This is a genomic window from Agarivorans sp. Z349TD_8 (assembly GCF_050870825.2).
Lineage (GTDB): Bacteria > Pseudomonadota > Gammaproteobacteria > Enterobacterales > Celerinatantimonadaceae > Agarivorans.
In genome coordinates, this window is the sequence record NZ_CP194037.2 from 3630549 (window position 1) to 3687935 (window position 57387).

The window sequence follows — 57387 nt, forward strand, 5'->3', positions numbered from 1 at the left end:
TAAATTTTCTAAACCTTCACGGGCATTGGTTGCGGTGGGTTTAAATCCGTTTTCGATCAAAGTAGCGACTTGTTGATTTAACTCGTCTAACCATGGAATAAGCTTTGGACTTACTTTACGCATCATGCTCTCTTTAAGCTTTGGTGGTCGATAACTTCACATTGCTGTCGTGACTTTTGTTACCGGTTTCGGGTAAGAAGAAGCTAGCAAGGAAGAAGGTAGATGAACAAAGCACTGCAAAGGATGCGGCAATGGCTATGTTACCGCTTGAGTCTGCAATCCAACCCGCAAGGTACATCAGCACGGTTTCCACCATATAAGAAATAGACCAGAACATACCAAACACCACCGTGATGCGCGCGGGAGTCATATTGGGTAATTCTTGAGGGAGGGTGATTAAAGCCGTCATCGGCGCAAACATAAAGAAACCGGCCATAAATGCGGCACCGTAAGCAACGCTCGCATTAGAAGTGGTCATCTTAGGCTGTATTCAAGTAATAAATCCAGCTTTTATCTTACTAAAAATAAGCCTCCTCATTATCCTGAATTCGCATTAATGCATTGTGTGAAACTCATCGCAAAAACATATAACTATTTGTTTATAAAGATTTTTAAGAGCCAACAAAAAGCCCCGCTAGAATGCGAGGCCTTTTTAGATGCACTAAATTGCAGTTATGGCTTTAATGCAAGTAACTCGCCTAAGCTAATATCCGCTTGATAATCCACGCCCGCCAAGCCAAAGCCGTTCAGCTGCATAAAGTCGTTGATATAACCTTGATAATCGCCCACTTCTTTAAAGTTTTCGGGGGTGATCTGAGCCATCAATGCCGCGACTTCTTGCTGAGTTTGTGGATCGAGTTCCCAATCATCGATTCGAATTAAACGCTGCGGATCCACAACAACCATATTCTCATCGTTATATAAACGTTGGCTAAACAATCGCTGCATCTGCTCTATGCAACCTTCGTGGGTTCCACGGGCCTTCATCACTTTAAATAGAGCCAGCATGTAAGGTGAAAAAGTCGGAATAAAAACACTGGCTTTGGTGACTAAGGCTTTGCACACCGAGACATATGCCGCTCCGCCCATAGTCGCTAACTGCTGGTGAAGTTGATCCGCGCTAGCTTGTAAATGAGCTTTGGCCCTGCCTAACGTTCCTTTATGGTAGATAGGATAAGTCGCCTTTGGCCCAATGTAAGAATAAGCCACGGTTTTACATCCATAGGCAAGTACCTTGGCATCTTCTAAAATATTAATCCAACTGATCCAATCTTCACCGCCCATCACCTTCTCTGTCGCATAGATCTCTTGTTCGGTGGCGGTCTCAACCGTCATTTGCTGCATGCTTTCAGTTTCAATATTAATAGTTGGCCCGGTCACGGCTTCGCCAGTGGTTTTAATTGCAGAGCGCCATAATTCTCCCGTTTCTGGGTTAGGCCGAACCCCGGTCGCTAAGCTGTAAACCACTAAATCGACCTTGCCACCAAAATTATGCTTAATATAGTCAATCACTTGCTCGCGCATTTGCGCTGAGAAAGCGTCGCCCACAAAATTTTTCGCAATGAGGCCCTTTGCTTCTGCTTGTTGGCGGAAATAGATATTGTTGTACCATCCAGCGGTTCCCACCCCCTTTTCACTTGGGCCTCGCTCAAAAGAAACACCAATGGTGTCGGCGTTTGCGCCACCAAAGGCCAACGCAATACGAGACGCTAAACCAAAACCAGATGAGGCGCCCAAAATAAGGACTTTCTTAGGGCCATTAAGCACTTTGCTGGTTGCTCGTACATAGTCAATTTGATTCTTGATCGACTGTTGGCAGCCGTAGGGATGTGCTGAACGGGCAACCACCCCTTTCACGATAGGTTTAATAATCATGGATACTCCGAAGGTTACGAATTCAATTTAGGTGGCATTACCGTTGCGACACCTGAGATCACTAGCTTGCCATGCTGATTAATACTGCGAGTGGCTAGTTTCACGATATTCTTTTTAAGATTAATCTCGATTACTTCTACTTCGGCGCGGATCGTATCCCCAATGTACACTGGTGCAGTAAAGCGTAATTCCTGACCAAGGTAAATGGTGCCAGGCCCAGGCAATTGCATGCCTAATACCGCAGAGGTTAATCCAGCAACCAAAATGCCATGCGCAACGCGGTCGCCAAATACACTCGACTTACCCGCAATAGCGCTCACATGAACCGGATTAATGTCGCCACTAATGCCACTAAATAGTTGAACATCAGACTCACTGATAGTTTTTTCAAAGCTTGCTTGTTGGCCAAGTTCAAGCTGATGAATGGTATAAGTCATCGCTAATTTTCTTCTATAAAAAACTTTGTTATTACATTGATGTATAACAAAATATTCTGCAGAAAAGACTCACCACAAGGCACCAAGTGGGCCCGGAAAAACTAAGCCACAATTTTCGCTTTACCGTACCGCATACAGGGTAGAGAACCTCAATCTTTAAATCCATTGCTTGCTCATAAAATATTCGCGCATCCATTAGCTTCAAGTTAACACTAATCTGCGGCTTAAAGTCCATCTGCGACAGAATGTCTTTTTCCAAATCAACTCCCGGCGCAATTTCAATCAATTCTAAACTTTCCGCCGCTAAGCGAAATACCGCTCGTTCGGTAATATATAACACCGGTTTATTATTTTTACGGGCGATATCCGACGCAAAGGTGATCTGTTGAACCTGCTTTATAAACTTCCTAATCGGTCCATCTTGGATAATCGTTAGCTTTCCGTAACCCGTTTCAATGCGTGATCTACCGGCGGTAAATGTCCCACAAACAACACTTGCTTGGCATTTTGGGTAATATTGATAAAGCCTCCGCAGCCCGCGATAAAACAAGCACTCACTCGCGCGAATATGTCGCTGCAAGCAATACAATTACTTGAGCTTAATGAAGCTTTTGCCGCTCAGGCAGTAGGGGTGATGCATGGTCTATGCGATGAACATCAGGTCAACATGGATTGGTTTGAAGATAAAACGAATGTGAATGGTGGCGCAATAGCCTTAGGTCACCCACTTGGCGCATCTGGAGGGTGAATTCTAAGCTCTCTTCTCTATGAAATGAAAAAACGGCTATTACACACCACTTGGGGAAATAATGGTTATGCTGGCTTCCTCGAAACCAGCTATCAAATCAGCCCCGCATTTCAACTACAAGCCCGCTAGGCTTTATTGATGGTGGACTAATAGGACGCGGCTTCGACACCTACTCTGGATTAATCAACAATAGCAACCGCAATGATGCCAGCCCTATTTATCGACAGTTTTTTGGTGGCCTCGGTCATGAAGATAACGACGGTCAAATCATCGCCAGCCGCCTAAATTGGCAAGTTTCCAAAGCGTGGCAGTTACAATTTGCTGCCGGGCATATGAATATAGATAACTACCTTGGGACATCGGAAAATTTAAGATCAAGCTTCTTAGATGCTAAAAGTCATTACCAATGGAGTAAATATACCGACTTAGGCTGCCAAATAAGTTGGGCAAATGAAGGTATTGATGATTTAGCGGCGATGTTTATCATTAATATTAAATATGATTAATATAACACCCCGATATTAAATAACACGGGTGCTAATACTGGCACCCACGCCATAAGGAAGAATAGAAAACCGAAATAAAAACACTCACCTAAAAAACTAAACGCCACCCCATTACATTTAAAGTAAAAACCAATGACTATCATTTAAAAACTTAGCTTTGGATTATTCACCAGCCTGTACTTTCAAGCATCATGATCTTTGATCGATAAGTGTCGGCTTCATACTCCAAAGTGGCCTCATCACTCCCACCTTAAGCTTTAGATAACCAAGGAGATTACCAGTATCATGGTAGAGCCGTACCCAAAGCTCCTGCTAGCAAATGATTCATTTTAAGAATTGTGGACATCTAACGATTCACGCTCACAGTCGCATTTAATTTTTAAGCGAGAATCGTTTACTAAAACATCTAAATTATATATAACACAATCAGCCGATTTATATCTCTTAGAGCAAACGATTGGCACGCAGTAAATAATACCATTATTTCAATGAACGAAAAGGAAGTACACATGAGTGATTTACGTTCACCAGCTTATTGGATCGGCCACTTTTTTACCATTGCAGCAACCATTATCGGCGTCTACTACGCTGCGATTGTTGGCTTTGACGTTGCTTTAAAGCTGGAGTTGGTGAAAGCGGATAGAGGTACCTATTATGTTGCCGAATCCATGTATCAAGAATTAAATTTTAATGTAGAAAATATGGATAAATACATTGAGCGCGTAAAAACCAAGGAGTATGTCTATAAAGAGCATATTGCTGGCATTAAACTCAATGATTATGTGTTTCAGGCAGCAAAATACTCTGATTCAACCTTTGAACTTGAACCCAAACTGCTATCTGAAATATCAATTTATTACTTTTCTATCGGTAATGCGATTAAGCAATATTACGATACTGGAATGCAATCGCCAAGCAAGGTGATGACCGTGGTGAAGCGTGAAACTGAGAAGCTAAAAAAACAAAAAACCTTAGAACGTTTAGCGAAATATAACAAAGCACTTGCCGATAGCGTTGAACAACGTGGGGTTAATCTTGCCCAACCTAATTTTAATTAATGCGTTAAAATGCGACATATTTCAAGCTAAAAGCGTTTAGCGTAACCAGAGGTATTCAGCTCAGTAAAGCTAGCGAATACCTCTCTGCTTTTTCTTCAAAAATATCACGATTCAACATCCCCAAAGCCCTTGTCGGTCTGCCTAAGGCAAATCAAACAATAGCGCTAGCACTCGCTGCTCCCCATTATTGATGAACTCTAGATGCTCCAAGTTTTCAACTTTTAGTCCATCCCCAGCCTGCAGCGATAATTGGTCCACCATTAAATGGCCTGTAATTTGATGGACATAAAGTCGCCGTCCGGCTTGAATGGAAAAGCTGAGCTTGTGTTGCGGCTCCAGGATCAACTGATGCAAACGCGCATCTTGCTTAATTTGCAAGCTGCCCTGCTCACCGGTCGGTGTTAACACGGTGGTTAAGCCGGGCTCTTGACCAAAATTTTTCTGTTGATAGCCCGGTTGCTTGCCAAAAATATCCGGCTCAATCCAAATTTGTAAGAAATGTAATGGTTCGGTGGCCGAGGCATTAAATTCACTATGGTAGATCCCCCGCCCCGCCGACATCAGTTGAAACTCTCCAGCTGGTAAATTCTGCATATTGCCTTCGCTATCTTTATGCTGAATACAACCCTCAAGCACATAGCTAATAATTTCCATATCACGATGCGGGTGGGTAGCAAACCCTGCGCCAGCTGAAACGACGTCATCATTGATCACTCTTAATGCAGAAAACCCCATCTGTTGCGGATCGTAATACTGACCAAATGAAAAGCTATGTTGACTATCTAACCAGCCAAAGTTAGCTCGGCCACGCTGATTTGCGGCTCTTTTTGTGAACATAAGATAGTCTCCTCTATTCCAGTCTGAAGGGTGATAATGACTTAATCTGCCAAAATCACATCAATATTTTTTAATCGCTAACTTAGCAAACAGGTCGCTACCGATTAACGACTTTAAGTGTAAGCGGGTTAAACTGATTTAAAAAACGGAACTTTTTGAGCTTTAAGTTCAAAAAATTTGAATATGGAGCCAATCATGAATGATGTCATTACTCTCGAAGCCTTAAAAGCACTGGATGCCATTGATAAACAGGGGAGCTTTGCTGCTGCAGCCGCATCTTTATACAAAGTGCCCTCAGCCTTAAGTTACACCATAAAGAAACTTGAACAAGACATCGGCGTTGCTCTGTTTGATCGAAGCAAGCAACGCGCCACGCTAACCCCGGCAGGGAAACTCGCCTTACAACACGGTCGAGAACTGTTACTCGCGAGTCAACGGATGCTGGATTCGATCCAACAACTAGATTCCGGCTGGGAAAGTGAGCTCCGCATTGCTCGCGATACCGTGATCCCAAGTGCCCCCCTGTTTCAGCTGTTACAAAAATTTAGTCAACTGGAGCAGCATGTCAATATCACTCTTGGCGTGGAAGCCCTCGGCGGCGGCTGGGACGCGCTGCACAGTCGCCGTGCCGACATTGTGATTGGTGCCAATGGAGAACTCCCCAAAGGCCTGTTTAATATGCATAAAATTGGCAGCTTAATGTTCGTGTTTTGCGTCGCGCCTGAACATCCGCTAGCGCTTGTAGAAACGCCGATCAGTGCCGAACAACTGGCGCAATACCCCGCAATTGTGGTGACAGATACCTCACAGCAATTACCGGTACGCGATAGCGGTTTGTTTATCAGTAAACAGGTCATACGGGTAAATACCATGCATGCTAAAATTGTTGCCCAGCAACAAGGTTTAGGGACTGGCTTTTTACCGAAACATCTAATTAAGTCTCACTTAGACGATGGATCGTTGATAGAAAAAAACTGTCACTTGCCTCGGCCCGCACAAGATATTTATATTGCCTGGCACAAACAGCAAACGGGTAAAGCCTTTGATTGGTTTGTTCAACAACTATGTAAGCTTGATTGGAAGATTGAATGCCCGCTTAAACCATAATGTTTAAACATATGGCAGGTTAGTTCAGCGCGTTGGGCCTGAGACAAGCCTTGCAGAAAAGGCCAGCCGAAGCTGGCCTACTGGCTTAACGAAGTACAATAAACAACGAACCGCCACGTCGATTCACTTGCAATAGCACCGCTTTTTTATTCAGCGACAAAGCTTTTTGCAAGCTGGCAATGTCTTTTACCGGCCGTTTGTTGGCGGCCACAACCACATCGTTCGGACGCAATCCACCATAGGCTGCAATCGATCCCGCAGCTACATTTGCCACCAATACGCCATTACCCTCTGGATCTTTCGCAAACTGCACGCCGTCGAGCAAATCATGCAACTTGCCTTCTGCGCTCACGGCTGACTGCGGTTTGGCAATGTTCACCTTAAGTTGTAGTTTCTCGCCATCGCGCAAAATAGTTAACTTGGTTTTATCACCAATGGCTTTCGAACCAATTTGACTGCGAAGTTGTCCGGTGGAACCAGTGGTTTTGCCATCAACGGCAATAATCACATCTCCCGCTTTAATCCCGGCCTTCTTCGCTGGAGAATCTTCTAATACACTGGTAACCAGCACTCCTTTTTGACCATTTTCTAGCTCAAAGGCCTTTCTTAAATCAGCATTAATATCTTGAATGCCAACACCAATTTGACCTCGCTTCACTTCACCATGGTCAATGATTTGCTCCATGCTCGCCTTGGCCATGTTAATCGGGATCGCAAAGCCAATCCCCACGTTACCGCCCGAAGGCGCAATAATTGCGGTATTAATGCCCACCAGCTCGCCGGCTAAGTTAACTAAGGCTCCCCCTGAGTTACCGGGGTTAATCGAAGCGTCGGTCTGAATAAAGTTTTCGTAACCTTCAATGCCCAAACCACTGCGACCCAAGGCGCTCACCACCCCAGTGGTCACCGTTTGTCCTAAACCAAAAGGATTCCCAATGGCCACCACAAAGTCACCCACTTCCAATTCACTGGAATCGGCTAATTTAACTTCGACCAAATCATCGGCTTTGATTTTTAAAATCGCAATATCTAACTCAGCATCCTGTCCCAGAACCTTCGCTTGAAAACTTCGACCATCGGCCAAAGAGACCTGTACTTCATCGGAGCCCTTAATCACATGGTAGTTGGTCATCACCAAGCCTTCATCGGCGTTAATAATCACCCCCGAGCCAGCACTTTGTTGGCGCTTTTGTGGTTGTTGCTGCGGTTGCTGTTGTTGCTCTGGAATATTAAAGAAATGCCTAAAAAACGGGTCGTTAAGTAGTGGGTTATTACGGTATTGCTGAGTTGAAAAAGTGGCGATATTAACCACTGCAGGATGAACTTTCTTAATCATCGGCGCCAATGAAGGGAATGGCTTACCTTCAGTGGTTACATTGGGAATTGCCGCGTAGGCTTGGGTGCCGCCTAGCGTGAACAACAATAAAACGAGTATAGAAATTTTACGATACATTTTTTCCTCCACACCTTTTACTTTGACTAACTTAAAATTAACGGTTGTGCCTTTTCAGGACGACATTGAAGTAATTCCACCCTTAGCTTTTATGCGCAATTAGGGGGTCTTACAAAACACCATTTTAATTCTGGCAACAATGACTTCCATTTCGGCATCATCCGCTAAAGACAAAGTGTGTTGGAAAAACCAAACAATTGTCAGCTTGATGATACTGCTGCTTTAACTTCCTTCGTTTACTCCTTCCTTATCGCCAATGAGCAGAACGCAACTACCCAAGGGATTCGCTGAACACGACTGCACAGCACTCATCGGCAAACAATGACTAACTCGATAATCAGATCCAAGATGAGACTAACCAGTCCCAGCTGATGAACCAAAGCATCGCCTTGGGCGATCTTAGATTATCGGTTCAGTCATCGCCAGCAAACTCATCGCATGCACGGCTTCGCTTGATCGTTTAAGTCTGAAACATCAATAATATTTGCAAACTTGAAGTCCATTTATCTCTCTCCAGTCGCCAAGCAATAAGCGCTAACCACCAAAGAAAAACCAACCCGAAGAACAAGCTACCCGATTTTTGAAGATGAGGTCAACAAATTATTTTTCAATAGCTTGTTGATTAAATACATTTAAAAAGTTTATTTAAATGCGCCTAAATTCCCCTAAAAAGCACCGCAGGAGAAGATTTTCGAGGCTCACAACGCGCCCATTCAACATCATTTATCCACTCAGAAGTACATTTTTAGCGACCCATTCGCAGCACAGAGAGCGCCTTAAATTGGGGAGAAAATGTGATCTACGCATAGTTTTCGTGCAAATTTATATCACTAAATTCAACAAAACTTAGCCTAACTTTAATTTTTTGTTTCACGCAAGCACTTAATGTTAAAGAAAAAGTTAAAGGCATCTCAGTTTCTCCCTGTAATAACCTGACCACTTGGCCAATTTATTGCTAACTCTACAGACTTGACCACACAGTCAGTTTTAATTTTGGTTCGTTATTTAAGTAAAGGAATACACAATGAAAAAACAAATAGCCTTGGCAAGCATTGCCTTGTCTGGATTATTCTCAGCGACTCAGGCCTCAGCAGAAATGCAATGGAGTACCTTTAGTTTGAGTTACCTGTATGGTACTGAATATGAGTTTACCCCCAACGGTAAAATGCAGGTGATGACGGTTGAGCATGCCAGTGGCCATAGTTGGGGAGATAATTTCTTCTTCATCGATAGAACCATGCCAAAGGACGGCGATGCCAGCTTTTACGGTGAGCTCTCCCCTCGCCTAAGTTTCAACAAACTCACCGACAGCACATTTTCGCTCGGACCAATTAAAGATGTACTCTTCGCCAGCACCTGGGAAATGGGCGACGGCTTTAATAACTATTTATATGGCGTGGGAGTGGATATCACCGTGCCTGGTTTCCAATACTTTAATGTAAATGTTTATCAGGTGAACAACGACATCAGCGCCAACGATGAACAGCTCACCATCACTTGGGGGGCACCATTTAGTATTGGTTCACAAGACTTCCTGATTGATGGTTTTATGGATTGGTCTTCGGCCAGCGAAACCAACAAGTCAGAAATGAACTTAACCCCCCAAATTAAATGGAATGCAGGCAAAAACTTAGGCTTCAGCTCACCACTCTATGTCGGTATCGAATATGCGTATTGGAACAATAAATACGGAACCGATGTTGACGAACGAGTGGCTTCCCTATTGGTGAAATGGCACTTCTAGTCGGCTGGAAAGAGGGTGAGTGTTTGCTCACCCTTACTACAACTAAATCCCTGCCTGGCAACGCTCACGCATATTTTAGTAAGATTTATAGGGTAAGAATTTTCCCGACAGGATCACTTTTACCCGATCCCCCTTCTCATCTAACTCCCTACTGATATCCATTGAAAAATCGATAGCACTCATGATGCCATCACCAAATTCTTCATGGATCAGCTCCTTAATGGTCGTTCCATAGACGTTCACCACTTCATACCAGCGGTAAATCAGTGGATCGCTGGGGATCGCCGTTGGCAACGAGCCTTTATAGGGGGCAATTTGCAACCAGGCCACCGCTTCGTCGGGCAAGTCACAGCGCTCACCGATAAGCTCGGCCTGACGTTTATTTAAGGTCATTTGCCCCAGACAGGCGGCGGAGGTCCACTCCTTAGACAAGCCAATGGCCTGTGCTAGCTCGGCCCACTTGAGTCCCTTGGCAACTTTCGCCGCCATAATAAGTTGGCTTACTTGTTCTCTATTGGTAATCATTGCAGCATCCTTTCTGATTAAGTGATAAGGGTCGATTTAAGGCGGACTCACGGGTGGACAAACCAGACGTTTTTGGATCCAGCCCCTTATTTGCGCCTGAACGAGACAAATCCCCCTTTAGCTGGTATTTGCTCCCGAACCAGCAACATGGGCTGCCGCCTTGCTGAAATCACAGCCAAACGCGCCGCAACAAGCATCCCGGCGAAACAAGCCGAGGGCTTTAACGGGTGTTTAGTTGCGTGAGTAAAAAAATCACCAGCATCGCCAACATTGCGGCGATCCCCTGCCATAGCGCTAGCGGATTACGCTCGGCCAGCGGCGCTCGGCTTTGGTTTAAAAACTGGCGGTTTGGCCGGCGTAGATCGGCCAGAAATTCGCTAATTTCTGAATAACGTTTATCTGGATTCAGCTGCAGGGCCTTGGCTAGAGCATCGTCGATCCATGCGGGGATCTCGCGGTCTTTGTCTAACACCGATTGATAATGCAAACGCTGCTGCGCGGCAGAGCTTTTCGCTCTCGCCACCTTGGTTGCGTAGGGGTAACGCCCCGACAACATATGGTAGGCAATCACCGCCAGAGAAAACTGCTCGGAACGGATACTTCCCAGCTCACCTAAAAAATACTCCGGCGCAGCGTATAATGCGGTCCCAAGCAAACAGGAGGATTCCCCCTCACTGCTCGTTTCGGCTAAACCCGCCGCCCACACCGAGCCAAAATCAATGATCTTTAAGGTGCCGGTGGCATCAATCATGATGTTGTCGGGCTTTAGATCCTGATGCAACATATCCATACGATGAAAGGCGCGTAAACCCCTGGCAATTTGCTCCACCATGCCCCTTACCGTGCCGAGCTCGGCCTTGGGATGATCGGTGATCCATTGCGCTAAGCTTTGTCCTTCGATGTATTCAAATACACTATAAAAATATTGGCGCGGACGCGTTTGCGACGCCGCCTTCACAACATAGGCACTGTTGATCCGGCGAGCGATCCATTCTTCGCTCACAAAACGCTCCAAATAAGCGGGGTCGGCACGCATCTCAATCGACGGCGTTTTTAAAATAACTTGGCTGAGCGTTTGCTCATCTATGGCCAAATACACATGGCTGCGGGGACTCGCGTGCAATTGACGAACAATTCGATACCCGTCAAATGAGCAACCAGCACTTAAGTCGGGTGGAAAAGGGCGTGAACCCAGGGTTTCCAGTAAGGGATGCGCCAAGGGCTTTGGCAGCTGTTCAACCCGAACAATTTGCAGGCTCAGGTTGTCATCACTCCCCGCTTGATAGGCCTGCTCGACAATCTGTTTTGCGGCGGCCTGTAAGTCGGTTGCATGCTGGCTAAGCGCCTGTTCAAGCACCGCGGCGGTAATAAATTCATAGACGCCATCGGTGGCCAGAATAAACACGTCAGCGGCCTGTACCCGCAGCGACTGGTAGTCGAACGGGCAGTGAGCCTCAATGCCCAGGGCACGACTTAAATGACTCTGCTGCTCAGAAACCCATAAGCGATGGTCGTGGGTGAGCTGTTCCAAGCCATGCTGATTCAAACGATATACCCGGGTATCCCCCACATGAAACACATGGGCAACATCACCTTTCACAACCAAGGCACTGCAAGTGCATACGTAGCCCTTGTCTTTGTCGTAACGGTAAGGGCTGTGTTGCGTTTGACTAAACAACCAGGCGTTGCTGGCAGCGAGTACCCGCTCGACCGAATGTTGAACCGACCAGAGTTCTGAGGTGCAATAATAGTCATCTAAAAAACTATTCACCGTGGTCTCGCTGGCAATATGACTAAGCTGGCTGGAGCTGATCCCATCGGCCATCACCACCGCCACGCCTTTGGAGGCAAGCAACGAGTCGCGAGGGATCAGGCTGCCATGGCAGTCCTGATTCAGGGGCTTGCGCCCCTTATCAGAATAGCTGCCAATGCTCACTTGCAATAGGCTGGTCATCGTGACGTCAACCTTGCTTAAGCATTCACTGAAGCGCTGGCTTTTTCCGCGGTGACACGAGGTGCCTTCGCCAGCTGACGTTTAGGTGCGGTTCTCACGTGAGTGGTATACAGAGTTAAACCGGTAAAGGCTAAGCCGCCAACCAGATTACCCAGTGCGGTTGGAATTTCATTCCAAAGGAAGTAGTCCATAATCGAGAAGTCTCCCCCCATAATTAAACCGAAGGGGAATAAAAACATGTTCACCACCGAGTGCTCAAAGCCCATATAGAAGAATAAGAAGATAGGCATCCACATCGCTATCACCTTCCCGCTCACCGAGGTAGAGATCATCGCGCCAACAACCCCCATTGAGACCATCCAGTTACATAGCATGCCGCGTACAAAAATAGTAAACCAGCCCGCAACCCCATGCTCTGCATACCCCAGAGTACGTGCTTCACCAATGCTGGCCGCCTTTGCCCCCACCGCGCCAGCTTCAACGTTAAAGCCGTAAGTAAAAATAAAGGCCATCATCACCGCCACGCTTAACGCGCCGCCAAAATTACCCAAAAACACTAAACCCCAGTTGCGGAGTAAACCCTGCACATCAACCCCGGGGCGTTTGTCGAGCAAGGCCAGCGGTACCAGTACAAATACCCCGGTGAGCAAATCAAAACCCATGAGGTAGAGCATACAAAAACCCACGGGGAACAAAATGGCCCCCAGTAAGAAGTGTCCGGTATTCACCGCGATGGTAATCGCAAAAATAGCAGCCAGCGCTAAAATAGCCCCCGCCATAAATGCACGAATCACAGTATCGCGAGTGGACATAAATACTTTAGATTCACCCGCGTCGACCATTTTGCTAACAAATTCTGCTGGAATTAAATAAGACATAACTTTCCCTTTATGACTAATTGAATAAAATTTCTGATGGCTCATAAGACCAACGACCCACCTTTACAAAGCAGTATCAAGGATCACTGCAACTGGTTGATGCGATCTTTGCTTGCGCAACATAGTCTCTATAGCAATTGCTGAGCCAAGCAGAACCAACCTCCAGCAAATTGATAACAAATCAGTAACAGTAAGCTATCGAGCAACGTTTAAGTCTAGGAATCACCAGCAACAGCCAAGATAAAACGCACCAATATATAGCCTAAGTCATTCAATTTAATGAAAAATACTACTTTATAGGTAGTTTTCAGTGCGGCGTGTACCTCTCTCACCAACAGGCTCGTTCAAGGCAGAACTGCGGTTTAAAGACCTCTTAGTATTGCGGAAGTGTTACGGCTGTCCTCAGCAACATCCATCTGCAGGGATGCGCAAGGAACACCGACTTTGAAGATAGCTTCGAGACGAAATAAAAGCAGTTTCATCACTATCAGGTATCTGCTTGGTCAGGAAAGCAAATACCTGAGAGCTAAACAGCAGTTAAGTTTTGGGGAGGTGGGCTTTGATAATTTGATAAAGCTCGGGACGATACTCTGCGATCTCATCCGGACTTAAGCCTTCCAAGGAATGCGGATACTTCAACCACTGGCTGGTTTCATGTAAGAAGTAATCGGGCACCCGCTCGGTTTTATTGCGTTCCGGTTTAAAATAAGGCACGGCCACACGAATATCGCTGGGCGTGTTCAGCCGCGCCAAACGCGTTAACTCGCTGATAATTGCATCGATAGAACGTCCGGTATCAAACACATCATCAACAATCAATAAGCGGTCATGCTGCTGCACATGTTTCACCAGATAGTTTAGGCCAAACACCTTGACCTCTTTGGCCTGATTATCAATCGCCGCAGCATAAGAAGCGGTGCGGATGGCAATATTGTCACTAGTGATACCGTGATAAGCCAAAAACTCCTGTACCGCAATACCAATCGGTGCCCCGCCGCGCCATACCGCAATAATAAAGCTGGGACGAAAGCCACTGCTCAGCACTTGCTCAGCCAAACGGAATGAGTCTTCTAAAAGATCTTGGCCGCTAATATAGAGTTTTTCACTCATTTCCATGTATCCTATTAAAAAGCTGACCTCAGGGTCAAAGTTGTAGTATAAAACTAGCATTAATCAGCCCGCTTATTCAAGGATACTAAGATGCCATTGAACCAGCCCACAGACCAGCTGCAAAAACATTATTTAGATGAAGATACGCTGATCCAAGACTCTTTCCGACTCGGCGTGAAGATATTTGAAAGCGGATTCCGTCCAAGCTTTATTGTCGGGCTTTGGCGTGGCGGCAGCGCAGTGGGGATTTACGTGCAAGAGTGTTTGCAAACCCTTGGTTTAGTCACCGATCACATCTCGGTGCGTACCTCTTATCAGGGCCAAGCCAATTATCAGCAAATCTTAGAGCAACCGGACTCGATTCGGGTGCACGGTATTCAATACCTCCTGGAAAACCTCAATGTTGATGATAGTCTGCTTATTGTCGACGATGTGTTTAGCAGTGGTCATAACGTTGTGGCGGTGATTAATCGGCTGCAAAGTAAACTAAAACGCAACATGCCAACGCAGGTGAAAGTTGCCACCCTTTGGGAGCGTCCCAAGTTTAACCAAACCAAGCTAAAACCCGACTTTTGTCTGCATCAAACCGAGCAGTGGCTGGTATTTCCCTACGAACTCACCGGACTCAGCCCCGCAGAAATCGCCGAACACAAACCCTTTGTCGCCCCGCTAATCAAAACCGAACAAACAAAATAAACGAACTGCTGCTCCTCAGCACCACTCCCAGACACAAAAAAGCGGCTGATCGGCCGCTTTATCTTTATTAAGACTCACCGCTTAGTGCTGATATTCATAAGCTCCGGTGTTAAAAGCGGCCCTACTCGGTCGTGGATCGCCATCGAGGTCCTCAGCGACAGCCACTAGTACTGCTGATTGGCTTTTCTAAAATTGCCTTGATAGTCGAAGATGCGATGCTCAATTCGCCAATAGTGTTTTTGTTGTTTGGCGATCACAAAATCGGGGGCCACCAAGTGCTGGATCGCTTGTTCGGCTTGTATGGCGCTATCAAGCGTCTGCTTTTCACCATCGACACGACGACAAAATAGCTGATTAAACTGCTGCTTGGCCTTAGCGTAACTAAAATTGAAGCTTTCGCTGAGCTCTGCGCCATCTTCATCATGATAGGTAATACGCAACTTGTCGCCAGCACAACTTGCCGAGATCCCGCTGCAACGCAAGACCTTACGATCTTTTAGTTGCAGCGCATCTTTGAGCTGCTTATCTGGGTCAATCATCTGAAAACCACAGGCGTGGCACTGACGCGCGGCGATGTCGTTTTCGGCATTGCATTGCGAACACTGTTTGTACTTATAACGATAGTTACATTGCACTAATTTTTCGGGATAATTTGGATCCTCAACTAAGCCCTGACAGCGCCTTCCATAATGCTCAATGATGTCGCCATCTTTGTCGGTAAGTCCCCAGAAAATATTAGCAAACTGGCATTGCGGACACTCAACCTGCACCAAAGTGCTATTCGGATTGGGCTTGGTTTCGCCAATTTCCGGCTGGTAGAGATCGTAATTATTGCCCGCATAATCAACGATTAGGCAGTCGCTTTTATCCGGATATAAACGTAAGCCCCGCCCGGCAATCTGCTGATACAGGCTTACCGAGGCGGTGCGCCGCAGAATCGCTATTAAATCAACATGTGGTGCATCAAAGCCAGTGGTAAGCACCGATACATTCACCAAGAACTTAAGCTGCTGCTGTTTAAATTGTTCGATCAACTGGTCACGCTGCTGATGCGGCGTTTCCGCCGTCACCACCGCCGTTTGTTCGTCGGGCAAATAGTGAGCGATTTCCCTGGCGTGATTAACCGTTGCAGCAAATACCATCACCCCGCGCCGCGATTCGGCCAGCTTGAGTAATTGCTGGCAGATGGCTTGAGTCACTCGAGGACAGCCAGACAAAAATTGATCCAGCTGGGCTTCACTGTATTGGCTGGGCAACTCGTCGAACTGATAGCGTGCCGCGGGAGCGTCAACCAACAAGGGTTGCGTTAGGTAACCTTTGTTTATCAAATGCCGCAGAGGTAATTCATAGATACACTTGTGAAAGGGGCGCGCCTGCTCGCTGCGTACATAGCCGTGATAATGCTGTTGGTAAATCCAGCCCTTGTCTAAGCGATAAGGGGTTGCGGTCAGGCCGAGTACTTTGAGCTGGGGGTTTTGCTGTTTTAAATGCTCAATAATCACTTGATATTGGCTGTCGCTATCATCACTCACCCGATGACATTCATCAATCACCAACAGCGAATAGTAGCCGCTAAACTGCCCCAGATTACGACTCAGCGATTGCACGCTGGCAAAGGTGACCGGAAACTGCGCTTGCTTTTGGCCAAGGCCCGCCGCAAAAATGCCCGACTCGAAGCCATAGGCGCTAAACTTACTCTGGTTTTGCTCGACCAACTCTTTAACATGCGCCAATACTAGGATGGGGTGTCGTGCCAAGCGCGCCAGCTCGGCGATCACGATGCTTTTTCCTGCACCGGTGGGCAATACCACAACGGCAGCCTCATCACTTTGACGAAAGTGACTCAATACAGCATCTACCGCCGCTTGTTGATAATCGCGCAGTTGTAACATGAAAGGCCCGGGTTCCTGCGATTAATAAAGATGAGCTCGATTATGCCATGTTTCAATAGGCCTCGCAGGCGTTTGCTTCCTCGGGAAAAGTGAAGCCCTTACCAAAACTTTCAGTGGATGATGCCGGTGAACGGGGCGATATCAAAAAAAGTCCCTTGAAACTTGGCTACACTGGGACTCAAAGTTTTGTATGATCAATCACCATGAGCCAAGCACAGATCCAACAAACCATCGCCAGTTTTAGCTGTATAGAGCAAGCGCTAAGCTATTTTGAGATCGACTACGATCAAATCTTTATCGAGCAATATCGGCAAGCCTTAATGAAGAATTTCATGGGGAATCTGTTACTAAGCAAACCCGAAGATTGGTTTGCTGCACGCCGCGCACTGAAAAATGCCTATTGCAAGGTGCAACGCAGCAGGCTCGATCCACACACCCGATCAGCCTGTCGTGGTTGTACTTCCTGCGAGCGACGCTAATGAAAGTAGAATTGACTCAAGAGTGCTTCAGGCAAGCGAAAGCCCCCTTCACCACTAGCTTAACCGCTACCTTAACAACTAGCTTCACCACAACTAGCGAGCAAACTGCTTATCTAGCCAATCGAAACAACGCGCTCTGCCTGTCGTAGTGGTACTTCCTGTGAACGACGCGAATGAAAGCAGCATTGACTCAAGAGTGCTTCAGGCAAGCGAAAGCCCCCTTCACCACTACCTTCACCACAACTAGCGAGCAAACTGCTTATTTAGCCAATCAAAACAACGCGCTCTGCCTGCCGTAGTGGTACTTCCTGCGAGCGACGCTAATGAAAGTAGAATTGAATCAAGGGGGCTTCGAGCAAGCGAAAGCCCCCTTCACCACTACCTTAACCGCTACCTTAACAACTACCTTCACCACAACTAGCGAGCAAACTGCCTATCTAGCCAATCGAAACAACGCGCTCAGCCTGCCGTGGTGGTACTTCCTGCGAGCGACGCGAATGAAATTGGAATTGACTCAAGGGTGCTTCAAGCAAGCGAAAGCCCCCTTCACCACAACTAGCGAGCAAACTGCTTATCTAGCCAATCAAAGGCCGCCTGCTGCATATCTTCGGTAAAGGTATGACTTTTATCGGCCCACAACTTGGTTTCTAGCTTATCGCCAGCACCATTGGCGTCCCAAACCGAATGCAGGGTATAGAAGGCCGACTTCACCGAATCCACCGGAAACAGCTTATCTTTAGCGCCCGCATAAACCAACATCGGTTTCGGCGCGCTCAGGGCGGCGATATCAGGGTAATCGAGATAACGCGCAATATAGGGATGCAACATCGCAAAAGCCGATTGCCCCTTCAGCTGATTGTTACCCGGTACCATCAAGCCCTTCATCGTCCCCATCCAGCAATCAACAATGCTGGCGGTAATCGCATCCGATAAGGCAGCCACCTGCCACGAGCGAAATGCCCCCATGGAAAAACCTATGGCCGCAACCCGCTGTTTATCCACCTGCGGCTGGCTGGCTAAAAACTCTGAAGCGCGTACATCTTCCAGCGCGATAATACCGGCGAAGGAAGCACCTAAGTTAAACAAGTTGGAGGCCAGCGCTTGTTGTGAACCGGTGACAAAGCCAGGCACCGAACGATCGCCCCAGCCTAAGGCATCGATGGACAATACCACATAGCCGCGTTTTGCCAGTTCATCCCCCGGAAAGCGCCCGGTGAAAAACTTATCGGCCCATTTTTGTGAAGAGGCTAAACGAGCCTCGTCATCCCAGGTTTGCACAAACTTTTCTTTGCCAATATCAAATTTACTGCCATGATCGTGCAGAAATAACGCGGCGGGGAATGGCCCTTCGCCCTTCGGCGTCAGCAAAAACGCCATCACCCGACTCTCGTTACTGATATTAAACACCACCTTTTGCGCAATATAAGAGCCGCGATCAACTTGGTCGATCACCATCGGTTTAAAGGGGGTGTCATCTTGATAAGGGAGGATCAACTCACGCGCTTTGGCTAAACCTTGCTCCCGCCACTGTTGGGGACTCAGTTGGTTATTTGCCCAGCTCATGGTAAATGGCATCCGCTGTTTAAGCTTCTGATAAAAAACCGGAAAACTACGCTGGGCTTGGTCAAATGCTTGCATTTGATACGTCGCGCCTTCGGCGGCTTTGGCATGCAGTAACTGAGGTGTTAGTGCCATTACAGCACTCAGTAAACTGGCAACAACGAGTGGCTTCATAAGCATCCTTAATTGATTAAAACCAAAATGAAACATCGGTTTAAAATACGATCTTTAATCAAGGATTATCGTTAGCGGAATCACAATTGTTAAATTAAGTAAAAGCAGATAAAACATACGTTTAACTGCATAGAATATAAAAAATCGTGTCTACCGTCGTTTTTAGATTCTTGAGCGGCAGCGCCAGCGAAGGAGGCAACAACTAGAGAGTATCAAGCGGAGCCCCTCAAACAGGCTGCTAGCCCGCCTGTACCTGACTAATGTAATTCAGCCACACTTGACTCTCGTTGCGTAACTTATCATCGGTTTCTGCCTTAGCAATCAGCTGTTGCGCTCTACTTAACTGCCCCAGATGAATATTGGCGATCCCCATCATTAACCACAAGCGTGGTTCAACTTTAGCTTGTTTATCCGCCAAATGCTGTAACACATCAAGTGCTTTATTCCACTGTTGCTGCTGCAATAACAATTGCGCATACTGACGTAAATTCGCTTCACTATCGTCAATTTTCAAAAGTTGCGCTAAGGCAGCACTCGCCTGCTTTTGCTGCTTGGCCAGCAACCAAGCTTGACTAAGCAAAGACTGATAACGCTTATTTCGCTTTAACTGCCCACGCTGCATCGCTTGCTCTAAGATCTGCGCCGCCAAATAGGCATTGCCTTGACGTATCAATAATTGGCTCAACAAGGTGTACTGGCTTGGCTTCTCAAATAATCCTTGCTGATAGGCCAAGCGTAAACTGGCCAAAGCAGCAGGCTCATCTTTATTTTGCATCAACAACGCCGCAAGTTGATACCAGTGCGACATTTTTTTCGGCTCGGCTGACAGCAGCTGCTTTTGCCATTTGATCGCCAAGCGCCATTGCGACAGCTGAGAGCGACTGACCATCGCCATCTGATACCAATTTATCGGCACCGTTGCTGATTTTTGCATACTGATGGCCCGTTCAATCGCCTCCGCCCCAGCGCGCCATTGCTGCTGCTGCAATTTTGCCTGAGCCAACAGCTGATAATGGCTAGCCGCAATTGAGCTTGGCTCGGCTTGGCTTAACCAAGTCTCCAATAGCTCAGCGCCAATCGCCCAATGTTGTAAGGCTAGATTTAATTGTGCTCTGACTAGCATCAGTTGCAACAGCTGTGCTGGCTCGAGCGTATTAGAGTCCACCGCGAGCTGATAATAATTAAGAGCCTGTTGGTAGTGATCACCGCTCAAGGCTAACTGCGCCAAATTAAGTCGAGTAATTGCCAGAGCATAGGCCCGCGCCGCAAGTGGTTTGAGTGTCTGCTCAAGCTTCACTAACACCCGCTTCGCCTGCTGAGGCTGCTGTTGCTCAATCAAACTCAAGGCGCTATTGATTTGCTTATACTCATATTGATTGAGCTGATTAGTCTTGGCAAATCCCGCAGCACTCACGCAAAGTAAAGCCAGCAGTATCATATGCTTTAACATAAACATTCCTTAATCACCGCGAGTAAATTCGAAAGTTTGTAAGGCTCTAAAAGAAACCGCCTTACCATTCTCGGTTTTAACCTGAAAACGCCAACGCATTAAAGCCTGCTTAACCGACGCTTCAAACACCCCTTTGGGATCCGATTTCACCACCTTAATACTGCCAATCGCGACCTCACCATTTTCTTTTACCGTGAAGTGCACCGTGACTTTACCTTCAATCTTGCGTCGCTCCGCTGAGCGGGGATAAATTGGCGATACCCGAGACAAAGCCATCGGATTGCGATCAATCGTCACCGCAACCGGAGCCGGTGGGCCTATATGAATTAGATTACTCACCGAACTAATCGCGACTTGCGTACTACTGATGCTCGGTAAATTTAAATCGATTTTAGGCTGTGGCGCTTGGCTTAAAGTTTGCGAGGGCATTGGTGGCAGTTCTGGGACAGCCTCGAGCTCTGGCTCTGGTGGTTTTTGTCGCTCTCGTAAGCGATGTTCTACATCGCTATCTTGTTTTACAGCCAAAAAACTTAAGTGCGGCGCTTCGCTGCGTTCAAACTTCGCCGTTTGACCGATGCCAGCAAGATGCGCTAAGGCCCAGAAAAAACTCGAGGCAAACAAAATACCCAGAGGCGAAAATGCCAGCAAGCGCAACATAACTAACCACCCATCCGGGTTGCCACCGAGTACGGCAAGTTTGCTAAGCGCAATTGATCCAGCAATTTCACTAAATCACCAGTGCTGGCCTTCTCGTCAGCTTGCACCACGACCGCTAAATCGGCTTGCTCAGACTTTAAACGCTCCAAAGTTGGACGTAACATACGAATGTCTATCGCCTGACCATCCAACCAAATTTCGGCCTTAGCACTTAAGGCAACCATCACCGCCCCTTGGCTTTGCTCGGTACTGGTTTGCGACTGGGGTCGATTCACTTCAATACCGGCTTCACGCACAAACGAAGTGGAGACGATGAAAAATATCAACATGATGAACACGATATCCAGCATCGGCGTCATATCGATCTGCGCTTCATCCTCTTGCTGGAATAAAAACTTAGTTTGTCTCATTGTCTACTCTACTATTTAATCTTTGATTATCCATGTTGAGTCCCTAGTGAGGCCGCACTCGCCTGAATGCTGGCCCGTTGACGAATGGTCCAACGTGCCAAGTGCGTATGGAAAATCAACCCAAAAACCGCGATAGCCATACCTGCCATAGTGGGTAAGGTGGCTTTGGCAATGCCTGCTGCCATTAAACGAGCATTGCCTGTTCCGTTAAGCGCTAAACTATCAAAAACCTGTACCATACCGGTGACCGTGCCCAGCAAGCCTACTAAAGGGCACAGTGAAATCAATAACTTAATAAATGATAAATGCTGTTTAAGCTGTAGATCTAAATCGCAATATTCACTTTGCCAGCGATACAGTTCTCGTTGCGAGGCACCGTTCTGATTAAATTGTTGCCGCAACACTGGAAAACTAAACCAACGAAACCAATAACGCTCCAAAATAAGCGTCATCAACAAAGCAGCTAAAGCCAAAATAAGGCTCAGCACCCAACCACCGGAATGAAGAAACTGCAGCAGCAAGGCTGTAAAGCGACTCCAATCAAGCAGCATGTTTGCTCCTTACTTGCTGAGCTTCACGTCGATCAGCCAATAAAGCGGTACTTTTTTGCTGTAATATCTGAATCACTCGGCGAGAACGGCTACTCAACAAGTTATGGCTAAACAACAGTGGAATGGCCACAATCAAGCCCAGTACCGTGGTAATCAGAGCCTGAGAAATCCCTCCTGCCATTAATTTCGGATCGCTGGTACCAAACAGCGTAATACTCTGGAAAGTGCCGATCATTCCGGTCACGGTGCCCAGCAGCCCCAATAAAGGCGCAACTGCCGCAAACAACTTAATCAGACTTTGACCTCGCTCTAAGCCAGGAACTTCCTCTAAAATAGACTCTTCAACTCTTAAGGCTAAATCGTCCACTGCTAATTCACTTTGCTGGGCTTTATTCAATACTCGCCCTAAAGGGTTATTATCGAATAGTTGGCCTGAACTGTTTTTTAACTGGCGCTTCACCTTCATCTCGGTGATGCTTAACAGCAACATCCGCCACAGGGCCATCACCAAACCAATCAGTCCCAAGGCCAAAATGATATAGCCCACATAGCCACCTTGTTTAATTCGCTGCTCTAAGCTGGGCACTTGGCCGAGTAAGGCCAATAATTGGCCACGGGTAGGATCGATCACTAAGCTGGCTTGCTTGCCCTCTATATAGGCTTTCGCCTGATTCACCGCCGCGCCGTCTGGCTGACGACTCAACACCAATAATTGATCCAGCTTGTTTTGCCAGCTCAAATAATGCCCTTGTTGGTCAAGCAACTGAAAATTACCAATGCGCAACACTTGGGTACTGCGAGTTTGTCCGGAAGGCTCCACCACATCCCGCTCAAATAAAACGATTTTTCCAGATTCATTTAACTCATCATATAAGCTAACCCACAAAGTCTTAAATTCATCGATACTCGGAATTCGTTGTGCCGAAGCAAAATCTAGCTGTTTGCTGCGTCCCGGAAACTGCGCACTAACCAAAGAATCCTGCAACTGCCCTTGCGCCTCACTGGCTTGTTGCTTCACGACACCAAACACTTCGCCGAGCTGACCACTTCGCTGAGTCAACAATTGCTGTATTTCAGTTAAATGCTGTTCGTTTTGGTCAAAGGCTTGCTTTAATTCTAGTTGCCGAGCATTCGCCGCGGCCAAACGTTGCTGGCTTTGTGCCAATAGCGCCTTTTGACTATCTAGGTGTTGTTTAAATTCGGCTAAACGCTGCTGATTGACTTGACCATCATGCTGAAGAATGTCTGTCGCGAGCGATGCTAAACGATGACTAGGCTCGGCGGCTGATAGCGGTGTTGAAAAACTGAATAAGGTAAATAATAAGATCGACAAAATGCGCATTACAGCCCCCGCTCGATCGGATTAAGTGGCAGTGTTAATAGCTCGGGAATACTCTGTTGCCAAGCGATTTGAATCGCCGAGCGTAAGTCCAAATTGTGTTGTTTAGGTAAACTCACCCAAGCTTGTTGCTGAGGATCCCATAAACCGCTAATCTGGCTATCTAAACTTTGAAAATACAAGGCGGTTCGACCCAAGCGGAAAAAGTCGACTTGCAGTTCGTCACCATCGTGGGTAGGCAATGTTTTAAAAGACTTTAATTCAGCGCTGGTTAACTTACCTTGGTAAGCCTCAATGGTACGTCCATATTCTATTTCAATTTGGTAGGCTTCTAATACTTGACGGTATTTCTCGGCCAAACTCACATCAGCTCGCACTAAATTATTTTGCAGTTTAGCTAAACGTTGCTGACGTTCCTGCGGCAAAAAGGGCAAATCTTGCGCCACAAAATGGGCTAAGCCCTCAAGCATATCAGCCAACAAGGGTAAGGCCGCTTGCTGAGTCGCCTCTAAAGAGCCAAGCTGACTTTGTAAATCATCCAGCTCTTGCTGTTGAGAAGCCACCATCAAGCTCAACTGTTTGTTATAAGCCTCTACTAAATCGGCTTGTTGCTGATTTTGCTGATAATCTAAAAAGGCTTGTTGTGCCCGCTCATCTAAACCATCAAGCTTCAACTGAGTCTGCTGATTTTTCCGATGACTTTGCTCAGTTGTTTTAAGACTGGCATCAATTTCACTCGCCTGTACCACATGAGCCAAGCACATTCCGGCGAGTAAACATGACCAGCTCAACCGGCCCTTTAATATCTTCATTTTTTTACCACTGATAAACATTCTTTCACAAGATGAATAATGAGGATCCCAACAACCCAGAGATTGCATGTCGATGAAATAACAACACGAATGCTTAGTGCTGGCAGCGACATTTATCATCAAAATTCGCCACCAACAAAAAGTTTACAAGTTCAGCCTGTCGCAACATTTCACCAACAAGCAACCACAACCATTAACGCAAATAAGAATTGTTCTTATTTGTGTTTGATAATATCATACCGTTTATTGAAAGGAAGTGAAACTCACTGAATTAACTTAATGCAGGAAAATTAAGGATGAACCGTACTTACATATCGGTGTTGCTAGCAGCCGTACTTAGCCAAAATGTCAACGCTGAACAAACCACTGCCAATCACGAGCAATTAGAGGTTGGTGATAAGCTCACCGTCGTCGCTGAAAAAGGAATTGCTAACTCAACCACAACTGGCAGCAAAATGGATATTCCGATCAAAGAACTACCATTTTCCGTTGCAGTGATTGACCAACAATTTATGCGAGATACCGGCGTTAAAAACCTACAGGACGCATTACTTTATACTTCCGGTGTCTATAGTAGTGCCTTTGGTTTAGATTCACGTGGTGACTGGAGTCTGGTCCGTGGTGTCGCCCCCACCCAGTATGTGGACGGCATGAAATCACTGTTTGGCTACTATAACAACATTCGCCCCGACACCTTCTCTATGGAACGAATTGAAGTTCTCAAAGGCCCCTCATCGGTATTATTTGGTCAAGGCTCTACTGGGGGCATTGTGAATCTGGTGTCAAAATTGCCACAACAGCAGGCCAGTCATCAACTATTGGCCCAAGGCGGTTCCCATAATCGACGCCAAATTGCAATTGACTCGACCGGACCAATTGCTAACAGCAACCTACTCTACCGAATGGTCGCTTTAGCGCGCGAAGGTGATACCCAAGTTAATCATACCGAAGACAATCGCTACCTGATTAATCCTTCCTTAACCTGGATGATGGGTGACGCAACCAATTTAACCCTATTGGCCAACTATCAACGCGACGAATCGGGCACAGTACTTCAATTTTTACCTACCGAAGGTACACTGTTCGCGGGACCGAATGGCCAGTATATCGACAAAAGCACCTTTTTAAGTGAGCCCGGCTGGGATAGTTATGACACCGAACAACTATCGCTAACGGCCTTATTTGACCATCGTTTTAATCAGATCTGGTCATTGCAAGCCAATATGCGCTACACCGATAGTGAATCCGATTACCGCTCCATGTGGTCTTATGCGCCGAGTACCAGTAGTGATGGCGCTCCGATTATGTATAACCCCGATGGCACGATCAACCGTGCGGCGTACCATAAGCAAGGAAATAGCAAAGTGCTCACCAGCGATGTGCGCGCCTTGGCTAATTTTTCTTTGGGTGCGACAGAACATGCGCTATTAATCGGCGTAGACGGCCAGCAGGCAAAAACACGTGACGATGTCTGGTTTGGCAGCGGTGGTACCATCGACCCTTATAATCCGGTTTATGGCAACATTCCCAGCGGCTATACCATTACACCTGGGGCAGAAGTGACGGCCTCGCAACTTGGTATTTATCTGAATGACCAAGTCAATATTGCTCAAGTGTCGGTGAATGCTGGTTTACGCTACGACACCACCAAAACCAAAACCGAAGGTAGTATCGCCGATACTAGCGAAGATGCGGTGACCGGACGCTTCGGTGGAATGTACCACTTTGATAACGGACTCTCTCCTTACCTAAGCTACTCGCAATCATTCGAGCCTCAGCAAGCTGTCTCGGATATGAATAACGGTAAACTGATCTACCTCGATCCGCTACGTGGCGAGCAATATGAAACGGGCATAAAATATCAACCCACTGGTTCAGACCTACTTGCAACCGTTTCTTTGTATGACATTACCCAGAAAAATCGAGTTCAAACCAATCCCAATGGTGGTGTTCGGCCACTGGCTGATGTCAGTATTCAAGGCGCTGAGTTCGAAGTTCATAAAAAATGGTTACAAGTTGATTTAATTGCCACCTATACCGAACAAAGAACTGAAGATGAAGAAACCGGTTACCGGATCGCCTATGTGCCCGATAGACTCGCTTCGGTATGGGCGAATTATCAATTCAAAAGCTCGCTTGAAGGTTTACGAGTCGGTTTAGGAAGCCGTTATGTAGGAGATACCACCGATGGCACTGATCTGTACACTGTACCATCAGTGACTCTATTTGACGCCATGGCCGCTTACCAAACCGGTCACTGGGATCTGAGCTTAAACGCGAAAAACTTATTCAATAAGACTTACGTGGCATATGCGTCTACCTCTGGAACCACTGGTTATGGTGAAGGTTTATACGTCACCGCCGATGTTCGATACAATTTTTAGGACTCAACCATGGCCTCCGTGCATTTTCGCCGCAGGCCAATTGAGCCAATATTGCTCATGACATCGTCTAACTTGGATAGCATCAGCCAATACCTGCTCGCCGCTTTTCAAAGCAGCAAGCCTTTGGCTGAACTGGCGCGACATTTAAGCCCCAGCTTAATTGAATTACACACTCACCAGCTTAACTCGCAGCCGTTGATTGATGCCCAATCCCCACAAATAAGTGAGGTAGTTTGCCAATTGTATCGCAGCTGGCAACATCAACATCCCGAAGCTGGCGAAGTGTATTGGCTCATCCAAAGTTGGAGGATGCTCATTTGGCAACCCATTACACTAACATTGATTGCGGTATATGCCCGCCAAACCAGTTTAGACCTGAGCCAATTCAAGCAAAGACTTAACTTAGAGAGTGGCATTGTGAGTGGCTATCTGGATCTGCAACTTAGCTCCCCCACAGCGGCTGATGATCAGCAATGGGTATTAAATCAAAGCTGTCGCCAATTAAGCCAATTATTACAAGACTACCGCTCAGCCTTAGGACAACAGGGTAGACTGAGCGAAGCCGTCGCCATGCGTCTCGTCAAAGATCAAATCGCTAATCTGATGCTCAAGTTAGCTGCAGCATTCCCGCAACTCAACAGTGTGGCACTCAGCCATTTATTAAGTCCCTGGAGTGAACAACTTCAACTCGGGCCCAAATCACCATTTTTTGATTTTGAGTTAAACCCAGAACGCAGTACCGTTCTGGCCAAACCTTCAGCCTGTTGCCAGCACTATCGGCGAGCCGATGGTGATTACTGCCTCAACTGTCCGAAGCTGCAACGCGCCGAGTTAGCACAGCGCTTAGCGGCACATAAACAATCCTTGCAAACATGTTAAACCCCAGCGCGGCATGTTCAGTAAGCCATAAAAAAGTAAACCTCCGATGTTAGAGCTACACCACGTCATCGTACGTCATCAACAAAACACCGTGTTAAATATTCCAGAGTTGCGCATTGCTGCGCAGCAAATCACCGTCATTCTGGGCCACAATGGTTCCGGAAAGTCGACCTTAATGAAGCTATTAGCGCGCCAACAAAACCCAACTCAAGGACGTATTTGTTTAAATCAACATTCCTTGGAGAGGCTTTCCCAGCGCCAATTGGCTCAGCAGCTGGCCTATCTGCCACAACGACTTCCAGATGTTGCGGGATTAACGGTGACCGAATTAGTCCGTTTAGGCCGTTTCCCCTGGCGTGGAACTTTAGGCCGCTGGAAATCCAGTGACCATTTAGCAGTCCAGCAAGCCCTACGGCAAACCAATGTCAGCCACTACGGTGAGCAGCTAGCCGATCAACTTTCAGGGGGGGAACGTCAGCGCGCCTGGATTGCCATGTTACTTGCCCAGCAGGCCCCGATGCTGCTGCTTGATGAACCGACATCCGCCTTAGACCTTAGTCATCAATACGACTTAATGCAATTACTGCGTCAGCTCAACCAACAGCAGCAGCGCGGTATTGTTGTGATCTTGCACGATGTCAATCTGGCCTGTCGCTTTGCCGATCGCATTCTGGCTTTAAAACAGGGGCAAATCTGTTTTGATGGCTCACCTCAACAATTACTGACACCTGCGAACCTGCGAAAAATTTATGGCTTGGATTTTGATTTAATCAAACAAGCCCAGCAAAACCTCCCCGTGGCCGCGGTCGCTTATCCCGAAGAGGAACAATTATGATTCAAACTCATTGTCGCCGAACTCCATTCATCATAAAAACCGTTTTATTGATGCTAGTGCTTCAATCAAGCCTGGCAATGGCTTTAACCATCAACGATGACATCAAGTCGCATCACTTTGCTAAGGTGCCGCAACGCATTGTTGCACTCAACTGGTCCATGGCAGAAAACGTATTAGAATTAGGTCTTGTCCCGGTGGGTATTGCCGATATTGCTGGTTACCAAACCTGGGTCGTCAAACCAGCCATTCCGGCAGGCGTCACCGATGTGGGGACTCGCATGGAGCCGAATCTCGAGTTAATCGAAGAACTCAAACCAGATGTCATCTTACTGAGTAGCTCACAGGCCGATCTACTGCCGCGTTTAGAAAAAATTGCACCAACGCTGTTTTTTGATTCGTTTAACGCCAGCCAGGATAACTATCAAAAGTCCAAAAAAATCTTTATGCAATTGGCCGAGTTATTTGATAAACAAACGGTCGCCGCACAAAAGCTCACCGCCTTAGAGAAGCAATTTGTAGATTTAAAACAACAAATATCCCAACATTTTTCGGGGCATATCCCCAAAGTAACCACCATTCGATTCAACAATGCCTCAACGATTATCGTCTATGGAGATAATTCACTTTCCCAAGCCGCAGCCGAGCAATTAGGGATCGCCCCCGCGCTCCCTTTAGGCCCCTCCAAATGGGGGATCGCCCAGAAGAAACTAAGCGATTTAGCTCAAATTGAAGAGGGCATCGTGGTCAACATTAAACCCTTTGATCAAGAAAAACAGTTGCAAGCCTCACCGCTATGGCAAGCTCTGCCGTTTGTCCGCAAAGGCCACTACACCACCATGGAAGCTATCTGGAGTTATGGTGGCGTAAACTCGGTTGGCTACTTCGCTCAGGCCCTTACCGACAGTTTATTAAACATCAACAGTCCTGAGTAAACCCAACACCGATGAGCATATTATCCAGATACAGCCTTAGTGGCGGCATATTCATCGTCGCTACCCTCGGCTATTTACAAATAGGCGAGGCACCCAGCCTCTTCCGTCAGCTGAGCCTGATTCACCACTGGCAAAGCCAGCAATTTTCCGAGGTGATGTTTTTGTATGCCAGCCTGCCAAGACTCAGCTTAGCGATTATTGTGGGCGGCGTATTGGGTTTGGTCGGTAGCCTTTTGCAGCAATTAACGCAAAACTATTTATTGTCGCCGATGACCTTAGGCGCGTCTTCTGGCGCGTGGTTAGGCTTGGTCTGTTTAAGTGTCTTCTTACCCAGCCTAGTTCCCCTTTATGGGCATTGGTTTGCCATGGGAGGCGCCTTACTCAGCACTGCGCTGGTCATTTTTATTGCGGGTCGTCAGGGTTTGGGGGGCTTACCAGTGATTTTATCGGGTTTGGCCATCAATCTGCTGTTAGGTGCCATCGCGACGGCTATCGTGATGACACATGATCAATATGCGAAAAACCTGTTTATTTGGGGTGCTGGTGATCTCACTCAAAGCGACTGGAGTTGGGTGACTTGGTTACTACCAAAGTTGTGGCCCATGCCCCTGTTGTTATATTTTGCCCCTCGCCCCCTCAGCCTATTACGTTTAGGTGAACAGGCGGCCGGGGCTCGTGGTTTAAGCCTCATTCCCACCATGGTCACGCTGATTGGCTTCGCCATTTGGATGCTCTCCTGCGCGATTACCGCTGTGGGATTAATCGCTTTTATTGGTCTGCTGGCACCCAATATCGTGCGTAGTTTAGGTGCCAGAACAGCCCGTGACCAATTATGCTTTAGTGTCTTAATTGGCGCTTTATTGCTGCTAATAACCGATATGATTGCCCTGATTGCCAGCGGCTACACAACCAATATGATCCCAAGTGGCACCGCGGCGGCTTTAATTGGGGCCCCAGCACTGATTTGGTTTAGCCGTGGTAAACTAGGCGCGAAAGACCAGCAAAGTCTAAGCCTGCCAAAAGGCGCCGTCAGCTTACACAAGCATCTGCCCCTAGCTTTAATCTGCCTATTGTTAAGCATATTATTTGTCGCCTTATTTGTTGCACCTTCATTGCATGGCTGGCAGTTATCCATCAGTAATTTACACACCTGGCAGCTACGCTGGCCACGAGTATTTGCCGCCGTGGCGGGCGGTGCAGCGATGGCCATGGCCGGGGTAATCTTACAGCGACTGATCCGCAACCCCTTGGCCAGCCCCGACATTTTAGGGATGTCGGCTGGTGCTACATTTGCCTTGGTCATCACCACTATCTTCACCGGTGCGTCAATTTTTGAGGTGGGAAGTTTAGTCGCATTTATTGGCAGTAGCGCGGTCCTCGCCCTATTGCTGTTACTGGGTAGAAAACATCAGTTTTCACCCGCGATGATGGTATTAATTGGCATTGCTTTAGCGGCACTCATCGACGCCCTCATCGCCTTTGTTTTGGCCAAAGGCAGTGATGAGGTTTATAGCATCCTGGGCTGGTTATCCGGAACCACCTATCGCGTGGCTCCCTCACAGGTCATCTTGCTGCTCGTCTCGGTGACGCTGTTAGGGCTGCTCAGCCTGTCACTGAGTCGCTGGTTAACTCTGATTTCGGCGGGAGATGACATCGCTAAGGCGAGAGGCCTGAATATAAGCCAGGCTCGGCTGATATTACTCATCATCGTGGCGCTATTATGCGCACTAGTAACCGCCGTGATTGGCCCCTTAGCCTTTGTGGGTTTATTAGCACCGCATATGGCGGTGATGCTTGGCGCCAAGAAAGCTGCGCCGCAGTTACTACTGGCGTGCATCATTGGCGCATTATTAATGTTGGTATCCGATTGGTTAGGTCGAGTCTTGCTCTATCCGGTACAGATGCCAGCGGGCACCATTGCCTCTATATTAGGTGGCAGTTACTTGATCCTGTTACTGAGCAGAAGCGGTCACCCACCAAACCAAAGCCAGTAGAAGATACATCTTAAACCGCTTCGCGCCTACGCGCTGGCGCTCCCAATCACCAAGGACTGCGCCATCTGGCCAGCCCAAAAGGCGCAGTAAATTGCTTTCGCCAGCAACAAACCCGTGCTGGCGCAGCGCTCAAAGGATTGAGCCCCCCTATTCGTGACCGTTATACGGCAACTGCGAGGCAATTAGCGCAGTTAAATTGAGCGACTTATCAAGTCTGCTATCATTCAAAATGTTGGCCTATTGTTTATTTTTTGAAGCCCTAATTGAGGGCATGATTCTGCCGCAATTAAGTACCGCTAGCCTGACTATTTGGATCGCTAAAGCCTCATCCGTAATAAACCTTCCCCCCACAAGCGCCGCTCTCTCGATGATCAGTGGATGAATTGATGAGTTGATGAGTTGATGAGTTGATGAGTTGATGAGTTGATGAGTGATTATCTGTACTAGTGTGATTATCGGTACTAGCTCATACACAATCTGACACTGCGGATTACCGAGCGTGACCTAACCGTACAAGCTACACACTAAATTACCAACTCACTTTTGGACAAAAGCGAGTCAGCTGGCTTGCTAATTTAGCAAATGACGGATTAACTGAAGTACGCAATAACTTCAAGGCGCAAAAGGAAAGACTTGACCCTGTACTTCCTTCTGAATTAACTAAAGTATAGGAAACCTTAGATAGAAAAGGGCAAGACCTGAACCCACTGGTTTTTCTTATAATATATAAATATTGTCACTTATTTTACTAGATTCCTCTGCTTAATTGCTTTAGCAATTTTATAAGAATCCTTAGCCAGCTTTATAAAAAAGTCAGAACCGTATTTTTCTTCTAATTTCTTATAATAATCTGGCTCTACACTCATCATATGAGAAATTATCCCATGCAAATAAGGTATATCAGCTTTTTTTATTGTTTTATTATAGTAGTGATGCACCATTGCTCTAATTTTTTTTCTAGTATATCTACCAACAGAAATTTTATCTTCATGAGTAAGCACTATCCCTGTCACACGTCTAGAACGCCCTCTACCAATAATTTTCGTTTTGGATTCATTAATTGATAACTTAGGGTTCTTGGTCTCAGATAAGAGAGTGGTTATATATTTATTCAACTCGTCAATTTTATCAAAGTCCATAGTTGAGAAAGTCAAGTCATCAGCATACCTAGTGTAAACAACACCATTATCGTTACAGTATTTCTCTAATTTACTATCAATTGATTTCATAACTAAGTTAGAAACCAATGGCGATGATGGAGCTCCAATAGACAGTTCTAATTTTTTATTGTTTCGTCTAAACAAGTAAGATGAAAGTATTTTTTTTTCAAACTCTCCAATAACTTCTCCTTCACGCTCAAGAAATAAAAATAGATCATTAGGCTTTAATGATGGGAAAAAGTTATTAAAGTCTAATTTTAGTATCCAGTCACTATCTTTATGTGGCTCAGCATTATCTACTATAGATTTACCTTCTACATAAGCGGTACTGACCTCAGAAGGATTATATTTTGATAGAAAAACAGAAACGACAGCTCTTTGAACTTCCTTCACAAACGGGCTTGGCTGAGCAATAACTCGCTCCCCCTTTATTCTTTTTGGGATTGTATATACTTTATATGCCAATGGTGCTGTATTTAGGCCTTTTATTACATCTTGAATACTTAAACTTGCATTACTACATATTTCTTTCAATAGATTTGCCATATCAATTCTCCGTAATAGAAGCAAACCGATCTTCATCATGATCAGCCATAACGCATAGCAAGTCCTGTACAAAATCTGTACGGTTTTTATTGTCTATTAACTCTTTTAAATCAGCATAATAATAATGCTTTATAAATCCTTTATTCTCATTAGTGGCGATATAATAAGTATCGCCACTATCAACCTTCTTTATAAAACCGAACTTTTCCAGTATATAAGTACAGGTTTTTACGAGCGAGTAGTTACTTTCCACTTTAAAGTGGTTTTTTAGGGCGTTGTTTATTTCTGAAATACGTAGAGAACCAAAGGTAAATATCAAATCACCAACAACAAAGCAAATGTGACCAATTTTACTTAGATCTAGTTTAGGACTACCCGTAGATAATTTACTAATTTCTTCCTCTATTTTTTTTGTAATTCTACCGGATACAGACAAGGTGGTATCTTTATTAGCATTAACTTTTGAAGAAACTTTATCTTGATTTACACCGCCGATGTAATATCTCACATCCCATTGATACTTTAAAACTACTTTATTATTGTCTTGCAAATACTTGATAGGACCATAGTTAATAAATGTATTCTCTTCTACAATATTAGTATTAACTACAAGTATGAGCTTTTCTGACAATGTTTCTAAAACACTAAAACTACCTAGTTCTGCAAATGCACCAGGCCCTTCCAATATGAGAACTATTGCACCTGCCATATCGGCAATTGCAAGCTCAAAATCAATCAGGTTTTGAACTTGTCCATGCTCTAGCCAATCTTGGTATTCTTCAGCACATTGAACCTTGTCACTCAAAGAGGCGTAACTAGTCACAATAGTATCTAGAATTGCCCCCCTCATTGAAAAGTATTTAGACTCACCATCCTGACCTGTTTCGTAGGTACCTGTTTGACCACCACACAAAAACAAGAAGTTTGGTGCATTCATTAGACGCAACTTTGAATAATCCAAAGCCGTTAGGTAATTATCAAAATGGGTTTCAAATTCAGTCATACAAACATAGATCGCCAGAAAAACAAAAAGCCCCTGACTACGGGGCTTTCTGTAACTTTACCTTAAAGGGCACGGACGCCACGACAAATCGGCTTGCCGATTTTCGTGGTGATCGTGCTCATAAAAAAACACAATTTAAAGCTCTGGTGATACACCAGATGAAGCTGGTCACGCTTCAAGCGCGTAAAGTGAATTAAATATAGACGAAACCACCTATAATATCAATATTTTTAATCTAAAACATAGACTTAACCCGTAACATTCCAATGCCTTTTAACTGTCGTAATCTCCAAACCAAGCACTTCTGCAGTTTTACGTTGTGATAGACCTTCTGCTTTTTTGGTCTAGACTGCGCTTGTGCTACCGTAAGCTCTTGGTCGACCAAGCTTCTTGCCTTGAGCAGTAGCTAACAATGGAGCAAATAAATAAACTAGACACCCATTCTAAAAACAAAAACCTTTCACACCCTCGCTAGTAAAGATTGCGCTTTTTAAACCCATCATCTTCGCCGAGTAGCGCAAATGAACAAGGGAGCAAAGTTGAAGTCTGTTTGAGCGTAGCGAGTTACTTCAACGCCCTTGTGAGTGAGCAACGGAGGAGCTAAGAAGATGCAGGGTGGCCTTTCTTTTGTATACTTTTCTTTGGCCAGCAAAGAAAAGTATATCGCCGTCAGGGCGAAACCCTCACTAGCAGATCTATCCAAAACTAAATGATAAAAACGAGACTAACAGCTCCCACAATAGAATAAACAGAATAAACTAGACACCCATTCTAAAAACAAAAACCTTTTACACTCTCGCTAGCCAAGATTACGCTTTTAAATCCCATCATCTTCGCCGAGTAGCGCAAATGAACAAGGGAGCAAAGTTGAAGTCTGTTTGAGCGTAGCGAGTTACTTCAACGCCCTTGTGAGTGAGCAACGGAGGATCTAAGAAGATGCTGGGTGGCCTTTCTTTTGTATACTTTTCTTTGGCCAGCAAAGAAAAGTATATCGCCGTCAGGGCGAAACCCTCACTAACAGATCTATCCAAAACTAAAAATAATAAACTAGACACCCATTCTAAAAACAAAAACCTTTCACACTCTCGATAGCCAAGATTACGCTTTTAAATCCCATCATCTTCGCCGAGTAGCGCAAATGAACAAGGGAGCAAAGTTGAAGTCTGTTTGAGCGTAGTGTTTACTTCAACGCCCTTGAGAATAAGCAACGCAGGGTTTAAGAAGATGCTGGGCGAGCTTTCTTTTTGCTTAGCTAAGCTTTGCTCGTTGAAGCTTAATGACGTCGCCGTAGGCGAAAGCTTTTACCTCGTAGCTAACACAGAACGGGGCATAAATGGGTTAGAGTAACCAGTCAGAACAGATCGCCCCTTGCGAAGCAAAGTGGCAGGTTGAGTCCAGACTAATCCAGATTATCTGATGACCAAGCAGCCAGAACCATCTGCCAGCCTCATTAGCCAGTAAACGGCTGCTCTGGCGCTGTAATAGTGAGCTTGAATATGGCGAATTCAGATTTACTTTTTAAGGGCTTGCAACGACCACAAAATTCCGGCTCAAAGGTGGGATGCAGGGCGCTTATATCCTGACCATTCGTATCATAGGTTCCATAAATGGCTTGCCCTGCGATGTGCTCTGTCACAAACACTACGCCAGGAGTTTCATATACGCCAACCACCGTAACCCCATCGCTGTACGGACCGTGGCTGGCATATTGGGCGACCTTATCGGGGTGTACATAAGTCGTCAGTTTGGTGCCTTTGCCATCGTTAATCCAATTGTAAGCCGCAACCGCTTCTTGAATAAACAAAGGCGTATCGGCAGGCAACACCACATCTTTGCCCGGTACCATACTCACATTGGCAATCGGCCAAGAACGCCAATCTTGTGGGTAACTCGCGACCGACACAGCAAGCACATCAACACTAAACGATGCTGCCGTCCAAGCCAGCATCAAAACAAATATTCTAGCCATAGACAATCCCTGTTCTATAAACTGATGAGCACGGTTTCCCCAAGCCCAATGCTCTCCGACTATATCAAGAAAAGTTTCACCAAAAGCTATAAGCAACGCAGAGTAAGCATCCCCGCCAAAGAAAAAGTAGCTCGAAGGCCACTAATTTACAATCAATAAAAACGTTGTAGAGCAGTCTGTTCGGCTTATTCCATTTGCAAGCAAGACTTCAATTGTAAGATCCGCTGCTGGTCTTCTGGATGGCTACTTATCCATTGTGGTATTGCGGTCTGTTGCTGGTTAAACAGCTGCTGATAACCCGCCAGTATTTGCCCGCCAGATAAACCTAAATGGGCCGCGCTATGGCAAGCAAATAAATCAGCTCGGCTCTCAACCTCACGCGAATACCCCATATTTAAGCCCAAGACTGCGGCCCCCATTAAACCATCAACCAAGGCGCTCGCATCACCCACCAGTAGCATCACCGCGCTAGTGACCAGAGTCGAACGAACCAAGGCTGTCATCCCGTCGTGGTGGACAAAGTGGCCCAGCTCATGCAGTAAAATGCCGTTCAGTTGCTCTGGCTGTTGCATCAGTGAAACTAAACGGTCGGTCACAATAATACTGCCGTCGGCTAAGGCAAAAGCATTGGCTTGTTCACCCATGTTGTAGAAGAACAATTTTGGCTCGCCTGGTAGCTCCCCAGTTCCTTCAACTAAGCGCGCAAAGTTTGCGCTAATTTGTTGTTGTAGGGACGCATCCAACTGGCTGTCTTGAAAGCCGAAAGCTTGCAATTGACTCAAGGTTTGTTGACCCAATTCTTGCGAAACTGAATACGGCACAAAACCGGCCAGATAGTGTGCCAAACGCGGCAGTCCCTTATCGATACTCCAAAACATCAATAGGGCACTCAGCAGCACGCCAAACACTATCGCTAAAAGGTTGCTCTCGATGCGCTTCGCCAGAGAACCTTTGCCATGGCGCTCTAACCAGGCCGCTAACTGCTCGGGCTGTTCCGCGACAAAGCGGTGACCATTGGCAAATATCAGACTACGTGGCTGACGGCCAATCGCCATCGACACTTCGACTTCGGCCAAAGATGCTCGAATACAGCCTTCCTCATCACGAAGCTCCAGCTTCCCTTCATCGGAACAACTTAAACAGGCGGCTCGAATTAGCGAGCTATTCGCCACAAACACTTTTCCAGAAATAAGCATGTCAGTCCTAAATCACGCCAATTTCAATACTAAATGCATCGGCTACTTCATCGGCAATCGCAACATTACCGTCATCCACTTGATTATGAGTAATCAGTTGATCGATATCGCCGTCAATTGCGGTGGCATTTGCCATAAACCGGGCGTACCTAACCTTTACCAAGGGTAAGGCCAAACCTAAAGAAAACACAGTAAGCAACAAATTGCTAAGTAGCAAAGCTAAAAACGCCCAAGGTTTCACTGTTGAATTTAGCTGCAATTTATCAGCTAAAACAGTTTCACCAAATTGATAGTTACGTAAGCAGGCTTTTAGATAGGCACTCACAAACCAGCCAAGCAAAAACATACTGATATAAATTGCCAAGATAGCCCCAAACAAACCATAGTGAGCACCAAGATCACTCTCTAAGTTTTCCGGGTTAAGCTGCTGTATTAATCCCCCCAACTGAGAGAAATCAATACCAATCGAACCCACAAAAATAGCGACTCCGATTGCAACAATGACTAACAAACCGCTTAAGCCGATAGCCGCTGTCTTTAAATAGATTTTAAATATGCGTCCGGTACCAATCTCTGCGCCAAATTGTTGCTGCCCCCAGCGATAGCCATTTAAAATAAACTGACTCATTTGGCTGGTAATTAAAGCATAGATAAAGGTTAAACCTAGTCCACAGGCCACAATACTAATGATACCGAGGATCCACGGTGAGCTCATTTGGGCGAGAAATGTCAATCCCCCGGCAGCGATAGCGAAGCCAACAAAATATAACAAAGGCAGTACCAATAACACCATATAAGCACGGCCATAACTGCCTACAAAATCGAATCGAACATTCCGATAGCGCGTCATCCGAGCATCAAAACGTAAATTACGCACCACTAACACAGGCGTAGCAAGCACAAACAAAAGCACCATTAAGCCACCAATAGTGGGGTGAAATGAAGGTAGCGTAAGCCACCCAAGCACCAAAATTACCGCAATAATTCGGCCAATAAGAATTTGTATAGGTTTTGCCAAATACTCAAAAGACTCACCGGCAAGTTCGGTATTGCCGTAAAAATACTGCTTATTGCGCACTTTAGCCCAAGCGGAATAAATCCCCAAAGTAATAACGGTGAGTAAGATATTCACGATCCAAATGCCAAAATATTCACCGGCACGCCCTAAGAATGTAAATTGGTAACGCGGCTGTTGCTGACTTTCCATGTAATCGATTCCTATTGGGAATAAAAAGTAAAGGTTAGGTTTAAGCTACTGACAAATAAATTTTTTATAGTATTTGATTTGCTTAACAAAAACCAACTTTAGCATCAATTTTTGCCGTTCCAATCGCTCGCACTAGCAAACCATTATTCAATAAAAAAGCGAGAGCCAAACTTTAATAAAAAATAAAAATGCTTTATAAAATCCAGCTTTCAGATAAAGATACTGGATATACGAATATTGCGAGCATTTATGCTGTCTTTTTATCTATGATTCATCAAGTCATGATATTTGTCGTTTTTTTGTCAGCACTCATTGCATCAAGCAAGCGGCTCTCTAGAATGACTGGTTTGGCTAACATTTGTGCATGGGAGGATAAAATTTGAATCAAGACAGAAAACGGATCGTATTAATTGAAGATGACTCTCGACAACAGCAATTGGTAGCTACATTTTTACGCAGTGAAGGTTTTGATGTGATCTCCTCGGAACGAGGAGATGATGCGCCGGTATTAATAGCGAAACATTTACCCGATGCAGTGCTACTCGATCTGATGCTACCCGGTATGGATGGTATCCAAGTCTGCCAAAAGGTTCGAGAGTTTTATACGGGGCCGATTTTAATGGTGACAGCTCAAGGTGATGAGGTCACCGAAGTATCGGCGCTCAATCTAGGGGTTGATGATTTCTTAAAAAAACCGCTGCGGCCACATGTATTATTAGCGCGTTTACGCTCGATGTTACGCCGCAGTCAATGCTTAGCAGAAACTGACAACTACACAGAGTTTCGCCCCAACCCCAACCGTATAGTTTATCAAGAGCTGCTGGCCGACAAAACTCAGCGACGAATTTGGTTAGCGGACCAATTGCTCGACTTGACTGATGCCGAATTCGACTTACTCTATTTCCTCATGGATAATGCTGGACACGTGCTTCCCCGAGACCTTTTATTTAAAGAAATAAGAGGTATCGACTATGATGGTTTAGACCGTTCTCTAGACATGCGAATATCCACCCTACGCAAAAAAATAAATGACAATGCACCACCTTATCGCTATATAAAATCAGTTCGAGGAAGAGGCTATCTGTTTGTTAAAGAAACTTAATGATCTTCAGCTAAGGTTCTTAGCATGCTAACCCTATTTCTTCGTTTATTCTTATCATCGATCTTTGCGATCTTTGCCGCCACCATCCTCTATGCCTCTTTGATACAAGAGCATATCCAACAAATTGAACGCCAACAAATCCGCAAAGTCGTACTCCCCATCTACTATTTATTAGAACGAGATATTCTTCAAGCCAAGCAACCCGATATCAACGCGATCCTAGAAAAGTACCAACAAGAGTTTCCTTTTTTCATTCGACTGATGCCACTGAGTCAAATTGATCAAGATAAACGTTTGCAGCTGCTACGCCACCGAGAATACATACAGGTTGTGACGCATATTTTTAATGAAGACGAAATCACCTTGTATTATCTATGGCCAAATCAACAAGTTTTGGAACTGACTTTAGATGAAAAATTTGTCGATCGCGGCGGGTGGCTATTTTGGTATATGGTGGTATTTATTACTGGGAGCCTAGCGGCAACGGTGATGTGGTTTTCTTTTTCAATGACCCGCCATACCTATCACTTAGCGAAAATAACCAAGTTATTAGGCGAAGGTAATTTCGACGTCACCGCCAATGAGAAAACCCCTGCACCAATCAACCATATGGCGCGTAGCCTAAACGCCATGGCTTACCAATTGAAAACCCTCATCCAAGAGCAAGACGCCATGACCATGGCGGTATCTCATGAACTAAAGAACCCGATTAATAATCTGCGCTTTGCTTTAGATATGACCCGATCGATTCATGATATGCATACCATGCACCAACATATTCAAGATATGGACGAAGATCTAGATAGCCTTGAAGAGCTGACTCATGAATTAATCAGCTTTTCCCAGCTGTCGAAAGCAACCACCAGTAAACTTGAATTCGTTAAGCCTAATCCTTTGCTCGTGAGTGACTGTGAACGCTTCGCAAAATTAAATCCAGCTCTCAATATTCAAATTGAATGTACTGAAGATTTATCATTAATGGTGGATCCCAAGTTGCTACGCCGAGCCCTTAACAATTTAATTGTAAATGCGCAAAAGTATGCAAAATCGCAACTGTTAGTTCGAGCCTATCAGCGTGGAACATCGGTATTTTTTGAGGTTCACGACGATGGCATCGGGGTACCAGAGCAGCACCGCTCGTCAATTTTTATGCCCTTTGCCCGAGTCGATGATAGTCGTAGCAGGCAAAGTGGCGGCCACGGTTTAGGCCTATCGATAGTCGAAAGAATTGTGATTAATCACGGCGGCAATGTCAGTGTCGGCGATAGCCCCTTAGGCGGTGCACTATTTACCATAGAACTACCAACTCATGGAAAACAAGCCTCTAGGGCTCACAAACCAAAATCACAAAACAATGGCCATGAGCCCTGTTCGTGATTATTTTACCGCCGTTTGTGGTTGATTTAGGCAAGGCCGAGCCGAGGTGACAAGCGATTGGCCGCAACCATTTGTGGAACCAGCTATCAACCGCAATACACAACGCTAAAAATAACCTCGAAATATAAATCGAGCTTGGGTAAAATCCCCCCTTCTTTTCAAATCTGTGAATCCGCCTTTTGAGTACATCTACCCCTGCTAACACGGTTATTATTCTCGATTTCGAAACCACTGGACTATCGCCAAATCAAGGTGACCGAGCCATCGAAATTGGTGCCGTATTGCTAGAAAATGGACAAGCCACCCAACGCTTTCAAGAACTAATGAATCCCGGGTTTCGAATTAGTTCCTTTATTGAAAATTACACCGGCATTAGCAATCGGATGATCAGCAATGCCGCACCATGCGAAGAAGTGATGGAACGTTTCTGTGATTTTATTGGCGGGCACAACTTAGTCGCTCACAATGCGTCTTTTGATCAACGTTTTCTCGATGCAGAACTCAAGCAAATTAATCGTCACTATACGGGGCAATTTAGCTGCTCCATGTTACTTTCGCGACGTATATTTCCAGCGGCGCCCAATCATAAATTAGCTAGTTTAGTGACCTATCGAAATATCGCCAACGACGGCATATTTCACCGCGCTTTAGCCGATTCTGAGATGACCGCAAAGTTATGGTTAAGCCTCCTCGAAGAGTTACAAACAGGTCACCAAATCACTTCACCAAGCTTTAAGCTGATGCAGCAAATTAGTGCTAAAAGTAAAACCGCGGTGCCTAATTTTCTTCGCCGCGTCGCACAAAAACAGTTTTAACTGGCAGCATAAAAACGAACCGAAGGTTTGATAGCTTCGCGCGACATGATATGGGACAATTGGCAATTATTTATAATCGCCAAACAATGGATCATCGATGAAGTTATTAATTCGCAACCTTGCCCGCACCACGAGTGAAGCTGAGTTACTCGCTCTATTTTCAGAGCAGGGCAATGTGCAAGCGTGCACCTTAGTTCTCGATAATGAAACTGGTAAGTCGAAAGGCTTTGGCTTCGTAGAAATGGCGGATCCAACGGAAGCTGAAATCGCTATAAAAACTTTAAACGGCAAAAAGATAGCAGGCAATAAGATCCGAGTGAAACAAGCAGCAGAAAATCCCCTCGCCAGCCATGCCCCTACAGCAGCAAGTGCTTCTATTTGGCCTGAAGTCAGCGAGCAACCAAACAAACCTTCAGAGCAAGATTAGAACTGTTATTTTACCGCCACTCGAGAGAAGCAGCATGATTCACCACGCTGATGATCTCGAGGCAAAGTGACATAGACGACTCAGTTAAGCTGAGCCCTCACTGCGCAGACCGCAACGAACTGCGCATTTCCAACATGACTTCAATCATCCAATATACATCTTGACGAAAGCTAAATTGAGCCAATCACACAGAAGCCCATCGAGCGATCATTTCCCTTTAGACTAATGATCGCTTGGTCAAGTCTATTCGTAGTTATAATACCGATCTGATTAATTATGTGATCAACTTAATTGTGTAGAATAAATCTGTCGATAATCAGCTATGAGTGCAATAACTAGTGGCTCTTATCACAAGATTCATCACGCCGTTAGCGGTGATTTAGGCCAGCAAGAATAAACAGATAATGACTTAGATCGGTATCAGTCAGTCACATGCTGGCTGAATCACCACCGCCGATCATTGATTAAAACCAACAACAATCCTCGAAACGGATTTGTTTGGGATCGATCCGAGTAAAGATTTGGCATATTCACCTTTTGAATGACAGGATACAGAAATGCAGTTAAGAATTTTCTATGATGCTCAATGTCCACTCTGTGCGGCGGAAATGCGCCAGCTGAAGTCCTTTGATACCCACCAATTGATCGAATTACAAGACATCAATCAAACCAACTTTAAGCAGCGCTTTCCTCATATTAATAGACGTAAAGCCGCAAACATTTTGCACGCAGAAAATGCTCAAGGCGAGCTTCTATTCGGTTTAGATGTGACCGCCAAGGCTTGGGGCCTAGTCCAGCAAAAACCCTGGATCCAATGGCTACGTAAACCAATCATTCGCTGCGTTGCCGATCGAGGCTACTTATTATTTGCCAAGCACCGTTACCGTATCTCCGCACTAGTGGGTCGTCATACAAAATGCGACAGCCAACATTGTGGCACGGGTAAAAACCTTAATTAGAGCTTAACCAACAGGTCTTCGTTAACGCCTACATGGAAACAAGCGATAAAATGAGCGAAGCTGTCAAGAATGGACGCTTACTGGTCGCCAAAAAATAAGCCGCAACAGCGGCTTAGTCTATTTACACTTTAATATTTATAGTTTCACCGAGTCCCGGTCTGCTCGCTGGTGCGGCGTCAGAAATATCGGTTGCGGCCACTAATTCTTGCACCGCCTTACCATCTTGCTGCTGCTGACCTTTAGCCAGCTGCGCTGAAATAACTTCCATAGACTGCGAAGCATTTGTACTATTGATTTCCATTCTACCTCCTATTTCATGGACATCAGCTACTCATCGGCCGCTAGAATAAAAACTTTAGAACTATTTTATATAAACTAAAGATATCTAACCCGAGGGACTTCGCCCCAATTTACGCTAACTTAATCTCGCTCAATTAGTCCATAAATAGCGGCTGACACTGTACTTTACCCCCACCAAAGCAATGGTACAATAGAACGCTATTTTTTAAGGTCTCTGTCATATGCAGCAAGCAAATAATCCTCTTCACGGTAAAACGCTAGAAACCATTGTCAACGAACTAGTCGACTTTTATGGCTGGGAAGAACTCGGCGCTCGAATTAATATTCGCTGCTTTACGCTTGATCCCAGCATCAAGTCTAGTCTCAAGTTTCTGCGAAAAACTCCGTGGGCTCGCGACAAGGTAGAAAATCTATATTTACGCATGAAAGGTCTTTCTTGAGCCTACACATCGATGCGCTTTCGAACGGATTAATCACATCCCCCCTGAATAAGCGCTTGATGATAAGCGCTTATTCAACGAGCCATCAGCTTTACGCCACAGCAGCTCACAAAAAACTTAATGACTTTCGCTTGTATCTAAGGGCCTAATTTACCTATATTGACTTATCTGCATTACCGCATAGCTTAAAGGAAGTCACTATGCCGAACGCGCTCAACAGCATTCTTTTATTATTTGCCCATCCTTCACTCGAGCGTTCTGAAGTCAATGCACCGATGTTTGAACTCGCACAAACCCTGCCACAAGTGACCGCAGTTGACCTCTATCGGGAATATCCCAGCTTTAAAATTGATATTGATAAAGAACAGCAGCGCTTAATCGAACACGATATTGTTATTATGATGTTTCCCCTCTATTGGTACTCAGTTCCTGCCTTATTAAAAGAATGGCAAGACTTAGTCCTCGAGTACGGTTTTGCCTATGGTCATCAAGGGAACAAGCTACAGGGAAAAACACTACTGTGCGCAATCACGGCGGGAGGAGCCGAATCGGCCTATACAGCCGATGGTTATAACCATTTTACCATCAGGCAATTACTTAGTCCGATTGAACAAACCGCTTCATTAACTGGCATGCATTACTTACCCCCCTTTGTATTATTCGGCTCACGGACAGCGGTTGAAGAAAATCGACTGCAGCAACATCTCGATAATTGGCATCATTTGTTAAGCGCCCTACAGCATGGACAAATCGATCTTGAGATGGCGGCCCACCTTCCTCAATTGAACCAGCAGCACCTAGCACTGTTCAAGGAGCGACTATGACAGGTTATTTATTACAGACCTTTGTCTATTTATGTGCCGCTGTCATCAGTGTGCCTTTGGCCAAAAAATTTGGTTTAGGCTCAGTCTTAGGCTATCTGATTGCGGGCGTGATTATTGGACCAGTGATTGGTTTAGTGGGAACCGAAACCGCCACCATTCAGCACTTTGCCGAATTTGGCGTCGTGATGATGCTGTTTGTTGTGGGTTTGGAGTTAGAACCCAAAATGCTCTGGGGCATGCGCCACAAACTACTGGGGTTGGGTGGGCTACAAGTGAGTTTAAGCACTGTGGTTGTGATGTTGATATGCCTATTATTCAAGTTTCCATGGACCATTGCCTTGGCTATCGGCCTGATATTTTCACTCTCATCTACAGCCATCGTGTTACAAACCTTTAATGAAAAAGGACTCAACCGTACCGACGGTGGCCGTTCTTCATTTTCAGTGTTGCTGTTTCAAGACATCGCGGTGATTCCGATGCTGGCCTTAATTCCCCTACTCGCACTGCCGGAACTAATTGAAAAGGCCCAGCACTTAGGAAACCAAGCCGCAGCCCACAGTTCCGAGCTTAATTTTGCACCCCACCTGCCCAGCTGGGCTTATGCCTTAGTGGTAGTTGGCGCGATTGTGGCGGTGGTGATTGGCGGGCACTACCTCAGTCGCCCGATATTTCGGTTTGTTGCAAACTCAGGACAACGAGAAATATTTACCGCCGCAACCTTAATGTTGGTGATAGGCATTGCGACACTCATGAGTTTAGTGGGTTTATCCCCCGCTCTCGGCACATTTTTAGCGGGCGTCGTCCTCGCCAACAGTGAATTTAGACACGAAATGGAATCCAATATAGAACCATTTAAAGGTTTATTATTAGGACTGTTCTTTATTACCGTAGGCGCAGGCATCGATTTTGAAGTCCTCAGTAATCATTTACCAGTAGTGCTCGCGATTACGTTGGCAGTGATCCTCATCAAATCGTTGGTACTCTTTGGCTTAGCCATCACCTTTAAAATCAAAAATAGTGACCGCTGGTTATTTGCCTTAAGCTTGGCACAAGCGGGAGAGTTTGGTTTTGTATTGCTCAACTATACCCAGCAAAACCACGTGATTCCGGAAGACTTGGCAAAGATTCTGTCATTGGTGGTCGCTTTCTCGATGTTCTTAACACCCGGCTTATTTATCTTCTACGAGAAGGTGATTCTGCCACGTTATGCACGGGTCGAAAACCAGCGAGAGCCCGATGAGATCGACGAGAAAGGCACCGTCATCATTGCTGGTATCGGTCGTTTTGGGCAAATTGTAAACCGCTTCTTGGTGGCCAATGGGATCAATACTGTGGTTCTCGATCATCAAGCGGGCCAAGTTGAACTAATGAGAAAAATTAACATTAAGAGCTACTTTGGCGACGCAACCCAACCCGAACTATTACATCGTGCAGGCATCGAACAAGCGAAGTTAATGGTGGTAACCATCGACGATAAAGAACGAGTCAGAGACATCGTTAAATATGTAAAACATGCCTTTCCACATATTCGTTTAATGGTGAGGGCCTTTGACCGTGGCCACGCTTATGAGCTACGCAGCCTAGGAGCAGACCACATCATCACCGAAGCTTACTACTCGGCACTGGAAATGGGAGGCAGAGCGCTAACCGAACTTGGCTTTCACCCTTTTAAAGCAGAACAGCTTAAGAGTACTTTTGATCAAATCGAAAAAGACAATAAAGATAAATTGTACCAAGCATGGTTGGCCAGCAGCGATGATAAGCACATCAGCACAGACTACCGTGAATTATTTTTAAAACTAGAAGAATTACTCGGTGAAGCGATGAATCGTGATAGAAGTGATACTCACTCTCGCAGCGAACGGGGTTGGACGCCGCCCCCCAAAGGCTATACAGACGAATTAAAATAGAGCGCAGCAATCCATCGCTCTGTCCGAGATCTTGCCTTGAGCTAACTCAAGGCTGTCGTAACCAACGGAGGCACTATGCCCGCTATAACAGATTTAAGAATTGATATTGTTTCTGATGTCGTCTGCCCTTGGTGTATTGTCGGTTACTTACGGCTACAGCAAGCTTTGGCAAAATTAGATTCCAAGCTGAATGTTCAGCTACATTGGCAACCCTTTGAGCTAAATCCACACCTCCCCGCCGAAGGGCAAAACTTAAGAGAACACATTCAACAAAAATATGGCAGTAGCGTGGAACAAAGTGAGACGGCTCGTCAGCAACTGAAACAGATTGGTTCTGACTTGGGCTTTGATTTTAACTTTAATAGCGACTCGCGTATTTACAATACCTTCGAAGCTCACCAACTGCTGCACTGGGCGGCGACTTATCAAAAACAAACTGAATTAAAACTAGCCCTATTCGAAGCATATTTTAGCCAACAACTGGCCCCCTCCGATCGAGAAAACTTACTCGCTGTCGTCGCCAAAGTGGGACTCGATAGCAGCCTAGCGGAGCAAGTACTCAATGAAAAACTATATGCCGAAGAAGTAAGAGAGAAAGAATATAGCTGGCAAAACCAAGGGATTAAGGCGGTCCCCGCGTTTATCTTTAATCAACGCTTCTTACTGTCTGGGGCGCAGAACAGTGACACACTGATACAAGTGATTGAGCAAAGCTTGCAGGATTAATTTGCCCCCACTAACTGTCGTTGTTGCTTAGGAAAGTGACTCTGCTCAGATAACCAAATATCTAAAAAATATTGACTAAAACGCAGCGCTTCTAAATGACCGATGAGCTGACCATTCAGGTAGAAACGCCCACTGTCAGCAGAATCGGCCACCAAACGTAATTGATCTCCTTGCCTTAAATTTGGCCAAATATTTGCCAGTTTGCTTAACCACTGCTGGCAAGGCGCTTGCTGACAAACCCCGAGCTTTTGCCACTGCTCTTCAGTAGCGTCTAATAGGGCTTGTCGTTCAATATCACGCAAATACTCAATACTCAAAAGCAAGGGATAGCGGTCCGCTTGATAGCGCCCATCAGCGCTGTATAGGCTGACATTATAAATCGGCCAAAATAGAACTTTTAATTGAGCATTACCGACTAGCTTTAAATGCTCAATCGAATTGCTCATGGACGTGCCAAGCATCAATGCAAACAAAGCCAAATTAAACATCGCTGTTCTCCAGCAAACGGTGGGCGAGATAAGCAAATACCGCCCATAGCGGGAATAAAATAGCGAGTCCTTGCCAAACCCCCGAATGAAAGGAAAATAATTGTGCTGTACTTGCCAAATAATAACTAAGCGGTCCCAAAATACTCACCAACAAAGCCAAAAAAGGTTGCGGGAAAATCCGTAAGCTGGGTAACAACAAGGCAAAGCTGCCCCACAATAGCAGCATATAAAGCGGTAGACCCGGTTGTGCAAAATCAAGGACACCTAAGGTGACCAAACTCCAATCCAGCAATATGCCAAGCATCGCCAACATGCTACAAGGGATTAAGATCCGCCAGCGATAGTTCCTCACTTGCAAGATAATCAACAGCAACAAACCCGCCACTAGGATCGGCTGAGCATGGTCCCCCCAGAAAAAGGCACTCAACCAATTTAGCTTAAAAGCGATGAGAACTGGCCATTGCATGCCTCACCAAGCCTTATGTAAAGTCAATTGCTCGGTGCCAATATTATGACTACGGAAACCCGCTTCACAATAAGCGAAATAGAAGTGCCAAAGCCGATAAAACTGTTCATCAAAACCAAAGTCGAGCGACTGCTGTTGGTGCTGCTGCAGACGCTGATGCCAATATTGCAGAGTTTGGGCATAATCAAGACCGATTTCCAAACGTTGCACTGGCTGCAAGCCCTGTTGGCTAAAAAGACGCTTTAACAAGGATGGAGAAGGTAGAAATCCTCCGGGGAAAATATATTGCTGGATAAAGTCCACACTATTACGATAAACGGCAAAACGACTCTCCTCAATCGTAATCGCTTGTAACAACATTAAGCCGCCACTTTTTAAGCGCTCGGCACAAAGCTGAGCAAATCCGGGTAAATATTGCTCTCCGACGGCTTCGATCATTTCAATTGACACCAGTTTATCAAAGGTACCGCTCAACTCTCGATAATCTCGATTCAGGACGGTAATTAAGTCACCGCAGCCTGCTTGCTCTACCTGCTGACAGGCATAATGGTATTGTTCATCGGAAATGGTGGTGGTGGTTACCTGACAGCCATAATGCTGAGCCGCAAATATCGCCAAACCTCCCCAACCAGTACCAATCTCCAATAAGTGATCACTTGGCTTGAGCTGTAACTGCTCACAGATCCGGCTTAATTTATTATGTTGGGCCGCAGCGAGGCTTAAGGGCTTACCGCCAAAAATAGCCGATGAATATTGCATCTGCGGATCGAGAAAAGACTGATAAAAGTCATTCCCTAAGTCGTAATGCGCCAAGATATTTTTCTTGGCCTGGCGTTTATGGTTACGCCGAAAAAAATGTTGTAACTTAAACCATGCGTTAGTGAGCCAGTGTAAACGGCGATCTAGATTATCCAGATGAGCTTGATTATTCGCCAACAGCTGCAACAAACGATGCAGATCGGAACATCGCCATAAACCCTCCATATAGGTTTCACCAGCCGCGATGCTGCCTCCTTTAAGGATCTTCGAAAACACTTGGCTGTCTAGTATATGAACTTCAACCGCATGCGGATGGTCCTTCTCTCCTAAATGCACCGAGGGGTAGCCCGATTGACTCATTAAAATTGCGCCGCCTTTTAAACCATCAAAAGTTTTAAGTACCAGATGCCGAGTCCAATCTAAACTATTGCTAAAAGTTGTCGAAGAGAGCGATTTTGCAGTCGTCATAGCTTTTCCTTAAAGACATGTCTTATTTGTTTTTGGCGCTGATCGGATGGCCATAAAAAGGAACTTTCTTCCACCACAACTTCATCGCTTGCCAGTAAATACCGCCCACCACTTTTAAGGTGAGTAAAGGATATGATTGAATTACGCGACGAAGACTAGAAGAGTTCAATGGTTGCTTAAATAAACGAATACCAGCACTGAATTCTTTCTGTTGACGCCAGCAGTCAATGACCACTCTAAGTTGTGATTCCAGCAATTCTACTTGCCAGTGATAAACCATATCCATCGGGTTAAAGGGCGAAACATGAAAGGCCTTATCGTGTGCAGCCAGCTGATTTAAATCTAGCCAATACTGGTGTTTCTCTTTCCAAGGTGTATTGGTCACTTCGGCTAACATGTAATCAAAAGATGTCCCATCACCATACAAGTAGAAATTAACCGGACTAAAATACCAGCCCAAGCAACGCAGTTGCCCTAATAACACAACTTGTTTGGCTTGATAATCGCTCTGAAAATGCTGTTGGGCAGCGATCGCTTTGTCTAAAATACTGCCCGCCTGATGGCCTAAGTAATCACTCGCTCGCAACCGAAACCACGGTAGCCAACGACCAAATGCTTTAAGCTCTTGCTGCACCGCCTGTTCTTCTGCCAAATCAACCCATGCATAATAAAGACGATAAGAAAAACCATGTTTTTGCGGCACAAAGCGCTGATGAAAGGTATCCCCAAATGCGATCGCGGAGTGTTTTAGACTCATAGTTCAACCCCAAATTGCTGGCAAACTTCCACCGCAGAACGAACCCCATCTTCATGAAATCCATTGTGCCAATAAGCGCCGCAAAAATAGCTTCGGTGTTGACCATTGATCTTGCTACGCTGCTGTTGTGCCTTAAAACCATCGACCGAGAAGACCGGATGCATATAATTAAAGCGTTTCAGCACTTTGTCTTCGGCGATGGGCTGCAAGGGATTGAGGGTGACACAAAATTGCGGTGCATCTTTTAACCCCTGTAAACGGTTCATATCGTAGCTAACACAGGCTAAACGGTCGCCGCGTTGGTCACTCGGCGGCAACAAGTAATTCCAGCTTGCTCTCGCCCGATGAATGCTTGGCAATACCGTATCATCGGTATGCAAAATCACTTGGTTGGCCTGATACTTCAACTTAGAGAGGATTTGTCGTTCGTCTTCACTGGCAGCAGAATCCAAAATCGACATCGCTTGATCACTATGACAAGCAAAAATCACCGCATCCCCTTGCCATTGCGAACCGTCAGCGCAATCAATACTGACCCCTTTCGAGTCTCGGTGAATTGCAACCACATCACTGTTCAAGCGGATTTGCTGCTCTAATCCCGCGAGCAAAGGCGCAATATACTGTTTAGAGCCCCCAGGGATCACATACCACTGCGGACGATTACTCACATCTAATAAACCATGATTGACAAAAAAACGGGCAAAAAACTGCATTGGAAATTGGTGAATCCCGTTCAATGAAGAAGACCAAATGGCCGCGCCCATCGGCAGCAAATAGTTTTCTTGAAAGCGTTTGGAAAAGCCATGTTGCGTTAAAAATTGTCCTAGACTAACCGAGGTATCTAAATCCACAGCCTGTTTGGCAAGAGTATTAAAACGTAATATTTCACGAATAAATTGATAAAACCAAGGCCGCAACAAATTACGCCGCTGGGCGAATAAAGTATTTAAGTCGTGCCCGTTGTATTGCAAGTTCAACTCAGGGTTAACCACACTAAAGCTCATTTCGGTGGCTTGAGCCTGAATACCTAATTTCGTTAAAAGCTTATTAAATAAGGGGTAGGTACGATCGTTAAAAACGATGAAACCACTATCTACAGCATAACTTTGACCATTCACGGTTAGCTCATTGGTGGCAGTATGACCGCCGAGATAATCATTTTTTTCGAACAAAGTGACTTGATGTTGTTGCTTCAACAGATAGGCACAGGTCATCCCGGAAATACCAGCACCAATAATCGCTATTTTCATTTTATGGGGTTCCTTCCTTGCGAGCTAAGCGACAGCAAATTTTGTTCTGCCAAGTTAAGGGTAAAGCATGTAATAGCCGTAATAAGCAACTAAAAGCCGTAGGAAAATTAATCACTAAACGACCATTACTGAGCCCTTTAATAATAGCTTGACTAGCCTGTTCTACGCTAATTAAATAAGGCATAGAAAAATGATTTTTATCAGTTAAAGGCGTTTTAACAAAACCGGGTTGTATACAGTGCACGCTGACTTGCTTGGCGGCTAGGTCGGTGCGTAGGGCATGAGCGAGGTAGTGTATGGCAGCCTTGCTACTGCCATAAGCACCAGCCTGACTAAAAGGTAATAAATGCGCCAGGCTTCCCACCAAAGCCAACTGCGACCCCGGCTTCAATTGGCTCCACAAGGCATCCAAACAATTGGCCATGCTTTGCACATTATTTTGCCAAACTCGCTCAAATAGGCTGGCGTCAAAACGCTGCGGATCGAGATATTCACAACTTCCAGCCCCCAACACCACAATATCCATCGCGGGCAGATCGAGTACCAGCTCACGCAGGGCTTGCAAGTCACCCAGTTCAACTTGCAACGGCTTCACACCCTGCTTAGCAATTGCTTGCAAGCGAGAGCTATCTCGGCCTAGTCCCCATACCTGATGCCCTTGGGTGCAAAAATCCAAGGCTAGCTGTCGACCAATCCCAGAACTGGCACCTGTAATTAAAATATTCATTGACCAAGTCCATTTTTTAGCTTCTTGGATACCCAACCAAGCACCGGTATATGGTCATGTAACATTGCACTCACATCATAATAATCTCGGTGGTAGTAGATTTTGTCGCGACATTTAAGGTGACTGATACCGTCCAGTTCAATGGTTCGACCGTTGCCTAACTTGGGATGAGTAAATTGCATCTGCCATGTCAGAGTGAACTCTCCTTCAGTGACCAAACGAGAGTCAAAAATAAAATGACATTGCTGAGTATTTTGTAGCAAATTCTCAAAGTAGTGACCTAAATCCGCCAAACCGAATAGATGATGCAGCGGATCAATAAACTCAATATCCGCAGTGTAGATGTCATCCAAATGCTTCATCTGGGCTAAATCTAACTGTAAGTAAAACGCTTCGAGTTGCTGTACTATGGCCTGAGTTGACATCAGTTTTTCCACCATTAAAAAATATAAGCATTTGTTTCCATTATCGTTAATCATAGTACGTGAAGAGTACGAATAAAGATCAGTCATCTTTTTATCGCTTTACTGCGTAGTAACAAAGACACTCTTTAGCGCAGGACTTTGCCTTGAACAGCCATCAGGTTTTACCACTCATCATTAACAGCGAACACTTCATGCCGGAACGCCAAGGTCGCTTAAGTGGTCAAGGAGGTGAATTTATCGCGAGCATTCGTGCAGCCGAAAAGGCTGGGGGGATGTGGTTAGCGTTTCAGGACAGTAACGGTCATTGTGCCATTAGCAAACACGATTTGGTAAGCCGAGGCGAGATCAAGCAGGTGGACTGGCTTAGTCGAAAACAAATTATCGTTGAATTCAATGTCACAGGCTGGGGGTTGATTAGTACTAACCATCCGGAATTTTCTAAGGAATGGTTCACCGATACTATCACTGCCCAGCAACTGATTCTTTGGCCAACGCCCGAGACTTATCCGCCACAGCCTCATTTGCAACAAGCCTTATTACAGGTAAAACGTCTCTACCCCGAGCTACACTCTTACTGTCCCAATCAAGCGCAAGACCTAAATGATGTCCGTCTGCTATGTTGGCGTTGGTTAGAGTTACTCCCTCTCTCGATTGATACCAAACAACGCCTACTCAAAGCTGCGACACCAGCCCTATGTATCCGCTATTTAAATTTTATTTTGCGACAAAACGATCGTTTTCTTCATTTACGACGTTAATCAGTTATTAATCCGACAACGAATTTGGCAATATGGAATTATCTAAACCCCAAACGACGATCGGCGGTAATCAAACAGCCATGGCTTCTAACAGTTTTAAGCCCCATGTAGATGATGAGATAGCCTTGTTACTTGACAACATTGCCAAGCAACAATGTCGTGCTAGTTATGAACGGTTGTTTCGAGAGGTTGCGCCTCGTTTATTAAACCTAGCAAGAAAGCAATTTGTTGAAGAATCCTTGGCACTAGAAATGGTGCAAGAAACCATGCTTAAACTTTGGCTAAAAGCCGGTTTGTATGATGCCTCCAAGGGACTCGCAATGACTTGGATATTTTCAGTCTCAAGAAACGTTAAATTTGACCTGATGCGCAAAGGCAAACATCAGCAAAGTTGGGTACAAGGCGATGATCTATGGCCGACTTTAGCGGAAGAACAGGACCACGACAAAGTTGCATCGGAGGATCATTCGTTGGTACGCGAAGAGTTACAACAGGTCCTCTCACAATTACCCAAAGAACAAGCCGATATTGTGAGGCGAGTTTACTTACACGGTGAATCCCAACAACAGGTTTCCGAAATGCTTAACCTACCTCTAGGAACGGTAAAAAGTCGCCTACGATTAGCGCTTCAAAAAATGAAGGAGACCTTGAATGACTAATGTTCAATTTCATCCCTCGGATAACAGCCTTGAGCTTTACGCAGCAGGTTTACTCGATCCGTCCATGAGCATTATGGTAAGTGCCCATTTGGAGTTTTGTGGTGCATGTCGCCAACGAGTTGCGCAGCTGGAAAACAGCTTAGCCAGCCAACTACAACAGGCTGAACCAGTGGCAATCAATCCTCAGCTGGATAGCATGATGCAAATGATTATGCAGCAAACTATACCGTCGCAACCCACGGAGCCTCAACAGCTTCAAGCCAAAATCAAACTCGATGATAAAAGCTTTGCACTGCCCCGTGTATTACAGGCCCATGCTAAAAAAATTGGCCCGTGGGCACGCCTGCCAGGTAAACTGCAGCGAGCCAGAGTTGATGCTGTCGGTGACAGTAAAATGAACTTTATTTATATGGATCAAAACAGTGCACTCCCTGAACATACCCATCAGGGACAAGAAGTCACACTGGTATTAGCAGGCCGCTTTATTGACAATGGCGGCAGCTATGGCCCGGGAGACTTTGTAATCCGAGATACTCAGCATACCCACACGCCAAGAACCGAAGCGGATCAAGACTGTCTGTGCTTAACTCTATTAGATGCTCCCTTACACTTTACCTCGGGTTTAGCATCTTTACTCAACCCCTTTAGTCAGTTGTTTTTCCGATAAAGTTGCTCACTAAAACCAATAAAAAAACCAGCGACGTCGCTGGTTTTTTTATGCAAATGAAATCGCTCAACTCGGCTTGAATCCAATCCGAAAAGCGCCCCAATGTTTTCCCTCAACCCAAATTGGTACCGATAAATCATGCATTACCTCACCTGTATCACGCTTGTAAGTTTGTAATAACATACTTTTGCAATGGGTCGCACTGCGGATCCCGATAGGATCATCAAACACTCGCTTGGTTCTATTATTCTTTATATCACGTTCGTAATCGCCCGTCAGGGCTTGAGAATAACAGCGATTATGAGTTGGAAAATACCCCCGCTTATCCACAGCACCGGCATACACGATATTGGGCAAGGCTTGCAAAATAGGATCTTGTACATCGGGGAAGTGTTGATCGGTATAGCTGTCAAACGCAGTGCTATACTTGGTTGGTTCGGTATTTTCGATGGGCTGGTAATCAGGCTCAAATAACTGCGACTCAGTAAATTTCTCTTCAACTAAGGCCTGCTCGAGCAAACCGCCACAAGCCATTGCCGCAGCCCGAGCATGATTTAAGATCCGTTGATCAAACATATCCCTTTGATCGGTATCAAGCGACATAAAAATAAGCTCACCAGTACCACTTTGCTGCCGCAACGATTGCTCTATCTGCATCTGCGCAAACGCCTCTACGGCTTTCTCTGTGCGACTCAATACTCGTTCGAAATGTGTAATACAGTCTTCTACGGTGTCCATTTTATCGATCATGTGTGCCATCAACTGGCGACTATTCGCCGTATCATCGCCAAAATTGGTTAATGCACCCGCAATATCTTCGCTGATCTGAGCGGTATGCTTAGCGAACAGCTTCAACTGATCGGCCATCGCCGCCCGCTCACCAGACTGCTCACCCGCTTTAAAAACAGTCTGCTGGGCATCATCGGCTAATTGCTCTGCCTGCTGCGCTAGCGCATTTGTCAACGCTACAAAATTTTGAACTTGAAAGGCCTTATTTTTAAGCCTTGTGAGATCACTGGCAACATGGCTAACAGCGGAGCGTAAATCTTGAATCGCCTGTATCCCACCTTGCACCGACTGCTTTCCACGACAGCAATCCGCTGCGGACTGTTTGCGACCACTCTGCATTACATCATTTTGCTTAGACGGGTTCGAACCACGTCCACCGGAGTGCTCAACGCTAAAGACAATACCCTTGTTGGCAATATTTACTTCAGAAACAAGAATCGCCCCACTGATTTGCGATGATTGAGCGATGGGGATTAGCAGCAAGCCATGCCACCCCAAAATCACTAGGAACACCATCAATATCAAGTACAAGCACTGAATATTGTCAGTCATTTTACACTGCAATAAAGTGATAACACTTAAGCTCACCAAAAATATGAGCCATCGACTATTTATCTTCATACCGCCAGCCTTCGTTAACCTCCAGTGATTATCGCCCTGCAGTTAATAAGCGCGGGTCACAAATGATAAACTAGATAGGTAGACTTTAGTTTGAACTAGTCATTTTTGATAGATTTTCGACAAGTAACAATAAAAAAAACACCACGAAACGTGATGCTTATCTTCAATTTACAAAGAAACGAATGCAACTTTAAAGCTCAACAGAGGCGCCCAAAAGTACTCGCTCAGTTAGAGCAATTGGCGCATCCGCTCCTGTACAACATCGACCAAAAGGTCGGGTTGAAATTTAGAAATAAATCGGTCACATCCCACCTTTTCTACCATGGCATCATTAAAGCTGCCACTTAATGAAGTGTTTAAAGCAATGAACAACTCGTTCATCCGTTTATCTCCACGGACTTCTGCAGTTAAACGATATCCGTCCATCTCCGGCATTTCTGCATCGGTGATCATCAACAATATTTCGTCGTAAACCGACTTGCCTTGATCGGCCCAGCCTTTCAACATATTCAAGGCTTGTAAGCCATTTTCAGCTTCAATGATCTCCATGCCAAGTTGACTAAGGGTAGCCTTAACTTGGCCCCGCGCAGTTGATGAATCATCAACAACTAATACACGTTTACCGTTCAAATACTCTGTAACCTGAGAATCTAAGGCTTCTTCCGAGATAGTCACGTTATAACTAACAATTTCGGCTAATACCTTTTCAACATCGATAATTTCGACGATGCGATTGGTATCTTCATGCTCAATACGAGTGATCGCAGTAAGGTAATTGCTCCGGCCTACCGTAGAAGGTGGCGGTAGAATATCCTTCCATGAAGTGTTCACAATATGCATTACTTCGCCCACCATAAAGCCTTGCACGGTGCGGTTGTACTCGGTAATGATGAGATTACAATCTTCCTGAGTCTTAGACGGAGGCATCTTGATGGCCGCACGTAAATCAATCACCGGAATCGAATGACCACGACTACTAACCACGCCAGAAATATTGGAATGTGAGCCGGGTAGTTTGTTCATTCGAGGCAATTTCACGACCTCTTTCACTTTAAATACATTGATCGCAAACAACTGCATTGAGTTGAGTTTAAATATCAATAATTCTAAGCGATTTTCGCCCACCAACTGGGTGCGTTGATCCACAGAGGCTAAAACACCTGACATACTACCCAACCTATTCAATATATTTAGTCCATAGAGTATAGCGGTCTTAGGCTAAGCAATAAAATCTCTAGCACCAACGGTACCTTAATTTAGCGGCCTAGCACACATTTTTACCACTTGTCCCCTCGAAACAGCAACCACAAAAACGT

General features: G+C 45.6%; 55 protein-coding genes and 2 pseudogenes (1 of these 57 cut by a window edge). 23 read left to right on the plus strand and 34 right to left on the minus strand.

Features of this window, described 5'->3' with window-relative positions; translation table 11 throughout:
* The 5 genes from ACRRS1_RS16375 to ACRRS1_RS16395 all read right to left on the minus strand — a co-directional run.
* Positions 1 to 126 carry the beginning of an alpha/beta hydrolase gene (locus ACRRS1_RS16375; protein ID WP_432467372.1) on the minus strand. The gene continues 834 nt to the left of window position 1, outside the view, so 126 of the gene's 960 nt are visible here — the first part of the coding sequence; the start codon lies at positions 124 to 126; its stop codon lies off the left edge, out of view.
* 7 nt (positions 127 to 133) lie between these two features.
* Positions 134 to 478, minus strand: coding sequence for a hypothetical protein (locus ACRRS1_RS16380; RefSeq protein WP_432467371.1), 345 nt, complete (start codon positions 476 to 478; stop codon positions 134 to 136).
* A gap of 194 nt (positions 479 to 672) precedes the next feature.
* Positions 673 to 1875: an enoyl-ACP reductase FabV gene (gene fabV, locus ACRRS1_RS16385; RefSeq protein WP_432467370.1), complete on the minus strand. Its 1203-nt coding sequence runs from the start codon at positions 1873 to 1875 to the stop codon at positions 673 to 675.
* Positions 1876 to 1889: 14 nt separating this feature from the next.
* Entirely contained in the window at positions 1890 to 2312 is a 423-nt protein-coding gene (locus tag ACRRS1_RS16390; RefSeq protein WP_432467369.1) for a MaoC family dehydratase, read from the minus strand.
* A 31-nt stretch (positions 2313 to 2343) separates the two neighbouring features.
* Positions 2344 to 2652, minus strand: a complete 309-nt coding sequence (locus ACRRS1_RS16395; protein WP_432467368.1) for a hypothetical protein — start codon at positions 2650 to 2652, stop codon at positions 2344 to 2346.
* A 189-nt stretch (positions 2653 to 2841) separates the two neighbouring features.
* Between ACRRS1_RS16395 and ACRRS1_RS16400 the strand changes: the two are divergent.
* Positions 2842 to 3057, plus strand: a pseudogene (locus tag ACRRS1_RS16400) (acetyl-CoA C-acyltransferase); the annotation flags it as partial.
* Positions 3058 to 4075: 1018 nt separating this feature from the next.
* Positions 4076 to 4624, plus strand: a complete 549-nt coding sequence (locus tag ACRRS1_RS16405; RefSeq protein ID WP_432459889.1) for a hypothetical protein — start codon at positions 4076 to 4078, stop codon at positions 4622 to 4624.
* A 141-nt stretch (positions 4625 to 4765) separates the two neighbouring features.
* Here ACRRS1_RS16405 and ACRRS1_RS16410 read toward each other — a convergent pair whose 3' ends face one another.
* The gene (locus tag ACRRS1_RS16410) at positions 4766 to 5461 is read right to left on the minus strand and encodes a pirin family protein (protein WP_432467367.1); all 696 of its coding nucleotides are present in this window, start codon (positions 5459 to 5461) and stop codon (positions 4766 to 4768) included.
* A gap of 195 nt (positions 5462 to 5656) precedes the next feature.
* Between ACRRS1_RS16410 and ACRRS1_RS16415 the strand changes: the two genes are divergently transcribed.
* Positions 5657 to 6568 (plus strand): LysR family transcriptional regulator, encoded by a 912-nt coding sequence (locus ACRRS1_RS16415; protein ID WP_432467366.1) that lies wholly within the window; start codon positions 5657 to 5659, stop codon positions 6566 to 6568.
* 85 nt (positions 6569 to 6653) lie between these two features.
* On the opposite strand, the gene ACRRS1_RS16420 is transcribed toward ACRRS1_RS16415, so the two are convergent.
* The gene (locus ACRRS1_RS16420; RefSeq protein WP_432467365.1) at positions 6654 to 8021 is read right to left on the minus strand and encodes a Do family serine endopeptidase; all 1368 of its coding nucleotides are present in this window, start codon (positions 8019 to 8021) and stop codon (positions 6654 to 6656) included.
* A 1024-nt stretch (positions 8022 to 9045) separates the two neighbouring features.
* Here ACRRS1_RS16420 and ACRRS1_RS16425 point away from each other — a divergent pair.
* The gene (locus ACRRS1_RS16425; protein ID WP_432452123.1) at positions 9046 to 9765 is read left to right on the plus strand and encodes a DUF5020 family protein; all 720 of its coding nucleotides are present in this window, start codon (positions 9046 to 9048) and stop codon (positions 9763 to 9765) included.
* Positions 9766 to 9840: 75 nt separating this feature from the next.
* Here ACRRS1_RS16425 and cynS read toward each other — a convergent pair whose 3' ends face one another.
* The 4 genes from cynS to ACRRS1_RS16445 all read right to left on the minus strand — a co-directional run bounded on the left by cynS (position 9841) and on the right by ACRRS1_RS16445 (position 14232).
* Positions 9841 to 10290: a cyanase gene (gene cynS, locus ACRRS1_RS16430; RefSeq protein ID WP_432467364.1), complete on the minus strand. Its 450-nt coding sequence runs from the start codon at positions 10288 to 10290 to the stop codon at positions 9841 to 9843.
* A gap of 220 nt (positions 10291 to 10510) precedes the next feature.
* A complete protein-coding gene (locus ACRRS1_RS16435) occupies positions 10511 to 12244 on the minus strand; it encodes a protein kinase domain-containing protein (protein WP_432467363.1) in 1734 nt (577 codons plus the stop codon).
* 17 nt (positions 12245 to 12261) lie between these two features.
* On the minus strand, positions 12262 to 13122 hold the full coding sequence (locus ACRRS1_RS16440) for a formate/nitrite transporter family protein (protein WP_432463668.1): 861 nt from the start codon (positions 13120 to 13122) through the stop codon (positions 12262 to 12264).
* 537 nt (positions 13123 to 13659) lie between these two features.
* Positions 13660 to 14232 carry a phosphoribosyltransferase gene (locus ACRRS1_RS16445; protein WP_432467362.1) on the minus strand — a complete coding sequence of 191 codons (573 nt, stop codon included), beginning with the start codon at positions 14230 to 14232 and terminating at the stop codon, positions 13660 to 13662.
* A 90-nt stretch (positions 14233 to 14322) separates the two neighbouring features.
* On the opposite strand from ACRRS1_RS16445, the gene ACRRS1_RS16450 reads away from it, so the two are divergent.
* Positions 14323 to 14928, plus strand: a complete 606-nt coding sequence (locus ACRRS1_RS16450; RefSeq protein WP_432467361.1) for a phosphoribosyltransferase — start codon at positions 14323 to 14325, stop codon at positions 14926 to 14928.
* Between the two features lie 164 nt (positions 14929 to 15092).
* On the opposite strand, the gene ACRRS1_RS16455 is transcribed toward ACRRS1_RS16450, so the two are convergent.
* The gene (locus ACRRS1_RS16455) at positions 15093 to 16820 is read right to left on the minus strand and encodes a DEAD/DEAH box helicase family protein (RefSeq protein WP_432452117.1); all 1728 of its coding nucleotides are present in this window, start codon (positions 16818 to 16820) and stop codon (positions 15093 to 15095) included.
* Positions 16821 to 17023: 203 nt separating this feature from the next.
* Here ACRRS1_RS16455 and ACRRS1_RS16460 point away from each other — a divergent pair, with 203 nt between their 5' ends.
* Positions 17024 to 17299, plus strand: coding sequence for a nitrogen fixation protein NifW (locus ACRRS1_RS16460; protein WP_432452116.1), 276 nt, complete (start codon positions 17024 to 17026; stop codon positions 17297 to 17299).
* Positions 17300 to 17854: 555 nt separating this feature from the next.
* Here the strand turns inward: ACRRS1_RS16460 and ACRRS1_RS16465 are convergent.
* The 7 genes from ACRRS1_RS16465 to ACRRS1_RS16495 form a co-directional block, all read right to left on the minus strand.
* On the minus strand, positions 17855 to 19033 hold the full coding sequence (locus ACRRS1_RS16465; protein WP_432467360.1) for a dienelactone hydrolase family protein: 1179 nt from the start codon (positions 19031 to 19033) through the stop codon (positions 17855 to 17857).
* Between the two features lie 238 nt (positions 19034 to 19271).
* Complete coding sequence (locus ACRRS1_RS16470) at positions 19272 to 20483, minus strand: hypothetical protein (RefSeq protein WP_432452114.1); 1212 nt, start codon at positions 20481 to 20483, stop codon at positions 19272 to 19274.
* A 9-nt stretch (positions 20484 to 20492) separates the two neighbouring features.
* Positions 20493 to 21140 carry a TonB family protein gene (locus ACRRS1_RS16475; RefSeq protein ID WP_432452113.1) on the minus strand — a complete coding sequence of 216 codons (648 nt, stop codon included), beginning with the start codon at positions 21138 to 21140 and terminating at the stop codon, positions 20493 to 20495.
* A 2-nt stretch (positions 21141 to 21142) separates the two neighbouring features.
* A complete protein-coding gene (locus tag ACRRS1_RS16480; protein ID WP_432452112.1) occupies positions 21143 to 21550 on the minus strand; it encodes an ExbD/TolR family protein in 408 nt (135 codons plus the stop codon).
* 26 nt (positions 21551 to 21576) lie between these two features.
* Complete coding sequence (locus ACRRS1_RS16485) at positions 21577 to 22101, minus strand: MotA/TolQ/ExbB proton channel family protein (protein ID WP_432452111.1); 525 nt, start codon at positions 22099 to 22101, stop codon at positions 21577 to 21579.
* Positions 22091 to 23443 carry a MotA/TolQ/ExbB proton channel family protein gene (locus ACRRS1_RS16490; protein WP_432467359.1) on the minus strand — a complete coding sequence of 451 codons (1353 nt, stop codon included), beginning with the start codon at positions 23441 to 23443 and terminating at the stop codon, positions 22091 to 22093. The genes ACRRS1_RS16485 and ACRRS1_RS16490 overlap by 11 nt, the downstream gene beginning before the upstream one ends.
* Complete coding sequence (locus ACRRS1_RS16495; protein WP_432452109.1) at positions 23443 to 24252, minus strand: DUF3450 domain-containing protein; 810 nt, start codon at positions 24250 to 24252, stop codon at positions 23443 to 23445. Before ACRRS1_RS16495 ends, ACRRS1_RS16490 begins: the two co-directional genes overlap by 1 nt.
* A gap of 296 nt (positions 24253 to 24548) precedes the next feature.
* Here ACRRS1_RS16495 and ACRRS1_RS16500 point away from each other — a divergent pair, with 296 nt between their 5' ends.
* Genes ACRRS1_RS16500 through fhuB form a run of 5 tightly spaced genes read left to right on the plus strand, consistent with a single transcriptional unit; the run spans position 24549 to position 31276 of the window.
* Positions 24549 to 26636, plus strand: coding sequence for a TonB-dependent siderophore receptor (locus ACRRS1_RS16500; protein ID WP_432467358.1), 2088 nt, complete (start codon positions 24549 to 24551; stop codon positions 26634 to 26636).
* A gap of 9 nt (positions 26637 to 26645) precedes the next feature.
* Positions 26646 to 27515, plus strand: a complete 870-nt coding sequence (locus tag ACRRS1_RS16505) for a siderophore ferric iron reductase (protein ID WP_432452107.1) — start codon at positions 26646 to 26648, stop codon at positions 27513 to 27515.
* A 46-nt stretch (positions 27516 to 27561) separates the two neighbouring features.
* Positions 27562 to 28350 carry an ABC transporter ATP-binding protein gene (locus tag ACRRS1_RS16510; protein ID WP_432452106.1) on the plus strand — a complete coding sequence of 263 codons (789 nt, stop codon included), beginning with the start codon at positions 27562 to 27564 and terminating at the stop codon, positions 28348 to 28350.
* Positions 28347 to 29282: an iron-siderophore ABC transporter substrate-binding protein gene (locus tag ACRRS1_RS16515; protein ID WP_432467357.1), complete on the plus strand. Its 936-nt coding sequence runs from the start codon at positions 28347 to 28349 to the stop codon at positions 29280 to 29282. Before ACRRS1_RS16510 ends, ACRRS1_RS16515 begins: the two co-directional genes overlap by 4 nt.
* 11 nt (positions 29283 to 29293) lie before the next feature.
* Positions 29294 to 31276 carry a Fe(3+)-hydroxamate ABC transporter permease FhuB gene (gene fhuB, locus ACRRS1_RS16520; RefSeq protein WP_432467356.1) on the plus strand — a complete coding sequence of 661 codons (1983 nt, stop codon included), beginning with the start codon at positions 29294 to 29296 and terminating at the stop codon, positions 31274 to 31276.
* A gap of 740 nt (positions 31277 to 32016) precedes the next feature.
* Here fhuB and ACRRS1_RS16525 read toward each other — a convergent pair.
* From ACRRS1_RS16525 to ACRRS1_RS16545, 5 genes are all read right to left on the minus strand, one after another.
* On the minus strand, positions 32017 to 32982 hold the full coding sequence (locus tag ACRRS1_RS16525; RefSeq protein WP_432467355.1) for a retron St85 family RNA-directed DNA polymerase: 966 nt from the start codon (positions 32980 to 32982) through the stop codon (positions 32017 to 32019).
* 1 nt (position 32983) lies between these two features.
* Positions 32984 to 33985, minus strand: a complete 1002-nt coding sequence (locus tag ACRRS1_RS16530; RefSeq protein WP_432467354.1) for a retron St85 family effector protein — start codon at positions 33983 to 33985, stop codon at positions 32984 to 32986.
* Between the two features lie 1450 nt (positions 33986 to 35435).
* On the minus strand, positions 35436 to 35954 hold the full coding sequence (locus tag ACRRS1_RS16535) for a hypothetical protein (protein WP_432467353.1): 519 nt from the start codon (positions 35952 to 35954) through the stop codon (positions 35436 to 35438).
* A 185-nt stretch (positions 35955 to 36139) separates the two neighbouring features.
* A complete protein-coding gene (locus tag ACRRS1_RS16540) occupies positions 36140 to 37150 on the minus strand; it encodes a M48 family metallopeptidase (protein WP_432459917.1) in 1011 nt (336 codons plus the stop codon).
* Between the two features lie 7 nt (positions 37151 to 37157).
* Positions 37158 to 38357, minus strand: coding sequence for a YjgN family protein (locus ACRRS1_RS16545; RefSeq protein WP_432467352.1), 1200 nt, complete (start codon positions 38355 to 38357; stop codon positions 37158 to 37160).
* A 379-nt stretch (positions 38358 to 38736) separates the two neighbouring features.
* On the opposite strand from ACRRS1_RS16545, the gene ACRRS1_RS16550 reads away from it, so the two are divergent.
* The 5 genes from ACRRS1_RS16550 to ACRRS1_RS16570 all read left to right on the plus strand — a co-directional run bounded on the left by ACRRS1_RS16550 (position 38737) and on the right by ACRRS1_RS16570 (position 43037).
* Complete coding sequence (locus ACRRS1_RS16550; protein ID WP_432452098.1) at positions 38737 to 39459, plus strand: response regulator; 723 nt, start codon at positions 38737 to 38739, stop codon at positions 39457 to 39459.
* 24 nt (positions 39460 to 39483) lie between these two features.
* Complete coding sequence (locus ACRRS1_RS16555) at positions 39484 to 40836, plus strand: sensor histidine kinase (RefSeq protein ID WP_432452097.1); 1353 nt, start codon at positions 39484 to 39486, stop codon at positions 40834 to 40836.
* A 179-nt stretch (positions 40837 to 41015) separates the two neighbouring features.
* The gene (locus ACRRS1_RS16560) at positions 41016 to 41651 is read left to right on the plus strand and encodes a 3'-5' exonuclease (RefSeq protein ID WP_432452096.1); all 636 of its coding nucleotides are present in this window, start codon (positions 41016 to 41018) and stop codon (positions 41649 to 41651) included.
* Positions 41652 to 41748: 97 nt separating this feature from the next.
* Positions 41749 to 42078 (plus strand): RNA recognition motif domain-containing protein, encoded by a 330-nt coding sequence (locus ACRRS1_RS16565; RefSeq protein WP_432467351.1) that lies wholly within the window; start codon positions 41749 to 41751, stop codon positions 42076 to 42078.
* A 557-nt stretch (positions 42079 to 42635) separates the two neighbouring features.
* The gene (locus ACRRS1_RS16570) at positions 42636 to 43037 is read left to right on the plus strand and encodes a thiol-disulfide oxidoreductase DCC family protein (RefSeq protein WP_432467349.1); all 402 of its coding nucleotides are present in this window, start codon (positions 42636 to 42638) and stop codon (positions 43035 to 43037) included.
* Positions 43038 to 43158: 121 nt separating this feature from the next.
* Here ACRRS1_RS16570 and ACRRS1_RS16575 read toward each other — a convergent pair whose 3' ends face one another.
* A complete protein-coding gene (locus ACRRS1_RS16575) occupies positions 43159 to 43338 on the minus strand; it encodes a hypothetical protein (RefSeq protein WP_432452093.1) in 180 nt (59 codons plus the stop codon).
* A gap of 220 nt (positions 43339 to 43558) precedes the next feature.
* Here ACRRS1_RS16575 and ACRRS1_RS16580 point away from each other — a divergent pair.
* The 4 genes and pseudogenes from ACRRS1_RS16580 to ACRRS1_RS16595 all read left to right on the plus strand — a co-directional run.
* Positions 43559 to 43771: pseudogene (locus ACRRS1_RS16580) on the plus strand (VF530 family DNA-binding protein); the annotation flags it as partial.
* Positions 43772 to 43977: 206 nt separating this feature from the next.
* Entirely contained in the window at positions 43978 to 44601 is a 624-nt protein-coding gene (locus ACRRS1_RS16585; RefSeq protein WP_432459920.1) for an NAD(P)H-dependent oxidoreductase, read from the plus strand.
* Complete coding sequence (locus tag ACRRS1_RS16590) at positions 44598 to 46511, plus strand: monovalent cation:proton antiporter-2 (CPA2) family protein (protein ID WP_432467348.1); 1914 nt, start codon at positions 44598 to 44600, stop codon at positions 46509 to 46511. Before ACRRS1_RS16585 ends, ACRRS1_RS16590 begins: the two co-directional genes overlap by 4 nt.
* A gap of 75 nt (positions 46512 to 46586) precedes the next feature.
* Entirely contained in the window at positions 46587 to 47237 is a 651-nt protein-coding gene (locus ACRRS1_RS16595) for a DsbA family oxidoreductase (RefSeq protein ID WP_432452090.1), read from the plus strand.
* On the opposite strand, the gene ACRRS1_RS16600 is transcribed toward ACRRS1_RS16595, so the two are convergent.
* From ACRRS1_RS16600 to ACRRS1_RS16630, 7 genes are read right to left on the minus strand one after another with little or no spacing between them, the layout of a single operon-like run.
* Positions 47234 to 47683, minus strand: a complete 450-nt coding sequence (locus ACRRS1_RS16600) for a chalcone isomerase family protein (protein WP_432452089.1) — start codon at positions 47681 to 47683, stop codon at positions 47234 to 47236. The genes ACRRS1_RS16595 and ACRRS1_RS16600 overlap by 4 nt on opposite strands.
* Before the next feature lie 34 nt (positions 47684 to 47717).
* On the minus strand, positions 47718 to 48191 hold the full coding sequence (locus ACRRS1_RS16605) for a DUF2878 family protein (protein ID WP_432452088.1): 474 nt from the start codon (positions 48189 to 48191) through the stop codon (positions 47718 to 47720).
* 3 nt (positions 48192 to 48194) lie between these two features.
* Complete coding sequence (locus ACRRS1_RS16610; protein WP_432452087.1) at positions 48195 to 49418, minus strand: class I SAM-dependent methyltransferase; 1224 nt, start codon at positions 49416 to 49418, stop codon at positions 48195 to 48197.
* Between the two features lie 22 nt (positions 49419 to 49440).
* Positions 49441 to 50175, minus strand: coding sequence for a DUF1365 domain-containing protein (locus tag ACRRS1_RS16615; protein WP_432452086.1), 735 nt, complete (start codon positions 50173 to 50175; stop codon positions 49441 to 49443).
* Positions 50172 to 51425, minus strand: coding sequence for an NAD(P)/FAD-dependent oxidoreductase (locus tag ACRRS1_RS16620; protein WP_432452085.1), 1254 nt, complete (start codon positions 51423 to 51425; stop codon positions 50172 to 50174). The genes ACRRS1_RS16615 and ACRRS1_RS16620 overlap by 4 nt, the downstream gene beginning before the upstream one ends.
* 1 nt (position 51426) lies before the next feature.
* Positions 51427 to 52152, minus strand: coding sequence for an SDR family NAD(P)-dependent oxidoreductase (locus tag ACRRS1_RS16625; RefSeq protein ID WP_432459921.1), 726 nt, complete (start codon positions 52150 to 52152; stop codon positions 51427 to 51429).
* Positions 52149 to 52577 (minus strand): nuclear transport factor 2 family protein, encoded by a 429-nt coding sequence (locus ACRRS1_RS16630; protein ID WP_432459922.1) that lies wholly within the window; start codon positions 52575 to 52577, stop codon positions 52149 to 52151. The genes ACRRS1_RS16625 and ACRRS1_RS16630 overlap by 4 nt, the downstream gene beginning before the upstream one ends.
* A gap of 143 nt (positions 52578 to 52720) precedes the next feature.
* Between ACRRS1_RS16630 and ACRRS1_RS16635 the strand changes: the two genes are divergently transcribed.
* Genes ACRRS1_RS16635 through ACRRS1_RS16645 form a run of 3 tightly spaced genes read left to right on the plus strand, consistent with a single transcriptional unit; the run spans position 52721 to position 54661 of the window.
* Positions 52721 to 53335, plus strand: a complete 615-nt coding sequence (locus ACRRS1_RS16635; RefSeq protein ID WP_432467347.1) for a hypothetical protein — start codon at positions 52721 to 52723, stop codon at positions 53333 to 53335.
* Positions 53336 to 53367: 32 nt separating this feature from the next.
* Complete coding sequence (locus ACRRS1_RS16640; protein WP_432452081.1) at positions 53368 to 53994, plus strand: sigma-70 family RNA polymerase sigma factor; 627 nt, start codon at positions 53368 to 53370, stop codon at positions 53992 to 53994.
* Entirely contained in the window at positions 53987 to 54661 is a 675-nt protein-coding gene (locus ACRRS1_RS16645; RefSeq protein ID WP_432467345.1) for a ChrR family anti-sigma-E factor, read from the plus strand. Before ACRRS1_RS16640 ends, ACRRS1_RS16645 begins: the two co-directional genes overlap by 8 nt.
* A 66-nt stretch (positions 54662 to 54727) precedes the next feature.
* On the opposite strand, the gene ACRRS1_RS16650 is transcribed toward ACRRS1_RS16645, so the two are convergent.
* Both ACRRS1_RS16650 and ACRRS1_RS16655 read right to left on the minus strand, forming a co-directional pair.
* Positions 54728 to 56002 (minus strand): hypothetical protein, encoded by a 1275-nt coding sequence (locus ACRRS1_RS16650; protein ID WP_432452079.1) that lies wholly within the window; start codon positions 56000 to 56002, stop codon positions 54728 to 54730.
* A gap of 297 nt (positions 56003 to 56299) precedes the next feature.
* A complete protein-coding gene (locus ACRRS1_RS16655; protein WP_432452078.1) occupies positions 56300 to 57238 on the minus strand; it encodes a chemotaxis protein CheV in 939 nt (312 codons plus the stop codon).
* Between the last annotated feature and the right edge of the window lie 149 nt (positions 57239 to 57387).

Excerpts from the sequence above, each read along its gene's own strand:
- ACRRS1_RS16380 (WP_432467371.1), bottom strand. The coding sequence starts at position 478 with ATGACCACTTCTAATGCGAGCGTTGCTTACGGTGCCGCATTTATGGCC.
- fabV (WP_432467370.1), bottom strand. The coding sequence starts at position 1,875 with ATGATTATTAAACCTATCGTGAAAGGGGTGGTTGCCCGTTCAGCACAT.
- ACRRS1_RS16390 (WP_432467369.1), bottom strand. The coding sequence starts at position 2,312 with ATGACTTATACCATTCATCAGCTTGAACTTGGCCAACAAGCAAGCTTT.
- ACRRS1_RS16405 (WP_432459889.1), top strand. The coding sequence starts at position 4,076 with ATGAGTGATTTACGTTCACCAGCTTATTGGATCGGCCACTTTTTTACC.
- ACRRS1_RS16410 (WP_432467367.1), bottom strand. The coding sequence starts at position 5,461 with ATGTTCACAAAAAGAGCCGCAAATCAGCGTGGCCGAGCTAACTTTGGC.
- ACRRS1_RS16415 (WP_432467366.1), top strand. The coding sequence starts at position 5,657 with ATGAATGATGTCATTACTCTCGAAGCCTTAAAAGCACTGGATGCCATT.
- ACRRS1_RS16420 (WP_432467365.1), bottom strand. The coding sequence starts at position 8,021 with ATGTATCGTAAAATTTCTATACTCGTTTTATTGTTGTTCACGCTAGGC.
- ACRRS1_RS16425 (WP_432452123.1), top strand. The coding sequence starts at position 9,046 with ATGAAAAAACAAATAGCCTTGGCAAGCATTGCCTTGTCTGGATTATTC.
- cynS (WP_432467364.1), bottom strand. The coding sequence starts at position 10,290 with ATGATTACCAATAGAGAACAAGTAAGCCAACTTATTATGGCGGCGAAA.
- ACRRS1_RS16435 (WP_432467363.1), bottom strand. The coding sequence starts at position 12,244 with ATGACCAGCCTATTGCAAGTGAGCATTGGCAGCTATTCTGATAAGGGG.
- ACRRS1_RS16440 (WP_432463668.1), bottom strand. The coding sequence starts at position 13,122 with ATGTCTTATTTAATTCCAGCAGAATTTGTTAGCAAAATGGTCGACGCG.
- ACRRS1_RS16445 (WP_432467362.1), bottom strand. The coding sequence starts at position 14,232 with ATGAGTGAAAAACTCTATATTAGCGGCCAAGATCTTTTAGAAGACTCA.
- ACRRS1_RS16450 (WP_432467361.1), top strand. The coding sequence starts at position 14,323 with ATGCCATTGAACCAGCCCACAGACCAGCTGCAAAAACATTATTTAGAT.
- ACRRS1_RS16455 (WP_432452117.1), bottom strand. The coding sequence starts at position 16,820 with ATGTTACAACTGCGCGATTATCAACAAGCGGCGGTAGATGCTGTATTG.
- ACRRS1_RS16460 (WP_432452116.1), top strand. The coding sequence starts at position 17,024 with ATGAGCCAAGCACAGATCCAACAAACCATCGCCAGTTTTAGCTGTATA.
- ACRRS1_RS16465 (WP_432467360.1), bottom strand. The coding sequence starts at position 19,033 with ATGAAGCCACTCGTTGTTGCCAGTTTACTGAGTGCTGTAATGGCACTA.
- ACRRS1_RS16470 (WP_432452114.1), bottom strand. The coding sequence starts at position 20,483 with ATGTTAAAGCATATGATACTGCTGGCTTTACTTTGCGTGAGTGCTGCG.
- ACRRS1_RS16475 (WP_432452113.1), bottom strand. The coding sequence starts at position 21,140 with ATGTTGCGCTTGCTGGCATTTTCGCCTCTGGGTATTTTGTTTGCCTCG.
- ACRRS1_RS16480 (WP_432452112.1), bottom strand. The coding sequence starts at position 21,550 with ATGAGACAAACTAAGTTTTTATTCCAGCAAGAGGATGAAGCGCAGATC.
- ACRRS1_RS16485 (WP_432452111.1), bottom strand. The coding sequence starts at position 22,101 with ATGCTGCTTGATTGGAGTCGCTTTACAGCCTTGCTGCTGCAGTTTCTT.
- ACRRS1_RS16490 (WP_432467359.1), bottom strand. The coding sequence starts at position 23,443 with ATGCGCATTTTGTCGATCTTATTATTTACCTTATTCAGTTTTTCAACA.
- ACRRS1_RS16495 (WP_432452109.1), bottom strand. The coding sequence starts at position 24,252 with ATGAAGATATTAAAGGGCCGGTTGAGCTGGTCATGTTTACTCGCCGGA.
- ACRRS1_RS16500 (WP_432467358.1), top strand. The coding sequence starts at position 24,549 with ATGAACCGTACTTACATATCGGTGTTGCTAGCAGCCGTACTTAGCCAA.
- ACRRS1_RS16505 (WP_432452107.1), top strand. The coding sequence starts at position 26,646 with ATGGCCTCCGTGCATTTTCGCCGCAGGCCAATTGAGCCAATATTGCTC.
- ACRRS1_RS16510 (WP_432452106.1), top strand. The coding sequence starts at position 27,562 with ATGTTAGAGCTACACCACGTCATCGTACGTCATCAACAAAACACCGTG.
- ACRRS1_RS16515 (WP_432467357.1), top strand. The coding sequence starts at position 28,347 with ATGATTCAAACTCATTGTCGCCGAACTCCATTCATCATAAAAACCGTT.
- fhuB (WP_432467356.1), top strand. The coding sequence starts at position 29,294 with ATGAGCATATTATCCAGATACAGCCTTAGTGGCGGCATATTCATCGTC.
- ACRRS1_RS16525 (WP_432467355.1), bottom strand. The coding sequence starts at position 32,982 with ATGGCAAATCTATTGAAAGAAATATGTAGTAATGCAAGTTTAAGTATT.
- ACRRS1_RS16530 (WP_432467354.1), bottom strand. The coding sequence starts at position 33,985 with ATGACTGAATTTGAAACCCATTTTGATAATTACCTAACGGCTTTGGAT.
- ACRRS1_RS16535 (WP_432467353.1), bottom strand. The coding sequence starts at position 35,954 with ATGGCTAGAATATTTGTTTTGATGCTGGCTTGGACGGCAGCATCGTTT.
- ACRRS1_RS16540 (WP_432459917.1), bottom strand. The coding sequence starts at position 37,150 with ATGCTTATTTCTGGAAAAGTGTTTGTGGCGAATAGCTCGCTAATTCGA.
- ACRRS1_RS16545 (WP_432467352.1), bottom strand. The coding sequence starts at position 38,357 with ATGGAAAGTCAGCAACAGCCGCGTTACCAATTTACATTCTTAGGGCGT.
- ACRRS1_RS16555 (WP_432452097.1), top strand. The coding sequence starts at position 39,484 with ATGCTAACCCTATTTCTTCGTTTATTCTTATCATCGATCTTTGCGATC.
- ACRRS1_RS16565 (WP_432467351.1), top strand. The coding sequence starts at position 41,749 with ATGAAGTTATTAATTCGCAACCTTGCCCGCACCACGAGTGAAGCTGAG.
- ACRRS1_RS16570 (WP_432467349.1), top strand. The coding sequence starts at position 42,636 with ATGCAGTTAAGAATTTTCTATGATGCTCAATGTCCACTCTGTGCGGCG.
- ACRRS1_RS16575 (WP_432452093.1), bottom strand. The coding sequence starts at position 43,338 with ATGGAAATCAATAGTACAAATGCTTCGCAGTCTATGGAAGTTATTTCA.
- ACRRS1_RS16585 (WP_432459920.1), top strand. The coding sequence starts at position 43,978 with ATGCCGAACGCGCTCAACAGCATTCTTTTATTATTTGCCCATCCTTCA.
- ACRRS1_RS16590 (WP_432467348.1), top strand. The coding sequence starts at position 44,598 with ATGACAGGTTATTTATTACAGACCTTTGTCTATTTATGTGCCGCTGTC.
- ACRRS1_RS16595 (WP_432452090.1), top strand. The coding sequence starts at position 46,587 with ATGCCCGCTATAACAGATTTAAGAATTGATATTGTTTCTGATGTCGTC.
- ACRRS1_RS16600 (WP_432452089.1), bottom strand. The coding sequence starts at position 47,683 with ATGAGCAATTCGATTGAGCATTTAAAGCTAGTCGGTAATGCTCAATTA.
- ACRRS1_RS16605 (WP_432452088.1), bottom strand. The coding sequence starts at position 48,191 with ATGCAATGGCCAGTTCTCATCGCTTTTAAGCTAAATTGGTTGAGTGCC.
- ACRRS1_RS16610 (WP_432452087.1), bottom strand. The coding sequence starts at position 49,418 with ATGACGACTGCAAAATCGCTCTCTTCGACAACTTTTAGCAATAGTTTA.
- ACRRS1_RS16615 (WP_432452086.1), bottom strand. The coding sequence starts at position 50,175 with ATGAGTCTAAAACACTCCGCGATCGCATTTGGGGATACCTTTCATCAG.
- ACRRS1_RS16620 (WP_432452085.1), bottom strand. The coding sequence starts at position 51,425 with ATGAAAATAGCGATTATTGGTGCTGGTATTTCCGGGATGACCTGTGCC.
- ACRRS1_RS16625 (WP_432459921.1), bottom strand. The coding sequence starts at position 52,152 with ATGAATATTTTAATTACAGGTGCCAGTTCTGGGATTGGTCGACAGCTA.
- ACRRS1_RS16630 (WP_432459922.1), bottom strand. The coding sequence starts at position 52,577 with ATGTCAACTCAGGCCATAGTACAGCAACTCGAAGCGTTTTACTTACAG.
- ACRRS1_RS16640 (WP_432452081.1), top strand. The coding sequence starts at position 53,368 with ATGGAATTATCTAAACCCCAAACGACGATCGGCGGTAATCAAACAGCC.
- ACRRS1_RS16645 (WP_432467345.1), top strand. The coding sequence starts at position 53,987 with ATGACTAATGTTCAATTTCATCCCTCGGATAACAGCCTTGAGCTTTAC.
- ACRRS1_RS16650 (WP_432452079.1), bottom strand. The coding sequence starts at position 56,002 with ATGACTGACAATATTCAGTGCTTGTACTTGATATTGATGGTGTTCCTA.
- ACRRS1_RS16655 (WP_432452078.1), bottom strand. The coding sequence starts at position 57,238 with ATGTCAGGTGTTTTAGCCTCTGTGGATCAACGCACCCAGTTGGTGGGC.